Genomic DNA, 56,499 nt, shown 5'->3' with positions numbered 1-56,499 from the left:
GCCCTGGCCCTCGAGTTCCATCGGCAGGATGCGGATCGCGTTCAGTTGCGCGAAGCGCCGCGCGGCGCGGTGCGACGCGACGCCGAGCAGGTCGGTGTTGTTCAGCAGCGTGAGGTTGAGAATCGACGAATTCGATTCGACGCAGTGCGGCGGCTGCACGCGGCCGGCGGCGTGCAGCGCGGCTTCCAGCGCATTGTGGACGGGCGTACCCGCCGGCCACACGATCCACGGATAGGCGAGCACGTCGTCCCAGCCGAGCGACGTCGCGCCGGCGAGTGCGTGGTCGGGCCGCGCGACGAACACGACCGGATCGACGTACAACGCTTCGGCATGCAGCAGCGGATCGACGGACGTCGAACCCGAACGGCCGACGACGATATCGAGTTCGCTGCGCGCGAGCTGCGGCATCAACTGGTTCATCGTGCTTTCGGTGAGCCGCACCTGCGCGCGCGGCATGCGTTTCAGCAGCTGCGACACCGCGAACGGCACCGTGTCGGCCGCCGCGACGCCCGACGTACCGATCGTCACGAGGCCGCTGCCGCCTTCGCGCAACGCGGCCATGTCGTCGCGCGCGATGTCGAGCTGCGCTTCGACGCGGCGCGCGTGCTCGATCAGCGCTTCGCCGTAAGGCGTCGGCCGCAGCCCGCGCGCATGCCGCTCGAACAGCGGCAGCCCGACATCCTCTTCCAGCTCCTTCAGCCATTTCGACAGCGCCGGCTGCGTGGTCGCGAGCGCGACCGCCGACTGGCTCAGATTGCCGGTGCCGGCCAGGCTCAACAGTACCTGCAGATGCCGCAGACGCAGCCGGTGGGTCCAGTCCATTGCATGCCTCGTCGCGAGAAGGTATATCCAGAAATATATGAATCAGATGATTTGACCATTTTACCGGGTATGTCTGCGTCGAATATAAATCTGCTGACGGACTGCAGTACGGTCCCCGCCCCGACATAGCGCCGACGCCGATCGGCCGACTCGCAGGAGACATCATGACGACTCATCCGGACGCGACGCGCGCCGCTTACTACGCACGAATCGCCGAGCAGCGCCTGGCGCCGCTGTGGGAATCGCTGCACAACCTCGTGCCGACCTCGCCGCAGCCGGCCGCGCAGGCCGCGATCTGGAAGTACGCACAGATACGCGACCTCGTGATGCAGGCCGGCAGCGTGATCAGCGCCGAAGAAGCGGTGCGTCGCGTGCTGGTGCTGGAGAACCCTGGGCTGCCGGGCAAGTCGAGCATGACGCCGAGCCTGTACGCGGGGCTGCAGCTGATCCTGCCGGGCGAGATCGCGCCGAGCCACCGTCATACGCAGTCGGCGCTGCGTTTCATCGTCGAAGGGCGCGGCGCGTGGACGGCCGTGAACGGCGAGCGCACGACGATGCATCCCGGCGACTTCATCATCACGCCGTCGTGGGCGTGGCACGACCACGGCAATCCGTCGGTGGAAGACGGCGGCGAGCCGGTCGTGTGGCTCGACGGGCTCGACATCCCGCTGCTCGCGCACCTCGACGCCGGTTTCGCGGAGAACTTCCCGGAAGCCGTGCAGCCGGTGAATCGTCCGGAAGGCGACAGCTTCGCGCGCTTCGGTCACAACATGGTGCCGGTGCGGCATCGCGTGAGCGATCCGACGTCGCCGGTGTTCAGCTATCCGTATGCGCGCAGCCGCGAGGCGCTCGACGCGCTGTACCGGAACGGCGAACTCGATGCGTGGGACGGCGTGAAGCTGCGCTACGTGAACCCCGCGACGGGCGGCTGGCCGATGCCGACCATCGCCACCTTCATGCAGTTCCTGCCCGCGGGCTTCGACGGCCGCACGTATCGCAGCACCGACGCGACGATCTATTGCGTCGTCGAAGGCAGCGGCGCCGCGCTGATCGGCGACCGGGCGTTCGCGTTCGCGCCGCACGACATCTTCGTCGCGCCGTCGTGGGCGCCGGTGCGGTTGTCGGCGTCGTCCGACAGCGTGCTGTTCAGCTATTCCGACCGGCCCGTGCTGTCCGCGCTGAACCTACTGCGCGAAGCGCGCGACTGACGCCGGCGGCCGTCCACGATCCGTTTTCCGCGCGCCGCCGAAGTCGCGGCGCGCGCCCCTTCATTCACGTCTACGCTGGAGCCGTTCATGACTTTCGTATTCCCGCCCGAAGCGCCGGTAGCGCTGCCCGTTGCCGGCAGCGATGCCCGATTTGCGGTTCGCCGCGTCTATTGCGTCGGCCGCAACTACGCGGCCCATGCGCGCGAGATGGGCTTCGATCCCGATCGCGAGCCGCCGTTCTTCTTCTGCAAGCCCGCCGATTCGATCGTGCCGGTGGCGTACGGCGAGACGCTCGATCTCGCGTATCCGTCGCAGACGCAGAACTATCACTATGAAGCCGAACTCGTCGCGGTGATCGGCAAGGGCGGTTCGGACATTCCGCTCGAACGCGCGCTCGACCACGTGTGGGGCTATGCGGTGGGCCTCGACATGACGCGCCGCGACCTGCAGATGAAGATGCGCGAGATGGGGCGGCCGTGGGAAATCGGCAAGGCGTTCGACCGTTCGGCGCCGCTCGGGCCCGTGCATCGGGCGAGCGACGTCGGACACGTCGAGCAGGGCGGCCTGTGGCTGACCGTCAACGGCGCGACCAGGCAGAAGAGCGACGTGTCGCACCTGATCTGGTCGGTCGCGGAAACGGTGGCCGACCTGTCGAAGTTCTTCCGCCTCGAACCGGGCGACGTGATCTTTACCGGCACGCCCGAAGGGGTCGGGCCGGTGGTCGCGGGCGACGTGATGAAGGTCGGCGTCGAGCGTCTCGGCGAGCTGACCGTGCGTGTGGTCTGACGCCCGTTCGTCGCTTTCCTCGAAAGGTCACATCGTGCAACTGCATAGCTTCTTCAACAGTTCGACTTCCTACCGGGTGCGCATCGCGCTCGCGCTGAAAGGGCTGCCGTACGACACGCTGCCGGTGAACATCCGCACCGGCGAGCATCGCGACGCCGATTACATCGCGCAGGTGAACCCGTCGGCCGCGGTGCCGGCGCTGACCGACGACGATTTCCGTCTCGGCCAGTCGCTCGCGATCCTCGATTACCTCGACCAGATCCAGCCGACGCCTCGGCTGATTCCGCTCGAACCGCGGCGCCGGGCGCGCGTGCTGGAACTCGCCGCGCTGATCGCGTGCGACATCCATCCGGTCAACAACCTGCGCGTGCTGCGCTATCTCGACAGCGAGCTGAAGGTCACGCCGCAACAGAAGAGTGCGTGGTACCGGCACTGGGTCGCGGAAGGGATGGCCGGCGTCGAGCGGCTGCTGGCCCGCGCGAACGCGGGCCCGTGGTGTTTCGGCGATGCGCCGACGCTGGCCGACGTGTGCCTGGTGCCGCAGGTCGCGAACGCGTTGCGGATGGATTGCGACCTGAGCGCGTATCCGCGCTGCCTCGCGGTGGTCGAGCACGCGCGGCACGAACCGGCGTTCGAGGCCGCGCAACCGCAGCGGCAACCGGACTACGTCGCGTAACACGAATCGCGTCATAGACGCAGGAGACGAACATGGGCGAGACAATCAACGACGGCCGGCGCGTACTCGTGATCGGCGGCGGTATCGGCGGGCTCGCGACGGCGCTGGCGCTCGCGCGTCAGGGCATTCGCGTGAAGCTGCTCGAACAGGCCGAACGGATCGGCGAGATCGGTGCGGGCATCCAGCTCGCCGCGAACGCGTTCAACGCGCTCGATGCGCTGGGTATCGGCGAGGCAGCGCGCGGTCGCGCGGTGTTGACCGACTGGCTGCAACTGATGGATGCGATCGATGCACGCGAGGTCGCGCGCATCGATACGGGCGCCGCGTATCGCGACCGTTTCGGCAATCCGTATGCGGTGATTCATCGCGCGGACATTCACCTGTCGATCTACGAGGCGGTCAAGGATCACCCGCTGATCGAATTCCGGACGAGCACGCAGGTGTGCGGGTTCGAGCAGGACGGCAACGGCGTGACCGTGATCGACCAGCACGGCGAACGCTATCGTGCCGACGCGGTGATCGGCTGCGACGGCGTGAAATCCGCGATCCGTCAGGCGCTGATCGGCGATGCGCATCGCGTGACGGGCCATGTCGTGTATCGCGCGGTGGTCGAGGTCGACAACATGCCGAAGGATTTGCAGATCAATGCGCCGGTCGTATGGGCCGGCCCGCATTGCCATCTGGTTCACTATCCGCTGCGCGGCGGGCGCCAGTACAACCTGGTCGTCACGTTCCACAGCCGCGAGCAGGAGACCTGGGGCGTGCGCGACGGCAGCAAGGAAGAAGTGCTGTCGTACTTCGACGGCATCCATCCGCTGCCGAAACAGATGCTCGACCGGCCGACGTCATGGAAGCGCTGGGCGACCGCCGACCGCGATCCGGTCGAGCGCTGGAGCGCGGGCCGCGCGACGGTGCTCGGCGACGCCGCGCATCCGATGACGCAATACATCGCGCAGGGCGCGTGCCAGGCGCTCGAGGACGCGGTGACGCTCGGCGCGGCCGTTGCGCAGACCGACGGCGATTTCGAGGCCGCGTTCGCGCTGTACGAACGCGTGCGGATTCCACGCACCGCACGCGTGCTGTATTCGGCGCGCGAGATGGGGCGGATCTACCACGCGAAGGGCGTCGAGCGGCAAGTGCGCAACGGGCTGTGGGTCGGGCGCACCGACGCGCAGTTCTACGACGCGCTCGACTGGCTGCACGGCTGGCGTGCGGAGGATTGCCTGAAGACGGCCGCATAGCGCACCCGTTCAGCCCGATTCCGGCGGCGCGCATTTCAACGACAGACGACGCGCGCCGCCTTCCTGGAGGAGACACCATCATGGCCGATACGCTGTCCATCGACGTCAGCGAATGGATCGACCGGCATCGCATTGCGCCGTTTCAGGCCGCGATCGTCGTCCTGTGCTTTCTGATCGTCGCGATCGACGGATTCGATACCGCGTCGATCGGGTTCATCGCACCCGTCATCCGCGCGGAATGGGGCTTGTCGCCCGCGCGGCTCGCGCCGGTATTCGGCGCGGGGTTGGCCGGGCTGATGGCCGGCGCGCTCGTGTTCGGGCCGTTCGGCGACCGGTTCGGCCGCAAGCGCCTGCTGCTCGCATGCGTCGCGTGCTTCGGCATCGCGAGTGCCGCGTCGGCGAGCGCGGGTAGCCTGACCGAGCTGATCGTGTGGCGCTTCGTGACCGGGCTCGGGCTCGGCGGCGCGATGCCGAATGCGATCACGCTGACGTCCGAATACTGCCCGGCGCGCCGTCGCTCGCTGCTCGTGACGACGATGTTCTGCGGCTTCACGATCGGTTCCGCGCTCGGCGGGCTCGCGGCCGCGTCGCTGATCGAGCACCACGGCTGGCGCGCGGTGCTGGTCGTCGGCGGCGCAGCACCGCTGCTGCTCCTGCCGCTGCTCGCGTGGCGACTGCCGGAGTCGGTGCGCTATCTCGTCAACCAGGGCGCGCCGTCTGCGCGGATCGCGACGATGCTCGGCCGTATCGCACCGGATCCGCATCTCGCGCATGCGTCGTTCATCGCGCCCGCCGGAAAGCCGGCCGGGTCGCCGCTCGGCCGGCTGTTCGCCGCCGACCTGCTGCGCGGCACGCTGCTGCTGTGGCTCACGTTCTTCATGAGCCTGCTGGTCATTTACCTGCTGTCGAGCTGGCTGCCGACGCTGCTGCGCACGACTGGCGCGACGCTGCAGACGGCCGCGCGCGTGACCGCGATGTTCCAGGTCGGCGGCACGCTCGGCGCGATCATTCTCGGCTGGCTGATGGACCGCTTCGATCCGCATCGCGTGCTGGCCTGCAGCTATGCGGCGGCCGGTGCGTGCGTCGCGGCGATCGGCGTGTTCGCCGCGTCGCCGTGGGGTGCCGCGCTCGCGGTGTTCGCCGCCGGCTTCTGCGTATCCGGCTCGCAGGTGGGGGCGAACGCGCTATCGGCCGCGTTCTATCCGACCGAGTGCCGGACGACCGGCGTGAGCTGGGCGAACGGGATCGGTCGCGGCGGCTCGGTGGTCGGCTCGATGGCGGGCGGCGCGATGCTGGCGATGGGCGTGCCGCTGTCGACCGCGTTCGCCGTCGTTGCCGCGCCATGCGTGATCGCGGCGGTCGCGGTACTGGCGCTCGGCGTGGTGCGCGCGGGCGTGGTACGCGCGGCGGCCGCCGACGGGATGGCGGGCAGGCAGGCCTGATCGAAGGAGGGGCGGCCGGATTGCCGGTCCGGCAAGCAGCGGGATACAACATTATATAAATGAATATAATGTTCATTCTTTAATCGTATTCCCGCTCCGATGAACGACGATCTCCCCGCCGGGCTGCCCGCGCCCGATCAGATGCGCGCCGCCGCCGAATCAGCCTGTGCGCTCCTCAAGGTCATGTCGAATCCCGACCGGCTGCTGCTGCTGTGCGAACTGTCGCAGGGCGAGTGCTGCGTGAGCGATCTCGAGGCGCGACTGGACATCCATCAACCGACGCTGTCGCAGCAGCTCGGCGTGTTGCGCGACAACGCGCTGGTTCGTACCCGCCGGGAAGGCAAGACCATCCGCTATTCGCTCGACAGTCCGGCCGTGGTCGCGGTGATGGGCGTGCTGTACGAGCAGTTCTGCGGGGCGACCGCGAAGGAGGCGCGCGATGCAGATTGATGCGCTTCATTTCACGCCGTGGCTGTCGCTGGCCGGTGGCGTGCTGATCGGGCTCGCGGCCGCGTGGCTCGTCGCGTTCAACGGCCGGATCGCCGGCATCAGCGGGATCGTCGGCGGCTTGCTCACCGCGGGCGGCGCGGAGCGCGGCTGGCGCGTCGCGTTCATCGCCGGGATGATCGTTGCGCCCGTTGCGATGCACGTCGCTGGGAGCAGCCTGACGCCCCGGATCGACGCCGGTTGGCCTGAACTGCTCGCGGCCGGGCTGCTGGTCGGGATCGGCACGCGGTACGCGGGCGGCTGCACGAGCGGTCACGGCGTATGCGGGATGTCGCGCGGGGCGCTGCGTTCGGTGGTCGCGACGGCGACCTTCATGGTCGCGGGCTTCGCGACCGTCTTCGTGCGGCTGCACGTGGCGGGAGGCTGACATGCAGGCAGGATTCGCGTTTCTGGCGGGGTTGCTGTTCGGCGTCGGCCTGATCGTGTCGGGCATGGCCGATCCGCAGAAGGTGCTCGGTTTTCTCGACCTGGCGGGCCGCTGGGATCCGTCGCTCGCGTTCGTGATGGCGGGCGCGACCGGTGTTGCGGTGTTCGCGTTCGCGTGGGCGAAGCGCCGGACCCGCTCTTGGCTCGGCCTGCCGATGCAACTGCCGGCGGTGCGGACGATTACCGTGCGCCTGGTCGCGGGAAGTGCGGCGTTCGGCATCGGCTGGGGAATTGCCGGGTTCTGCCCGGGGCCCGCGATCGTGTCGATCGGCTTCGGGTCGGCCAAGGGGATCGGGTTCGTCGTCGCGATGCTGGCCGGGATGGCGTTGTTCGAGTGGATCGAGCGCTGGCGGAACGGGCGGTGACGCGCGGGACGTTCGCTTGGCACGATTGCTCGGAACATCACGGGTGCATCGGTCACCGCGATGATGCGGTGACTTTCCGGCGTGGCTCACGGCGGGCAAGCCGCGATGTCAGACATGCTCGTTCACGTGCCGGCCGCCGTGCAGTCGCCCGGCCAGTCGGCGCAGGATGTCGCGCCACACCGCGAGCATGCTGCTTCGGCCCGAGGGGGCCACGATCGCCGTGCTGACCACGCCGCGGCCGCCAGCCGACAGCGCGACGTGACCGGCGGTTTCGAGCGTCAGGCATTCGCCCTCGTCGAGTTCGCGGCGAATGTATTGCGGTGCATCGGGCAGCCAGTCGAGCCCGCCGTGGCGTAGCGTGACCGCCAGCGCGCCATCCAGCACGATCAGCTGACTGCCCTTGTCGAACCACGCAAAGTGGCTTTGCCCGGCGTCGAGCCGGAGGTGTTGCGTCCGCATGGCGATTCCTTTTCCCGGTTGCTCCGGTTGCGCGGCCTCGCGACGACGAGGCGACAGCGTGCAATCAGGTTAGGGAAACGGACGCGCGCACGACAGATTCAGGGGACGGGAATCTGTTGCGGTGCAGGCGGCGGTTTCGCGTTGCTGTATCGGTGGGTTTCTCCCGAATCTGTATCTGGCGTGCGCGATGGGGCACGGGCACGATGGCCCGCATGACGCCTTTCGCCGACGCTTCCCGTACGCCTTTGCCGATGGACGGCGAGCCGCTTTACGAACGGCTCGCCGAACATTACCGCCGCATCATCGCGGCCGGCACGCTGTCGCCCGGCGACCGGATGCCGTCGGTCCGTGCGTGCATGGCGCAGCACGGCGTGAGCCTGTCGACCGCGATCCAGGCGTTCCGGCGGCTCGAGGATACGGGCTGGTGCGATGCGAAACCGCGTTCGGGTTACTTCGTGCGCCGCCGCGCGGCGGCCATGCTCGACACGCTGCCGGAAAGCGACGGGCCGCCGCTGAGTGTCGAGCCGCCGTTCGCGGGGCTGCACGAACGCGTCTCGCGCGTGATCGACCGTGCGAACGCGGCGACCGATGCGCTGAATCTCGGCGGCGCCTCCGCGCATGCCGCGCTGTATCCGACCGAGCGCCTGCAGGCGCTGGCGATCCGGCTGCTGCGGCGCAAACCCACGTTGCTGACCGATGCGGGGCCCGTCGGCGGTTCGCCCGAATTCCGGCAGACGATGGCCAAACGCGCGTTGTCCTACGGTGTGACGCTGACGCCGGACGACGTGATGTCGACGAGCGGCGGCGTCGACGCGGTGAATCTCGCGCTGCGTGCGGTCGCGCGGCCCGGCGACACGATCGCGATCGAATCGCCGGCTTTCTTCGGGCTGATCCAGCTGCTCGAAAGCCTCGGCCTGCGGGCACTCGAAATCCCGGCAAGCCCGACGACGGGCCTGTCGATCGAGGCGCTCGACGTGGCGCTGGCAGCCTATCCGGACATCCGGGCCGTGGTCGTCGTGCCGAACCTGCAAAACCCGCTCGGCTGCGTGATGCCCGACGAGCGCAAGGCCGCGCTCGTCGCGCTGTGCTCGCGCCACGGTGTGGCCGTGATCGAGGACGAGCCTTATCGCGAGCTCGTCGAGGCGCCGCACGCGGTCAGGCCGGTCAAGGCATGGGATTGCGACGGCACGGTGATCTATTGCCCGTCGTTCAACAAGGTGCTGGCGCCCGGGATGCGGCTCGGCTGGATGAGTGCGGGCCGCTGGCATGCGCGCGTGAGGATGCTGAAATTCGCGCACAGCCGGCACAACGCCGCGCTGCTGCAGGCCGTGGCGGCCGAATTCGTGGGCTCGGGCGCGTTCGATCGGCACCTGCACCGGTTCCGCGAACAGCTGCGCGTGCAGCGCGACGTGACGATCGACGCGATTGCGCGGCATTTCCCGGCCGGCACGCGGATGAACCAGCCGCCGGGCGGGATGCTGCTGTGGATCGCGCTGCCGGAAGGCGTGCGCTCCGATGCGCTGTTCGACGCCGCGCTGACACATGGCGTCAAGATCGCGCCCGGTTCGATCTTCTCGAATTCGGACCGTTTCGACGGCTATATCCGGCTCGCCTGCACGCGCGTATTCGATGCGGTGCACGAGGCAGCGTTCGACACGCTCGGCCGACTCGTACGGGAAGCCATGGCGGCCGCGTAAGCGCGACGGCGGCGGCCGGCCGGACTTGCGAATACGCGAGTGCGCCGGCCGGACGCGGGACCGAAGCGGCGAGCCGCCGCCATTTCATCGGCCGACCGCGTGCGTGGCGAGGTGCTGGCGAATCAGCGACAGGTAGCGATCGCCCACCGAGAAATCGCGTGCCGCGCGCGGCCGGGCGGCGGCAGGCCGCAGCGTGGCCGGCGCGCTCATGCCCAGATATCGGCACACGGCCGACGGAAAGGGCTTGCGCGTATGCCCGAGCTGACGTGCCGCGCGCTCGACGCGGGCATCGCCGACCTGGGCCCGCAGCCACGCCAGCACTTGGCGATCGGTGTCGTTGACGATACGGACCAGATGTTCCATCGCGCACCTCACTGTTCATAAATACAGTACTGTAAATATAACCAGTGTTTGCGGTAACCGCAAGCGGGCGCGCGTCGGCTGGCCGTTCGGCCAGGGTCAGCGCACCGGCGCGGCGGCGCGCGTGATCCGGGCGGCGGGGGCGGTCGGGGCGGCGCGGCCCGTATAGCGCGCGTCGGTCAGCGTGCCGAGGAACGCGACGATGTCGTCGATTTCCGCGTCGGTCAGCGCGGGTGGCGTGCCGGGCCGGCGGTTCATCGGCGTCGAGTTGACGTTGATGTTGCCGCGATAGGCGGCCGGCACGTCGTCGAACGTCTTGGCGCCGTGATACCAGAAGCCGGGATCGGTCGAGCGCGTGTTGTAGAACGCGACCGCGTCGCGCAGCGTCGTGAACACGCCGTTGTGCATGAACGTCTGCTTGACCGCGACGTTGCGCAGCCCGGGCGTGCGCAGGTAGCCGCACCATTGCGTCGGTTCGGGCCAGCGCAGCCGCCGCGCGGTGTCGCATAGCCCGTTGTCGAAATGGCGCGGGTCGCGGTTCGCCGGCAGCGCGCGGTTGCGCGGCACCGCGATCGCGTCGTAGCCGAAATCGGTGAACAGCGAGCGTTCCGGGCGGTTCGACGTGTCCGACAGCGTGTGGCAGGTCATGCAATTGCCCTTGTCCGGATTCCTGAACAGCGCGAGGCCGCGCATCTCGGCCGGCGCGAGCGGCTTGCGCGTGCGCAGGAACGCATCGAAGCGCGACGTGAACGGCGCCATCTCGTCGCTCTGCAGGTAGGCTTCGACGGCCGAGCCCAGCGCACGCACCAATTGTTCGGGATCGCGCCGCACCGGCGCGCCGAAGCGTGCGGCGAGATCGGGCGCGAGTTCGGTCGCGTTGACCTTGCGCAGCAGCGCGGCCGGCGACCGGTTGTTCATCTCGTTCGGATCGAACAGCGGCCCGCGGATCTGCTCGGCGAGCGTATCCGCGCGACCGTCGCTGAACAGGCCGCCGAACGGCGACGGCGCGGGCGCATCGTCGTCCTGGTAGAAGTGGCGGCGCGGCACGTAGCGCACATACAGCAGCGACGGCGCGTTGCGCTGGCTGAAGCGCCCGGGCCGGCTGCCTTCCGGCACGCCAGGCCCCGCGAGCGCCGCGGCCGACAGCGTCGGCGCGAACGCGCGGCCCGGGTCGTGGCAGCCCGCGCAGGACATACCGCGCGGCTCGGACAGCCGCGGGTCGAAGAAGATCCGGCGGCCGAGCGCGACGAGCATCGGGTCCGGCGCGAAGCGCGCGGTGGCCGCGTCGATCTTGCCGGTCACCTGCGGCGTGCCGTTGCCGATCGTGTCGACGACGCGCGACGGCGGTGCGCCCGGAAGCAGGACCGTTTCCGCAGGCGCGGCGTGGGCCGTGAGCGTCAGGCCGGCGAACAGGGTGGCGGCAAGCGCGTGCAGCGTCCGCCGGCCGCGTACGCCGTGGCCTTCACATCGAACTGCTTTACTCACGGCGCGATGAATCCCGTCTTGTCGCAGGCGAGCGTCGTGCCCGACTGGTTGCACGACGCGAGTAGCTTGCCGGCCGCCGAATACGCATGGAACACCCAGCCCGTCGCCGGTGCCGCGTTGCGCTCCATGATCAGGAAACCGAAGCTGTTGTTGTGCGACAGCCGCTCGATCACGGTGCCCGGCGCGGGCGTCAGGCCGGCCGGGAACGGGTCGGGCAGCGCGACGTCGAGGTTGTCGCCGCCGTTGCCGGACACGATCGTCGCCGGGTGCCCGGACGAGAAGTTGATCGCCTGGAAATCATGCACGTGGCCATGCAGCGCGACGTGCACGCCCGGCGGGTAGTACGCCTGCGCGTTGAGGCTCGACATCACCGATTGCAGCGCGAGGTTGCCCGGCGCGGGCGTGCTGCCGGCGATCGGCGCGAACGCGAGGATCGGATGATGGTTCGTGAAGATCGTCGTCGTCATGCCGGCCTTCGATGCGAGCGAGGCGACCGTCTGGAATTGTTTCTGGTAGATGCCGAACTGCGCGTCGGTCGTCTTGAGCGGCGTGCGGCCGACCTTCGCGGTATCGAACACGATCACCTGCGAACCGCCGCCGAGCGACACCGCATAGGGTTCCGAATAGTTCGCGTTGTTGTCGTTGGCCGGATCGTCGCACGAGCGTGCGGCCGAATACGGGCGCGGGTCGAGGAAGCGGAACCAGCCCTGGCCGGCCCGCGCGCATTCCTCGTGATTGCCGCGCACGACGACCCACGGCGCCTTCGCGAGCAACGGCGCGGCCGGGCGGAACAGGTCGGCCTGCCACGTATCCCAGCCGTAGCCCCACGGGCTGTCCTTGCAGCCGGCGATGTCCGGCGGGCATGCGTTTTCGCGATAGTGGTAGTCGCCGACGTGCAGCACGAGATCCGGCGATAGCTTCGCGACGCTGGCCGCGATGGTGTCGAGCGGCCAGACCGCGGCATCGTTGCACGCCTGCCAGGCGTTGTCGGCCTTCTTCATCCGGCAACCCGTGTCGGCGATGATCGCGATGCGCTGCGGCTGCGCTTTCGGCAGCGGCAGCGTGCGGCCCGCGACGCTCGCCGCCTGCGCGCCGGCCGGCAGCGTCGCCTCGCAGACGGACACCGGGAAGCTCGATGGTTTCGAATCGGCCGGGTCGCTGGCGGTCGGCCGCTGGGCGACGGTCGCGGCGGCTGCGCGCAGCGTCATGCGCGACAGCTTGCCGTCGACGGTCAACTGCGGGCACAGCGGATCGCTGGCCGACGCGGGCGTGTAGTTCGTGATGACGCGCGCGATCGCCTGGTTCGCATCGCCGATCTCGACCCATGCGGCCTGGACGTTGGCCGACGCGCTGGCCGGATCGTCCGGCGTATCGATGTGATTCGAGCACGCGGACAGCGCGGCGAGGGCAACCAGAGGGGCGCAACGTACGAGCAGCGCGCGCGTGAGGAATCGTCGCATGGGAGGGGAGGCACCGTAGGAAAGTCGTCAACGATACGCAGCGCGAATGTAAGAAATGTGAAAAACGGGGCGCGACGCAGGCGCGCACGGGCCGGGCTTGACTTCAAGCCGGCTTGAAGCAGCACAGTCCGGTTCGTCATCAATGAATCGGAAGGGGATCGACGATGGAAACCAACCGGCCCAACGAAGCGCAAGCCGCGCTCTGGAATGGTCCGTCGGGGCGCGCGTGGGTCGATGCGCAGGCGCTGCTGGACCGGATGTTCGAGCCGTTCGAAACGCTGCTGGCGGCGGCTGCGGCCGCGTCGTCAGCCACGCGCGTGCTCGATGTCGGCTGCGGCACCGGCGCCGTTACGCTCGCGATCGCGAGGCGGCTCGGTGCGAGCGCGCAGTGCACGGGCATCGACATTTCGGCGCGGATGATCGACGCCGCGCGGGCGCGTGCCGACCGCAGCGGCCTGCCTGCCCGGTTCGTGTGCGCGGACGTGCAGACGCATGCATTCGAGCCGGCGAGCGTCGACCTGATCGTGTCGCGCCTCGGCGTGATGTTCTTCGACGATCCGGTGCGGGCGTTCGCGAACCTGCGGCAGGCGGCGCGGCCCGCCGCGCAGATGCGGTTCGTCGCGTGGCGCGGCGCGGCCGACAACCCGTTCATGACGACGGCCGAGCGGGCGGCCGCGCCGCTGCTGCCGAACCTGCCCGCGCGGCAGCCCGGCGCGCCGGGGCAGTTCGCGTTCGGCGACCGCCAGCGGATCGCGTCGGTGCTGGCGGACGGCGGCTGGGCCGACGTGGCGATCGAGCCGGTCGAGCGGTCATGTGTGCTGCCGGAATCTGCGCTGGACGACTACGTTGCGCGGCTGGGCCCGGTCGGCCTGGCGTTGCTGGAGACGGACGAAGCGACGCGGCGGCGCGTGATCGATACGATGCGCGCGGCGTTCGAGCCGTACGTGCACGGCGCCGAGGTGCGCTTCGATGCGGCGTGTTGGCTCGTGACGGCGCGTGCGCCGTCCGCATGACACGTCGCGTGAAAGCAGCGGATCAGGGAAGGGGCGACGGCCCGTTCGCCCCACATGCTGCGGTGTGCGCGTGACGAAGCGGGGCCTGCGGGTATCAGCGTTTGCGCGCGCGCAGCATCAGCCACGCGCAACCACCGGCCACCAGCGCGAGGCCGAGCAGCACGGCCTCGGCGCCGAGCGCGAAACCGGGCGGCATCTCGCCGCTGTTCGGCACCGGCGACAGGTTGCCGCCCATCACGACGGCGCCGCCGGCGAGCAGCGCCGCGCAGACGATCCAGTAGACCTTGCCGAGCGGCGCCGCGGCGCGGATCCGCCACAGCGCGAGGCCCGCGCCGCCGAGGTACAGCACGGCGAGGGTGCCGAGCGCGATGACGTCGGCCGCGCGGCTGTGCAGCAGCCCGCTCATTCGGCCTCCGTCGCGTGTCCCGGAGCCCGGCTCAGCAAGTGCGTGCGCTTGTCCGCGGCCAGCGACACGTAGCGTTCATATTGGCGCAGCACGTCGGCGATCACTTCGTCGCCGCGCAGGTATTCGACGTCGTAGCCGAGCCGGCCGTCCTCGAAGAACGTGACGATGCCATACACGTGCGCACGCGCTTCGTCGGGTTCGGCCGCCTCGCGCACCAGGAACGCGGCCGCGGATTTCGCGGTGACGCGCACGCCGTACACGAAATCGCGGTGTTCGGCGGTCGGCACGGTGAGCCGCACCGCATCGTCGCTGTCGCGCTGCACGTGCGCATCGACGCCACTCGCGCGCAACTCGTCGGCGACCTTGCGCAGCGCGGGTTCGACCGTTTCCGCGACGAACTGGCGCGCCTCGGCCTCGGTCGTCTGCCGCAGGATGTGCGTCAGGCGATGGCGCCAGTGCTGGCCGGTCCAGAAGCTCGTTGCAGGCGCGACGTCCTGCGAATAGTGCGCGCGATCGGCCGCGAGCCCGCGCCACAGCCCGTAGCAGAGCGCGAGCATGATGATGGCCACCGGCAGCGCGGCGATCAGCGTCATCGCCTGCAGCGCGCCGAGCCCGCCCGCGACGAGCAGGACCGCGGCCGTCACGCCGAGCAGCGCGGCCCAGAACAGCCGCTGCCAGACCGGCGACTGCGCGCTGCCGCGCGTCGCGATCTGGTCGATCACGAACGCGCCCGAATCGGCGGACGTGACGAAGAACACCGCGATCAGCACGATCGCGACGATCGACAGCAGTTGCGGCAACGGCAGGAAATCGAAGAAGCGGAACAGCAGCGCATCGACGTTGGTCGCCGTCTGCGCGAGCGCGCCGGCCGCGCCGTGCGTATCGAGCCAGATCGCGCTGTTGCCGAACACGGTCATCCACACGAGGTTGAACGCGGTCGGCACCAGCAGCACGCCGATCACGAACTGGCGGATCGTGCGGCCGCGCGAGATGCGCGCGATGAACATGCCGACGAACGGCGACCACGACACCCACCATGCCCAGTAGAGGATCGTCCAGCCGCCGAACCAGCCTTCCTCGCGCGGCGGCGCATACGCGTAGGTGCGGAACGACAGGTCGACGAGGCTCGACAGGTACTGGCCGATGTTGTCGCCGAGCGCGCGCAGCAGGAAGGCCGTCGGGCCCGCGACGACCACGAAGGCGAGCAGCAGGAACGCGAGCAGCAGGTTCAGCTCGGACAGCCGGCGCACGCCCTTGTCGAGGCCGGTCGCGGCCGACACGCCCGCGAGGATCACGACCACCGCGACGAGCCCGATGCGGAACAGGTTGCTGCCCGTGTCCCACCCGGCGACCGTATGCAGGCCCGCGCTCAGCTGCATCACGCCGTAGCCGAGCGTCGTCGCGATCCCGGCGACCGTGCCGACCAGCGCGAACGCATCGACGGTATGGCCGATCCAGCCGTTGATGCGCTCGCGCAGCACCGGATACAGCCCCGAGCGCAGCGTCAGCGGCAGGTTGTAGCGGAAGCCGAAGTACGCGAGCACGAGCCCCATCAGCCCGTAGATCGCCCACGCATGGAAGCCCCAGTGGAAGAAGGTCATCAGCATCGCCTCGCGCGCGGCGGCAGGCGTGCCGGGGTCGACCGTCGGCGGCTTCAGGAAGTGCTGCATCGGCTCGCCGACGCCGAAGTACATCAGGCCGATGCCCATGCCGGCCGCGAACAGCATGGCCGTCCACGACACGAAGCTGAATTCGGGTTCGGCATCGTCGGGGCCGAGCCGGATATTGCCGAAGTCGCTGGCGGCGATCAGCACGAGAAACACGAGGAAGCCGGTGACGGCGAGCACGTAGAACCAGTCGAAACGTGCGATGACCCATTGCTGGCCGGCGGAGAACAGCGCACCGGCTTCGCTCGGGTGCAGTGCGCATACGACGAGTAGTGCGCCGATGACGGCGAGCGCCGGCAGGACGACCTGCGGCTTGAATGTCGTGCGGGGCATGGGACGGGAATCCGGCATGGCGGGCATCCAGTTGTGGGCGCAACGAGGCGCGACGCCGCCCGGCGCGCCTGTGGCGCGTCGGACCCTGATACGGCGTGCGTCGAGTGTACCGCGGTGTCAGGACTGCAAGAAGGGGGCATGCAGAAGGGGTAGCCTGACGAATTGTAAGGTATCGCGGCGATCGAGAAAACCCGCGCGGTGTGCGTGGCGGGCCGGCGGGGCGGGGAAAACGGCGGCGCGAACGCAGCGGCGAACGCGGATCGGGCGCCCGGACGGGCACGCACGGCATGCGTATCGTCCGGGCACAGGCGGGGCGCCGAAGACGCCGCCGGGCGGGTTTCAGAACGTGACGGCGATCCCGGCCATGCCGACGAACTGGCCGTGCGTGGTCGACGGCGTGAGCTGCTGCGAATCGCCGACGATCGGCGCCGCGTCGACGATGTGGCCGGCGCCCTGCGCACCGAGCGTTTGCCCGCTCGAATGCGTGTACGCCTGCAGCGCGTAGAGCGTCGTGCGTTTCGACAGGCTGTACGACTCCTTCAGCGAATATTGTTGATAGCGGGCCGCGCTCGCGACACCGTTTGCCTTCGATGCGAGCGTGTAAGCGAAGGCGCCGGCCACCGAGAACGTCGGCGTGAAGCGGTATGCGGCAAGTGCGCCGTAGGTGTTGAACACTGCCGTGTCGGTGAACGCCGAGCCGTTGCCGGGCAGGTACTTCACGTTCGAATAGTTGAGCCCCAGCGTCAGGTCGCCGAGCGTGTAGTTGCCGGCCGCCGCCACCTGTTCGACCGCTTTCGCGCTCAGGTAGCCCTGGTTCAGCACGGACACCGCGAAGCTGCCCGACGACGCGGTGGCCGGATTCAGGAAGCCGGCGGACGAGCCCGAGCTGTTGATCCGCAGGTAGCCGGCCGCGATGCCGACCGGCCCGTTCGCGTAGCGCAGCGCGGCGCTGAACGTGTTGCCCTTGCCCGTCGCGCCGGCAATGCCGCCGAACGCGTACATCGCGCTCGCGGTCAGCCCGGCGAAGGTCGGGGACGTATAGGTAACCGAATTGTTGACGCGGATCGTCGTGTCGAGGCCGTCGATGTCGCCCGGATGGGCCCCGGTGGCGCCGGTCAGCCAGCTGCTCGACGCGTACGGGCCGACCAACAGGAAGTAGGGGGTGTACTGGCGGCCGGCCGTGACCGTGCCATAGCTGGCGTTGCGCAGGCCGACGAAGGCCTGGCGATTGAAGATCGTGCCGGCGGCGGCCTGCGCGCCCGTATTCAGGTTGAAGCCGGCCTGCAGGTCGAAGATCGCGTGCGTGCCGCCGCCGAGATCCTCGTCGCCGCGCAGCCCGAACTTCGACGCGTACAGGTTGCCGTCGCGCATGTAGACGTTCGAATGGCCCTGCTGGTTGTTCACGTACGCGAGCGAATCGTCGACGACGCCGTACAGCGTCACGCTGCTCTGCGCATGAGCGGCGGTCGTACCGAGCGACGCGGCCGATAAAATGAGGATTGCATAACGGTTGACGGGTGCTTTCATTGTCGATCTCCGGGGTGCTTCATCTTTTCAAGGGGAGGTTGAATGCCTCCTCTGTGGCAGGCGGCGGACCGCGCGAACGGCCCGCCTGATCGGGGCTGCTTGCGATTCAGTGGTTCAGCGGTCGAACGCGACGACGAGGCGGCGCCATGCGCCGTCCCGCGCATCCTGCTCGACACGTGCGCCGCGCACGGCCACCGGGCCTTGCAGCGACGCGGGCAGCAGGATCTCGACGCGCTCGGCCGGGCGCGCCGGCCGGCCGTCCCAGCGGACCGACACGCCGAGCACGCCGGACGCCTCGCGGCCGGTCTCGATGCGCCACAGTCCGTATTCGCCGTCGCGCCATGCTTCCGTTTCGCCGTCGTCCTCGACGCATTCGCCATACGCGACGCCATCCTCGATCCGTGGTGCGACGAGGAAGCCGCGCGTGTCGGCGCGCGCCCCGAAATGCTGTTCCGCGACGTTCAGCGGCAGCACGCGGCCTTCGCGCAGCAGCATCACCGGCGTGTCGAGCGGTGCGGGCAGCGTCACGCTCGCGCCGCCGTCGAACGACTGCGCACTCGCGCAGCAGGTCCAGCGTGCGCCCGACGGCAGATACACCGTGCGCTCGGTCTGGCCGGGATCGACGACCGGCGCGACCAGCAGCGCGTCGCCGAGCATCATGTCGTCGCACGCGTCGTAGCAGCGCGCATCGCCGGGGAAGTCGGCGAGCGTCGGCCGCAGCACGGGCTCGTAGCGCGTCGTCGACAGCCACAGCAGGTGATAGAGGTACGGCAGCAGCCGGTAGCGCTGCTTGATCAGCGACGCGATCTGCGCGGTGATCTCCGGGTACATCCACGGTTCGTTGACGGTGCCGTCGTCGTTCCACGAATGGATGCTGAAACGCGGCATGAAGATGCCGAACTGCACCCAGCGCAGCAGCAATTCGGGCGACGGCGCGGGGCCGGAGAAGCCGCCGATGTCGTGGCCGATGTTCGACACGCCCGACAGCGCGAGCCCGAGGCCCATCTTCAGGTTGTAGCGCAGCGTTTCCCACGACGTGTAGTTGTCGCCGGACCACGTCTGTACGTAGCGCTGCATGCCGGCGCCGCCGGAGCGCGACACGAGGAACGGCCGCCGCGCCGGCGCATGCGCGCGCTGCGCGTCGCGCGACGCACGCATCATCAGCATCGTCTGCAGCACCTTCGCCTCGCGCGCCGGGAACGGCTGGCCGAAGCCGTGCGCGATCGCGTCGGGCGACCAGATCTCGTATTCGTTGTTGTCGTTCCAGGTCGATTCGATCCCGTATTCCAGCAGCGCCGACGTGACCTGCTCGCGCCACCAGCGGTATGCGTCCGGCTGCGTGAAGTCGAGGTACGCGCCGACTTCGTCCCAGAACTGCACCCACGCGGGCTCGCCGGACGCCGAGCGGATCAGCAGCCCGCGCTGCGCGGCGTCGTCGAAGGCCGGATGGTCGCGCAGCAGGCACGGCTTGATGTTCGCGCACAGGCGGATGCCATGGTCGCGATAGTGCTGCACGAAACCTTTCGCATCGGGAAACTTGTCGCGGTTCCAGTTGAACACGTAGCGCTTCGCGCCGATCGACGTATAGCCCGACGACAGGTGGAACGAATCGCACAGGATGTCGTGCGCGTCGCACTGCTCGACGAACTGGTTCATCTGCTGCTGCGCGTCCGGCGCGTCGGTGTAGCTCATCGTCGAGCCCGAATAGCCGAGCCCCCATTTCGGCGTGCGCGCGGGGCGCCCGGTCAGCCACGTGAAGCGCCGCGCGGCCGCGAGCGGCGTATCGGGCGACGCGATGAAGTAGTAGTCGAGATCGCCGTGCTCGGCGACGAAATAGCGGTACGGGCCGTGATAGTTGTCGAGTTCGCGGCCCATGTCGAACGAGCAGTCCGACAGCGTGTCGTAGAACAGCCCGAAGCCCTGGCATGCATCGGGCGACCACGTGATGTAGAACGGGATGTGCTTGTACAGCGGGTCCGTGTGTTTCGCGCTGTAGCCCATCGCGTCGATGTTGCGCATCTCGAAGCGTGCGCCCGTGCGGTCGAGTTCGCCCGCGCGTTCGCCGAGGCCGAAGACCTGGTCGCCGCGCTCGCGGGCGACGTAGTGATACACGCGGTCGTCCCACCAGCCGAAGTTGTACGCCTGCGTCGCGCGGTCGGCGAGTGCGACGCGCCATGCGCCATCCGCGCCGCGCATCGACCACGTGCAATGGCCGCCTTGCCGGCGCACCGCGAGCCGGATCCGCGCGGTTTCGATGCGCACGCCGTCGTCGTCCTCGGTCAGTTCGTACCCGGGCAGCGTGAAGTCGCTCAGGTCGAGGCGGTCGCGGCCGTCGAGCGGCACGTCGTCGAGACCGGGCGCGATGGTCCACGTGCGCGGGTTGCGCGCGGTCGCGTCGGGCAGCACGCGCACCCGCACGATGTCGTCCTCGAGCACGAAGATTTCGACGGTGGCGCCCGTATCGGACGCGAGCAGCACACGGTTCGCGTGGTGGCTGTCGACGCGGAACACGGGCGGATGAAGAAGCGAAGTCATGAATGCGATTCCTGGTAAAGGCGGAGATCAGGCGTGCTGCGCGAGCAGGCGTTCCTGCTTCGACTGGCCGCGGATCAGCACCGCGAGCAGCGTGACGCCGATGATGTCGAACAGGCCGAGGCACGCGAACAGCGGCGCATAGCCGATCTTGTCGGCGAGCGCGCCGACCAGCAGCGAGAAGCCGAGGCCGCCGATCCACGCGGCCATCCCGGCGAAGCCGCTCGCGGTGCCGACTTCCTCGGGGTCGAACACGTCGGCCGACAGCGTGTTGACGAGCGCGGAGATCATCTGGTGCGCGAAGCCGCCGACGCAGAAGAGTGCGATCGCGGTGTACGGCGACGACGCGAGCCCGATCATCGCCGGCCCGAGCATCAGCAGCGCGCCGAGCGCGACGCCCGCGACGCGCGACCACACGAGCGGCAGCCTGAAGCGATTCGCGAGGTAGGGCGACAGGTAGCCGCCCGCGATGCCGCCCAGGTCGGCCGCGAGAAACGGCATCCACGCGAACACCGCGATCTGCGTGAGCGGCATGTGGCGCTCGGTCGCGAGGTACAGCGGAATCCAGAAGCTGAAAGTTTGCCATGCGGGTTCCGCGAAGAAGCGCGGCAGCGCGATGGCCCAGAAGCGCCGGGCGGTGACGACGTCGCGGATGCGGCGCGTCGACACGGGCGGCATCGTGGCCTGGCCGTCGCGGATCAGCGTGCGCTCCTGCGGCGTGATGCGCGGATGAGCGGCCGGCGAACGGTACTGCGTGTACCACAGCGCGGCCCACACGAACCCGAGCGCGCCGGTGGCCATGAATGCGGCCTGCCAGCCGAACCGCATCGACAGGAACACGACGAGCGGCGGCGCGATCGCGGCGCCGAGCGACGTGCCCGCGTTGAAGTAGCCGACCGCGACGGATTTCTCGCGATCGGGAAACCACTCGGCGACGGCCTTCATCCCCGACGGAATCGCGGCGGCCTCGAACAGGCCCAGCAAGCCGCGCAGGATGCCGAGCGACAGCCAGCCCGACGCGAAGCCGTGCGCGACGCCGACCACCGACCACAGCATCGCGAACAGCGCGAACCCGAGCCGCAGCCCGATCAGATCGACGATGAACCCGCATACCGGCTGCATGATCGTGTAGCCGATCTGGAACGCGCCGACGATGTACGAGTACTGCTGCGTCGAGATCGCGAACACCTGCTTGAGCTCGGGCGCGAGCACCGCGAGGGAATTCCGTGCGAGGTAGTTGAGGATCGTGCCGAGACACACGAGCACGATGATCCACCAGCGCAACGCCTTGACTGTCTTCACTGCTGTCTCCTGTCAGGCAGGGCGGGCGCGCGGCGCCTGCCCGGTCCGTGAGGGCCATCCATTCGAGATGGCTCGTTTCATTTATTCGTACGATGTCCGATCTTGATGTGCGCCGGTTTTACCCGGTTTATATCGAAATCGCGGTGTTCGAGCGAACATTCCACCGTCATCAAACTGCAATGTTATCTGACGACTGATCATTTTCGAACATCCTATGTTCGAATGCGAATCCGGTCAACGTGAATCTGCATTCGAACGAACCTGCTTGGGGTTTTCCCGATGGCGGACGGCAAGCCGATGAGCGGCGACACCCGGCGCTCGGCCGCCAGAGGCCCGTGCGGCGGGGCCGGGCGATCTTCCGGACGGTCGATGGACACCCGGCGGGGCGTGACAACCCTGATGAAAATTTATTTCTTTTTTCGAGATAGATTGTGTAAATTGATTTTCATCCACCTTGCAACGACCCTTCGCATGACGCCTCTCGTTCCGCACGATGTCAGTCACGACGAACCCGCGATCGCCGAGCGGATCGCGTCGGCGATGCCGTTGATGACGCCGATTCACCGGCGCATGGGCGAGTTCGTGCTCGCGAACCCGTTTCGCGCGGCGACGATGCGGATCGACGAGCTCGCGCAGGCCGTGAATGCATCGATCGCGACCGCGAACCGCTTCGCGAAGGCGCTCGGTTTCGACGGCTATCCGGCGATGCGCGCGGCGCTCGTGCGGGGCTTCGAGGCCACGCTCGGACCGGTCGAACGGCTGCGTTCCGCGCAGGAGCAGGAGTCCGGCGTGCGCGGCGCCGCGTGGATCGACGCGGTATTCGACCAGGCTGCCGCCAACATCGAGAACACGCGTGCGCAACTGGACGCGGCCGATGTCGAGGCGGCGGTCGAGGCGATCGTCGGCGCGCGGCGCGTGCTGATTCTCGGCGCCGGGTCGAGCGCGTTTCTCACCGGCCTGATGGAGCACGGACTGTCCGTCTGCCATGACAGCGTGCAGTCGCTCGCGCTGCTCGGCGGCCCGTCGCACGCGGCGCGGCGCCTGTACACGGCCGATTCGCGCGATCTCGTGATCGCGCTCGCGTTTCCGCGCTACGTGAAGGACACGATCGAGCTGGCCCGTCGCGCGGCGGCGCGCGGGGCGCGCGTGCTCGGCATCTCCGACGGCCCGCAATCGCCGCTCGCGCCGATCGCGTCGCTGAACCTGTACGTCAAGGCCGAACGGCGTTTCGCGGCCACGTCGGAAGCCGCCGTGCTGACGATGATCGAGGCGCTGATCGATGCGGTCGCGCTGCGCACGCACCGGTCCGCGAAATCCGCCGCCGAGATGACCGAATTCCTGCTGCCGTGGCTCGTGCAGCCGCAAGCGGCGCTGCCGGCCACCAACCCTTCTTCCCCACGTCCGAAAAAATCATGACTTCACCCGCGATCGTCGCGATTCACGGCGGCGCAGGCACGATCCTGCGCGAAGCGATGGATACCGACACCGAACGTCGGTACCGCGCCGAACTCACCGCGATCCTGCAGGCCGCGCAGCGCGTGCTGGCCGATGGCGGCAGCGCGCTCGACGCCGTCACCGTCGCGGTGCGGATGCTCGAGGACTGCCCGCTGTTCAACGCCGGGCGCGGCGCCGTGTATACGGCCGAAGGCAAGCACGAACTCGACGCGGCGGTCATGGACGGCGCGACGCTCGGCGCCGGCGCGATCTGCTGCGCGACCCGCGTGCGCAACCCGGTGCTCGCCGCGCGGCGCGTGATGGAGGCGAGCGAGCACGTGCTGTTCGCCGGCGCGGGCGCCGATGCGTTCGCCGCCGCGCAGGGGCTCGAACTCGCGGAACCCGGCTACTTCGACACCGAATCGCGGCATGCGCAGTGGGTGAAGGCGCGCGCGGCGGCCGGCGCGATGCTCGATCACGATGCGGCGACGTTCGTGTTCGGCCAGTCGCAGCAACAGCCGCAGCCGGCCGAGCCGCTCGATCCGGACCGCAAGCACGGCACGGTCGGCGCGGTCGCGTGCGACCTGAACGGCCACATCGCGGCGGCGACGTCGACGGGCGGCATCACGAACAAGCAGCCGGGGCGCGTCGGCGATTCGCCGATCATCGGCGCCGGCTGCTACGCGGACGACGCGACCTGCGCGGTCTCGTCGACGGGCACCGGCGAGATGTTCATGCGGCTCGCGACGGCCTACGACGTCGCCGCGCAGATCGCGTATCGCGGCGCGTCGCTCGCCGACGCCGCGCACGACGTCGTGATGAACAAGCTGCCGCGTCTCGCGGGCCGCGGCGGGATCATCGCGGTCGACGCACAGGGCAACGTCGCGATGCCGTTCAACACCGAAGGGATGTACCGCGGCTACGCGCGCGTCGGTGAAGCGCCGGTCGTCGGCATCTACCGCGACGACGCGGCCTGATTCCGGATCGCACGAGGAGACACGCATGACTTCGAGCCGTAACCCGTCGCCGCTGGCGCTGCCCGAGCAGCGCGTGGTGGCCGTCGACGACCTGTCGGTCACGTTCCGCCGCGAAGGCGCGACGTTCGACGCGGTGCGCAACGTGTCGTTTCACGTCGATCGCGGCGAGACGCTCGCGATCGTCGGCGAATCGGGCTCGGGCAAGTCGGTCACGTCGCTCGCGCTGATGCGCCTCGTCGAGCACGGCGGCGGCGAGATCACGAGCGGACGGATCGCGTTCCGGCGCCGTGGCGGCGCGCTGGTCGATCTCGCGCAGGCGAGTGCCGCGACGATGCGCGGCATCCGCGGCGCGGACATCGCGATGATCTTCCAGGAGCCGATGACGTCGCTGAACCCGGTGTTCACCGTCGGCGACCAGATCAGCGAGGCGATCGCGCTGCACCAGTCGAAGGGCACGGCCGAAGCGCGCGCGGAAGCGCTGCGGCTGCTCGATCTGGTGCGCATCCCGGAAGCGCGCCGCGTGTTCGCGCGCTATCCGCACCAGTTGTCGGGCGGGATGCGGCAGCGCGTGATGATCGCGATGGCGCTGTCGTGCCGGCCCGCGCTGCTGATCGCCGACGAGCCGACGACCGCGCTCGACGTGACGATCCAGGCGCAGATCCTGCAACTGGTGCGCGGGCTGCAGGACGAAATGAACATGGGCGTGATCTTCATCACGCACGACATGGGCGTGGTGGCCGAAGTCGCCGACCGCGTGCTCGTGATGTACCGCGGCGAGAAGGTCGAGGAGGGCGGGTCGGACCGCATCTTCGCGACGCCCGCGCATCGCTACACGCGCGCGCTGCTCGCGGCCGTGCCGCGGCTCGGCTCGATGCAGGGCACCGACGCCCCCGAGAAATTCCCGCTGCTGAAGGTGGACGGCACCAGCGCGACGGCGCCGGCCCCGACCACGGCGTCCGCCGCGAACGACGCGCAGCCGCCCGTCGATCACGCCGCGCCGCCGATCCTGCGCGTGCGCGATCTCGTCACGCGCTTTCCGGTGAAGAGCGGCGTGTTCGGCCGCGTGTCGCAATACGTGCATGCGGTCGAGCGCGTGAGCTTCGAGTTGCGCGCGGGCGAGACGCTCGCGCTCGTCGGCGAATCGGGCTGCGGCAAGTCGACCACCGGTCGTTCGCTGTTGCGCCTCGTCGAATCGCAAAGCGGCTCGATCGAATTCGACGGCCGCGACATCAGCGCGTTGAAGGGCCCGGACCTGCAGGCGCTGCGCCGCAACATCCAGTTCATCTTCCAGGACCCGTTCGCCTCGCTGAACCCGCGCCTGACCGTCGGCTTCTCGATCATGGAGCCGCTGCTCGTGCACGGCGTCGCGAGCGGCGCCGAGGCGCAGGCGCGCGTCGACTGGCTGCTCGACAAGGTCGGCCTGCCGCCGGAAGCCGCGCGCCGCTATCCGCACGAATTCTCGGGCGGCCAGCGCCAGCGGATCGCGATCGCGCGTGCGCTCGCGCTGAACCCGAAGGTCGTGATCGCCGACGAGTCGGTGTCGGCGCTCGACGTGTCGGTGCAGGCGCAGATCGTCAACCTGATGCTCGACCTGCAGCGCGAGCTCGGCGTCGCGTACCTGTTCATCTCGCACGACATGGCGGTGGTCGAGCGCGTCAGCCATCGCGTCGCGGTGATGTATCTGGGCCAGATCGTCGAGATCGGCCCGCGTCGCGCGGTGTTCGAGGCGCCGCAGCATCCGTACACGAAGAAGCTGATGAGCGCGGTGCCGGTCGCCGATCCCGCGCGCCGGCATGCGCCGCGCCAGCTCGCGGCGGACGAGATTCCGAGCCCGATCCGCGCGGTCGGCGACGAGCCGGTCGTCGCGCCGCTCGTCGCGGTCGGTCCCGATCATTACGTCGCGACGCATCGCGTCGGCGGCGCGTATTGAGTGGTGGAGTCGTGCGCCGCGATGACGGCGCGCGAGTCAGCAGGCAGTCGAAACCGAAACGCCCGTGAGGCGTCACCGATTCACCGATAGGAGCCCAGCAAAATGACCCAGCAGCATCCGTTTCCGATGTTTCGTCCGCGCGCCTGCTTCGTCGCGCTCGCCGGCGCGTTCGCGCTGTCGGCCGCGCTGCCCGCGTTCGCGCAGCAGACCGCGGTGATGGCAGTGGATTCGACCTTCACGACGATGGACCCGTACGACGCGAACGACACCGTGTCGCAGGCCGTCGTCAAGTCGTTCTACCAGGGGCTGTTCGGCTTCGACAAGGACATGAAGCTCGTCAACGTGCTCGCGACCGGCTACGAGGCCAGCCCCGACGCGAAGACGTACACGATCAAGCTGCGCCCGGGCGTGAAGTTCCACGACGGCACCGATTTCAACGCGGCGGCCGTGAAGGCCAACTTCGACCGCGTGACCGATCCCGCGAACCACCTGAAGCGCTACAACATGTTCCGCGTGATCGAGAAGACCGAGGTCGTCGATCCGACCACGGTGAAGGTCACGTTGCGCGAGCCGTTCTCGGCGTTCATCAACACGCTCGCGCACCCGTCGGCCGTGATGATCTCGCCGGCCGCGCTGAAGAAGTGGGGCCGCGACATCGCGCTGCATCCGGTCGGCACCGGGCCGTTCGAGTTCGTCGAATGGAAGCAGACCGACGACCTGAAGGTGAAGAAGTTCGCCGGCTACTGGAAGAAGGGCTATCCGAAGATCGACGCGATCGACTGGAAGCCGGTGGTCGACAACAACACGCGCGCGGCGCTGATGAAGACGGGCGAAGCCGATTTCGCGTTTCGCATTCCGTTCGAGCAGGCGGCCGACCTGAAGGGCAACGCGAAGGTCGACGTCGTCGAGCGGCCGTCGATCGTGCAGCGCTACGTCTCGCTGAACATGCTGCAGAAGCCGTTCGACAACCCGAAGGTGCGCCAGGCGCTGAACTACGCGGTGAACAAGGAAGCGCTCGCGAAGGTCGCGTTCTCCGGCTTCGCGACGCCATCGACCGGCGTGGTGCCGCAGGGCGTCGATTACGCGACGAAGCTCGGCCCCTGGCCGTACGATCCGGCGAAGGCGCGTGCGCTGCTGAAGGAAGCCGGCTATCCGAACGGTTTCGAGACGACGCTGTGGTCCGCCTATAACAACTCGACGTCGCAGAAGGCGATCCAGTTCGTGCAGCAGCAGCTCGCGCAGGTCGGCGTGAAGGTGCAGGTGCAGGCACTGGAAGCCGGCGAGCGCGTCGCGAAGGTCGAGAGCGCGCCGGATCCGGCGAAGGCGCCGGTGCGGATGTACTACATCGGCTGGTCGTCGTCGACGGGCGAGGCGAACTGGGCGATCACGCCGCTGCTGGCCGGCGCGTCGGCGCCGCCGAAGCTCGTCAACACCGCGTACTACAAGAACGACACGGTCGACGGCGACCTGACGAAGGCGCTCGAGACGGTCGACCGCACGAAGAAGGCCGAGCTCTACGCCGACGCGCAGAAGCAGATCTGGGCCGATGCGCCGTGGATCTTCCTCGTGCAGGAGAAGATCGTGTATGCGCGCAGCAAGCGGTTGCAGGGCGCGTACGTGATGCCGGACGGCTCGTTCAACTTCGACGAGATCTCGCTGAAATGACGGCGGTTTGCCCGCCACGCAGTGCCGGCGGCGCGAGCCGCCGGTGCGCTGATTCGATCGGTGTCCCATGCTGAATTTCCTCGTCAAACGCCTGTTCGGCCTGCTGCCCACGCTCGCGATCGTCGCGGTGCTGGTGTTCCTGTTCGTGCACCTGCTGCCGGGCGACCCGGCGCGGCTCGCGGCTGGCCCCGAAGCCGACGACGCGACGGTCGCGCTGGTGCGCGCCGATCTCGGGCTCGACCGGCCGCTGCCCGCGCAGTTCGCGAACTTCTTCACGAAGATCGCGCACGGCGATTTCGGCATGTCGACACGCAGCAAGCGGCCGGTCTCGACCGAGATCGGCGAACGCTTCATGCCGACGCTGATGCTGACGCTCGTCAGCATGGTGTGGTCGACGCTGCTCGGCATGGCGATCGGGATCGCGTCGGCGGTCTGGCGCAATCGCTGGCCCGATCGCCTCGGGATGACGATCGCGGTGTCGGGCATCTCGTTTCCCGCGTTCGCGCTCGGCATGCTGCTGATGGAAGTGTTCTCGGTGAAGCTCGGCTGGCTGCCGGTCGTGCCGGACGGCTCGTGGAAGAGCTACGTGCTGCCGTCGCTGACGCTCGGCGCGGCGGTCGCGGCCGTGATGGCGCGTTTCACGCGCGCATCGTTCGTCGAGGTGCTGAACGAGGACTTCGTGCGCACCGCACGCGCGAAGGGCGTGCACGAGCCGATGGTCGTGCTCAAGCACTGCCTGCGCAACGCGATGATCCCGGTCGTCACGATGATGGGGCTGCAGTTCGGCTTCCTGCTCGGCGGCTCGATCGTCGTCGAGGTCGTGTTCAACTGGCCGGGGCTCGGCCGTCTGCTCGTCGACGCGGTGACGATGCGCGACTACCCGGTGATCCAGGCGATCGTGCTGCTGTTCTCGCTGGAATTCATCCTGATCAACCTGACCGTCGACGTGCTGTACGCGGTCATCAACCCGACCATCCGGTTCAAGTGAGGCGCGCATGAACGCGACTGTCCAGACCGCGGCGCCGGCCGCACCGACCGCGATCCGCACGCCGTGGCGCGAATTCTGGCGCAAGTTCCGCAAGCAGACCGTCGCGCTCGTCGCGGGCGGCTTCGTGCTGGCGCTCGTCGTGCTGGCGTTCGTCGGCCCGCACATCGTGCCGTTCGATCCGGAGAACTATTTCGACTACGACGCGCTGAACGCGGGGCCGTCGGCCGTGCACTGGTTCGGCGTCGATTCGCTCGGCCGCGACATCTTCAGCCGGATCGTCGCGGGCACGCGCATCTCGCTCGCGGCCGGCTTCTTCTCGGTGGCGCTCGGCGCGGTGATCGGCACGTTCTTCGGGCTGCTCGCCGGCTACTACGAAGGCTGGTGGGACCGCATCACGATGCGCATCGCCGACGTGCTGTTCGCGTTCCCGGGCATCCTGCTCGCAATCGGCGTGGTCGCGATCCTCGGCAACGGGATGGTCAACGTGATCTGCGCGGTCGCGATCTTCAGCATCCCGGCGTTCGCGCGGCTCGTGCGCGGCAACACGCTGATGCTCAAGCACATGACCTACGTCGAGGCCGCGCGCAGCATCGGCGCGTCCGACTGGACGATCATCATGCGGCACATCCTGCCGGGCACCGTGTCGTCGGTCGTCGTCTACTTCACGATGCGGATCGGCACGTCGATCATCACCGCCGCGAGCCTGTCGTTCCTCGGGCTCGGCGCGCAGCCGCCGACGCCGGAGTGGGGCGCGATGCTCAACGAGGCGCGCGCGGACATGGTGACGGCGCCGCACATCGCGGTGTTCCCGAGCCTGGCGATCTTCCTGACCGTGCTCGCGTTCAACCTGCTCGGCGACGGGCTGCGCGACGCGCTCGACCCGAAGCTGGAGCGCCGTTGATGCGGGCTGCACCGATGTGGACGGCGACGCTGCCGGCCGGGCCGCGCGGCACGATCGCCGACGTGCCGGGGGTGACGGTCGGCCATTGCACGCTGGATGCCGGCAACGTGCAGACGGGCGTGACCGTCGTGAAGCCGCATCCGGGCGACGTGTACCGCAGCAAGGTGCCGGCGGGGGCCGCCGTGATCAACGGTTTCGGCAAGAGCGTCGGGCTCGTGCAGGTCGATGAACTCGGCACGCTCGACACGCCGATCGCGCTGACCAACACGTTCGGCGTCGGCGCGGTCGCCCAGGCGCAGATCCGCGCGGCGATCGCGGCGAATCCGCGAATCGGCCGCGACTGGTCGACCGTCAATCCGCTCGTGTTCGAGTGCAACGACGGTTACCTGAACGACATCCAGGCGTTCGCGGTCACCGCCGCGCATTACGACGACGCGTGCCGCGCGGCGTCGCGCGACGTCGCCCGCGGCGCGGTGGGCGCCGGGCGCGGGATGTCGTGCTTCGACCTGAAAGGCGGGATCGGTTCGGCGTCGCGCGTGGCCGTCGCGGCCGGCCGCCCCTATACGGTCGGCGCGCTCGTGCTCGCGAATTTCGGCCGGCTGCCGATGCTGACGCTCGGCGGCGTGCCGCTCGGGCGCATCGTCGCGCAACGGCGCGCGGCCGAAGCGGCGCACGCTGCGCCGCCCGAGCAGGGCTCGATCATCCTGCTGCTGGCCACCGATGCGCCGCTCGACGCGCGGCAGCTGTCGCGGCTCGCGCGTCGCGCGGGGGCGGGGCTGGCCCGTACGGGTTCCGTCTACGGGCATGGCAGCGGCGACATCGCGCTCGCGTTCTCGACCGCCTACACGATCGGGCACGATGCGTCGACGATCGCGCTGCCGGCCCTCGTCGCCGATGCGGCGCTCGATCCGCTGTTCATGGCCGCGGCCGAAAGCGTCGAACACGCGATCGCCGACGCCTTGCTGCAGGCGGTGACGGTCGCCGGGCGCGACGGCCACGTGCGGCAAGCGCTGCGCGACGCGGTGCCCGATCTCGACCGGCTGTTCAACGAAGATAACGAAGGACGTTCGACCCAGTCATGAAGATCCTGATCTCGACCGACATCGAGGGTGTCGCCGGCGTATTCGCCGTCGAGCAGACGCGCGCCGGCAATCCGGAATACGAACGCGCGCGCCGCTGGATGACCGCCGAGGCGAACGCGGCGATCGAAGGCGCGTTCGCGGGCGGTGCGCAGGCCGTCTGGGTCAACGATTCGCATGGCGGCTTTCGCAACCTGCTGCCCGACGGACTCGATGCGCGCGCACGCGTCGTGCTCGGCAAGCCGCGCCTGCTCGGGATGATGGCGGGCCTCGAACAGCAGCCCGATCTCGTGTTCATGATCGGCTATCACGCGAAATCGCAGACGCGTGGCGTGCTCGCGCACACGATCAACAGCTTTGCGTTCACACACGTGTGGCTGAATGGCGTCGAGCTCGGCGAGGCCGGCCTGTACGGCGCGCTGGCGCGCGAATACGGCGCGCATGTCGCGCTCGCGACCGGCGACGACGTATTCGCCGACGAAACGCAGTCGCTGTTTCCGGACGCGCGTTTCGAGACGGTCAAGACGGCCGGCGGCGCGTCGAGCGGCGAGACGCTGACGCCCGCCGCCTCGTGTGCGCGGATCGCGACCGCCGCGCGCGAAACGGTCGCGCGGGCGCTGTCGGCCGGCGTGCGCGCCGGCGCGCATCGACCGGCGCCGGCGGCGTGCACGCTGCGCGTGCAGACGGCCGCGCTCGCCGACCTGTTCTGCGTGCTGCCGTCGCTCGAGCGCGTCGATGCGGTGACGCTGCGTTTCGACGGGCCGTCGGTCGAGCATGTGGTGCGCACGCTGAACAGCCTGTCGGCGATGTCGTTCATGCTGCGTTGACGCGTGCCGTGACGATATGCGCCGGCGCGCGGCCGAGCGCGACGCGATCGGGCGGGCCGTCGCGGCGAGCGGGAATGCTTCCATCGTCGCGGCCAGCGCGAGCGGGGTTGCGTTGACCGGACGTGGAGCGGATCGTGGATCATTCGAAGGTAACCGGCCTTTGATATCGGATCATTGATGATGGAATTCGAGCCGTGAGAAATACGCTGCTAGATCCCTACGAACACATTCCCCGGAGCGTGGTCGTGCTCGCCAACGACTTCGCGGCGGGCACGACGTTTCCGGATCACGCGCACGTGCGCGGGCAATTCGCGTTCGCGTCGCGCGGCACGATCAGCGTGTCGACGCCGCACGGGCGCTGGCTGGTGCCGCCGCAGCGCGCGTGCTGGGTGCCGGCCGGCGTGCGGCACGAAATGACGATGGCCGGGCCGGTCACGATGCTCAACGCGTTCGTATCCATCGATGCCGCGCAGGCGGCCGGCCTGCCGGCCCAGTGCGGCGTATATGGCGTGTCGCCGCTGCTGCGGCAACTGCTCGACGATGCGGTCGACCTGCCGGCGATGTACGACGTCGACGGCCGCGCGGGCAAGCTGATGGATCTGCTGGTCGCGGAAATCGCGACGATGCCGCGCCTTTCGCTGCATGCGCCGCTGCCGGCCGACGCACGGCTGGCGAAGGTGTGCCGCCACCTGTTCGCGGCGCCGTCGATCGACGCCGATCTCGACCGGGTCGCGGCCGACGCGGGCGTGAGCCGCCGCACGTTCACGCGGCAGTTCCGCGCGCAGACGGGCGTGAGTTTCGCCGCATGGCGCCAGCAGGTGTGCATGCTCGCGGCGATTGCCCGCCTGACCGACGGGCAGCCGGTGACGCGCGTCGCGCTCGATCTCGGCTACGCGAGCGCGAGTGCGTTCACGTCGGCGTTTCGCCGCATCCTGGGCGATACGCCGAGCCGCTATCTGGAGATGCGTCGCTAGGCGCCGCGACCCGGCGCAGGCTCTGCTGGTACGCGGGCCGCCGCGCCAAAAAAAATACGCGTCCGCCACCTTCGGCCAGACGCGTTTAAAGGCACTCTGTCTGAAAAAATGCGCGGGCCGCCGGCTGGGCAGCGTCGCGCATGATGCCTGTCATTGTTGCTTCTTCCGATTCAATCCTGCCGGTGCGTTGCGGATAACGAAGCATACGCCGCATAACGCGCAAACGATATCGTGTCGGCCCCACGATTGATGTGCTGTCGCAGCATGTGTTTCGATCGCGCGTTCGATATCGGGGCGGAAAGCCGATGGGGCAATCATCCGCAGCCCCGTCGGTCACGATGCGGCGCACCATCGAATGATCGCGACGGCGCATCAAAAACGCCGTGTGGCGCGATGCCTGTCGGGATCGCGCCACACGGCGATGCGGTTGTACCCGGCGCACGGGGCCGGCAAGCGCCGGCGCGTGCGTCAAACGTCGAAGAACACGGTTTCTTCCGGCCCCTGCATGCGGATGTCGAAGCGGTAGACGACCGGGCGGCCCGGCTGCGCATCGCGTTTCGCGACGAGCGTCGCGCGGCGCTCGGCCGGCACCGCGTTGAGCACGGGGTCGACCGCGTTCGCGGCGGCTTCGTCGTCGAAGTACACGCGGGTGAACGCATGGGTGAGGATGCCGCGCATCATCACGGTCACGTTGATGTGCGGCGCCTCGTCGGCGGCGACGCGGCCCGGCTTCACCGTCTCGACGACGAAGCGCTGCTGCGGGTCGGTGCCCGTGCCGACCCGCGCGAAGCCCGTGAAGCCGGATGTCGCGATGTCGTCGCGCGACGCGGGGTAGCGGCCCGCGCCGTCCACCTGCGTGAATTCGAGCACCGCGTCACCGACCACGTTGTTGTCGCCGTCGAACACCTGCCCGACCAGCAGCACATGCTCGCCTTCGGCGTGCGCCGCGGCGATCGTCGGCGTGAACAGGCTTTTCAGGTCGTAGTCGTATTGCTGCGGGCACAGGCCGTACGCGAAGTACGGGCCGACCGTCTGCGAAGGGGTTTGCTTCAGCGTCGTCATGGTTCAGCGCTCCATCGGGGTGGCGTCGCGGCCGCGCAGCACGATGTCGAATTCGTAGCCGAGCGCATAGCCTTCTTCGGTGATGTCCATCGAGAAGCGCGAGATCAGCCGATCGCGCGCGGCTTCCGGCGTGCCCTGGAAGATCGGGTCGTACGCGAGCAGCGGATCGCCGGGGAAATACATCTGCGTGACGAGACGCGAGCCGAAGTAATCGCCGAACAGCGAGAAGTGGATGTGATTCGGGCGCCACGCGTTCGGATGGTTGCCCCACGGATACGCGCCGGGCTTGATCGTCAGGAAGCGGTAGCGGCCTTCGTCGTCGGTCAGGCAACGGCCGGCGCCGAGGAAGTTCGGGTCGAGCGGCGCGTCGTGCTGGTCGACCTTGTGCACGTAGCGGCCGGCCGCATTGGCCTGCCACACCTCGACGAGCGTGTTGCGCACAGGCTTGCCGCCTTCGTCGAGCACGCGGCCGGTGACGACCATCCGCTCGCCGAGCGGCTCGCCGTTCTTCACGGCGTTCTTCGTCAGATCGTGGTCGAGCGCGCCGAGATCTTCCGCGCCGTAGACGGGCGCGTACTGGTCGCGCAACTTCTCCTTCAGCGGGATCAGCGGGCGGGTCGGGCCGCGTTTCACGGACGAACGGTACTCGGGGTGGACATAGGCCGGATGCGACGGCCAGTCGCGCGGCGTGAGGATCGTGGGGGAATCCATCGGGCGTCTCCTGATAGGTATTTCGCGAAGTGGATGGCCACGACTTTAGCCAATCCGGAAAGTTATGCAAAATGACCTTTTTTCGCGAATCGCATAACCGTTCGTTATGTTCGTCCCGGCAATGAAAATTCCGCCGGACAGGAAGCCTGTCCGGCGGAAAAAACGATCGGGCTTCGCGTCGTCGGTGACGACCCCGTGCACGGCCCTCCAGCCAGCCCGTCGCTGTTTTTTCTTTTGTTCTCGTTGTTATCCGGTCTCCCCGAGCGTGCCCGTCGTCATGGCTGGCGGGGATCGAACACGATCCCGTCGAATTCGAGCGCCAGCGTGCCGCTGCGCAGCAGGGCCGACGGTGTCGCCGCGTGGCCGGCGCCGAGCACCTCGGCCACGTACTGCGCGCAGAAACCGCGCCGCGCGCGCAGGTTGAAGCGACTGCCGAGCAGCGCATCGATTCGCCGTTCGGCCAGCGCGTGGACGTGGCGTTGCGCGTCGGCCGATGCCGCCGCGACGCGGCGCGCCAGGGCGATGCGTCCGCCGCCGGTCCGGGCGACGAAACGCGACAGCGGCGTGAGCGTCGTCCATCCGAACGCCGTCGACTCCGCGATCGCCGGTTCGTCGCCCGACGTATCGACGACGATGCCGAAGCGGTTGGCCCATGCGCCGGCAGCGCCCGTCGCGGCATCCGGTGCACCGGCTCGCTCGCGGATGAACACGAGATCGCCGACGTGGGCGCCGGCCGCCAGCGTGCGTACGGTGGCGAGCGGCATCGTGCGATCGGTGGCGCGTGCATCGCGCGGGGCGGCGTGGTGCGGTTCGCAGGCGGCTGTGTCGATTCGGGCGGTCATTTCGGCTCCGTCGTTGCATGACAGGACGGAGCGGATTATGCAGACAAGTATCCAAAAGTGCTGATGCGGATACGCGAGTAGCCTAATATCCGACCACGAGCATCATTTTTCGATACCAACATGACCGAGACTGCCCAACTCATCGAAACGCTGAAGCGCCAACTGAAGGCGCAGGGAATGACTTACCGGGACGTCGCGCGTGCGCTCGACGTCTCCGAGACGAGCGTGAAGCGGCTGTTCGCGAGCGGCCGCTTCACGCTGGAGCGCGTCGCGGAGATCGCGCAACTGCTCGGCTATACGCTCGCCGAGCTCGTGCAGGAAGCGTCGGCGTCCGCGCCGCGCCTGCGCGTGCTGACCGAGGCGCAGGAGGCGTTGCTCGTGTCGGACGAGAAACTGCTGCTCGTCGCCGTCTGCGCGATCAACTACTGGACCGTGCAGGACATCGTGTCGGCCTATCGGCTTACGCAGGCCGAGTGCGTGAAATATCTGCTGATGCTCGACCGGATGAACGTGATCGCGCTGTTGCCCGGCGACCGGATTCGCGTGCGCGTCGCGCGCGATTTCGACTGGCTGCCGGGTGGCCCGATTCGCCGCTACTTCCATGCGCACGTGCTCGACGACTTTCTCGGCAGCCGCTTCGACGGCCCGGGCGAGACGATGACGTTCCTGCAGGGGATGCTGACCGACGCGGCCGCCGCCGAGCTCGAACAGGAACTGCGGCGGCTCGCCAGCAAGGCCGCGGCGCTGCATGCCGAGTCGTCGTCCGCGCCGCTCGGGCAGAAGCACGGTACGGCCCTGCTGATCGCGAAACGGATCTGGGAGCCGACCGGATTTCACGCGCTGCGGCGCCACGGGTGACGTCGTTCCGAACGCTTGGGCCTTTCCGGAAAGTTATGCAAAATGGCGATTCATCGTAATTCGTATAACCACCCGTTATGAATAACCGTATCGCCGACGGCCGTGTCAAATTCCGGCACCTGCAGTGTTTTCTCGCGGTCGCGCAGCTGGGCGGCGTGCAGAAGGCGGCCGAAAGCCTGTCGATCACGCAACCGGCCGTGTCGAAGACGATCGCCGAGCTGGAGGCGATCCTCGGCGTGAAGCTGTTCGAGCGCGGCCGGCACGGCGCGCAGCCGACCCGCGAAGCGCAACTGTTCATGCCGCACGCGAATGCGTGCGTGCTGGCGCTGCGTCAGGGCGTCGGGCTGCTGGCGCGCGAGGGCGGGGCCGCCGCCGCGACGCTGGAAATCGGCATGCTGCCGACCGTCGCGGCCTCGCTTGCGCCGGCCTTGATGAAGGCGTTGACCGCGCGCTGGCCGCGTATCGTCGTGCGGATCGCGACGGCCGCGAACGCCGAGTTGCTCGAGCGTCTGAAATCCGGCGCGATCGAATGCGCGATCGGCCGGCTGTCGGAGCCGGAGCGAATGATCGGGCTCGCGTTCGAGCAGTTGTACAACGAGCCGCTCGTCGCGGTCGTGCGCGCCGGGCATCCGCTGCTCGCGAGCGTGGCGCCGGCCGCCGAGCTGGCGCGCTATCCGGTCGTGCTGCCGCCGTTCGGCACGTTGATCCGCCAGTCGGCCGAGCAACTGCTCGGCGCATGCGGCGCGCCGCCGCTGGATTCGTTCATCGAGGTGCTGTCGGTCTCGGTTGCGCGCGCGCTGGCGCTCGAGAACGATGCGGTCTGGTTCGTGCCGCTCTATGCCGCCGAATACGATCTGTCGGCCGGTGCGCTGGCGCGCCTGCCGCTGCCGTCGGCGGGCACCGACGAGCCGGTCGGGCTCGTGCTGCGTACCGATGCGCAGCCGTCGCCGGTCGCGCGGACGCTGATCGACGCGGTGCGCGACATCGCTCGGTCGCGGTTCGGCGATGCGCGACCGCATCGGGCACCACGCACGGCGCGCAAGCCTGCTCGCGGCAAGCGTTGATCCATCGGGCCTGGCGATGCGCCGGACCCGATCTCGTTTCTCTTTCTTGCTGCGGGACTGGCCATCCGGTCAGTAGCCGTCATCGGGTGCTTGGCATATCGTACCTTTTTTGATACGATTGGCGACAAGACGATGGCGAGACAGCAGATTCAGGTCACGCTCGGCGTGCGGTTCTTCCGGACGGCCCGCGGCCACGAGCCGGTGCGCGAATGGCTCAACGCGCTCGGGCGAGTGGAGCGAAGGGCGATCGGCGAAGAGATCAAGACCGTTCAACTCGGCTGGCCGCTCGGCATGCCGCTGGTCCGGAAGAGGGCGAAGGATCTGTGGGAGATCCGCGTGACGGTGCCGGGGCGAAGCGCACGCGTGCTGTTCACGGTCGTCGGCGACACGATGGTGCTGCTGCACGGCTTCTTCAAGCAGTCGCGGGCCACGCCGTCGGACGATCTCGACGTCACCGTCGCGCGCCTGAAAACGCTGACGCGCGCCATCTGAATTCCCCGGTTACGCTGGAGCACACCGTCTTCGACGGTCGGGCAGCCGGCAACGCCATGCACCTGGAGTACGACATGACGACCACGAACAATCCGTATATCGGCAGCGATTTCGACGCCTTCCTCGAAGCGGACGGCAATCTCGAAGCAGCCACCGCCACCGCGATCAAGCGCGTGATCGCGTGGCAGATCGGGCAGGAAATGAAGGCGCAGCAGATCACGAAAACGGCGATGGCCGCGCGGATGAAAACCAGCCGCGCCGCGCTCAACCGTCTGCTCGACGAAACCGACACGAGCCTCACGCTGGCGACGCTCGCGAGCGCGGCCGCCGCGCTCGGCAAGCGGCTCAGTTTCGAGCTGGTGCCGGCCTGACCGGCGCGAACGAATGGCGCGCGGACGGAGCGACGTGATTGTTCACGCGGCGGGGCGGCGAGCGGGCCGGTGCCGGCCCGCGTGCGCATGCCGGGTCATCGACGCGCGCCGGTGACCTGCAGGTAAAGCAACGCACAGCCCGCGAGCAGCAGCGGGCACAGGAAATACCAGCCGGTCGTCACGAACAGCCCGGCCACCGCAATGAGCGAAATCCATGCGCAGCGGTACGCGATGCCGCCGCGCGGCAGCAGCTTCAGCGCGGCCGCCGCGCCCAGCCCGTACACCATCACGAAACAGCCGGACGTGACGAGCACGAGCGGCTTCGGCCCGACGTCCGACAGCGCCGTGGCGGCCAGCGCGACGGCCGCGAGCACGGCGATCACGCCGAGGCTGCGGCGCGGCACGCCGCCGACCTGGCTGCCTTGCGCGAGCCACGCAGGCAACGCGCCATCGCGGCCAAGCGCCGCGCCGAGTTTGGCCGCGCCCGCGAAATACGCGTTCATCGTGCCGAGCGTGAGCAGCAGCGCGGCAGCCGCCGCCAACACCTGCGCATGGCCGCCGATGCCGCCCGCGATCAGTTCGGCGAGCGGCGCGCCCGATGCGCCCGCGGAAGGCCCGAGCACCGTCACGCTCGCGGCGGCAACCGACAGATACAGGAACCCGACGACCACGACCGCGATGCCGGCCGAACGCGGCATGTCGTGTGCGGGCCGGCGGAATTCGGCGGCGAGATGCGTGATCGCTTCCCAGCCGGCGAAGCTCCACACGAGCAGCGCGGCGGCCTGGCCGACCGCGAGCCAGCCGTGCGGGGCGAACGGACGCAGGTTCGCGGTGCGCGCATGCGGGGCCGACGCAAGCACCGCGGCGAGCAGCAGCGCGACGAGCAGCACCGACAACACGAGCTGCATGCGGCCCGACACGGTGACGCCGAATGCATTCGCGGCCGACACGGTCGCGATCAGCGCGGCGGCCGTGACGATGATCGTCGTGTGTCCGCCGCCCGTGACGGCCGCGACGTATGCGCCGCCGAACATCGCGGCAGCCGGCGCGCCGGCCGGCACCGCGAAATAGAAGCACCAGCCGACGATGGCCGCAGCCTTCGGGCCGAATGCGCGCCGCGCGTAGGTGGACACACCGCCCGCATCGGGATAGCGGGCGCCGAGTGCGGCGAAGGTGGCCGCGAGCGGCCCGGACAGCACGACGAGCGCCGCCCACGCGAGCAGCGAGGCCGGCCCCGCGACTTCGGCGGCGAGCGCGGGCAACGCGATCACGCCGGTGCCGAGCACCGCGCCGATATAAAGCGCGGCGCCCTGGAAAATGGTCAGCGAACCCGCGTGGTGAGCAGCGGGCGAATCGGCATGCGAAGGCATGAGCGGCAGTCTCCGGAAAACTTGTTCTGTATGGACGACGCGCGCAAGCCCGCGCGGTCGATCGTTCGATGCTACCCGAACGATGACGACCGCGCGGCCCCGCGTTCAGTAGTCTGGTGCCGCGTGGCTGTCAGCCGATGTCAGCAGGAACGCGCGAGCCGCAGCCGTGCGTCCTCGCGCGCGGCGGGCGACAGGTCGGCTGCGTAGTGGAACGTACCCGATACCAGCGACGCGACGGGCACGCCGTCGCGAAACAGCACGCGATTGCCGGCCAGCGCCGGCACCTTGTCGCCGGGCAGCAGCGTGCCGGCGAGATTCAGCGGGTCGGCGCCCGTCACGCACACGTATTGTCCATCGCCCGGTTGCCGTCGCAGTTCACGCAGGATCGGAATGGCCTCGGGCAGCGCGAACTGCTCGCCCGCGAGCCCGGCGACGAAGCGGCCGCCGCGAATCTCGCCGCGTGCTTCGAGGCGCTGCAGTACGCGCACGAGTTCGCGCCAGCTCGGCAGCCAGTCGGCTTCGCGTTCGAGCAACCGCCAGAACACGACGCCGTAGCGGCGCAGCAGCGTCCACACGATATGTTCGAGCGCGTCGGAATCGGTCGTGGCGAGGCCGCGTTTCGGCGCGGGCGCGTCGTCGTCCGACGGTGCCTGACGCTGCACGAGCGCCCAGCGGCCGGCATCGTCCATCCCGCCGATCAGCGCGCCGCCGCGTCGCGTGCGGGGCGCATAGGTCGCGCTGCGCTTGACGGCCGGCTTCAGCAGCGCGCGCAGGCCCGCGTAGCTGTCCGCATTCACGAGGCCGGCCGACACGAGTTCGCCGAGCGCCTGTTCGAGCTCGACGGGCAGCATGTGTAGCTCGTCGAGCAGGGCATCGAAGAACATCGCGCCGTGCGCGGCGAGCGCGTCGCGCACTTGCGTGGCGCGTGCGGACAGCGCCGGTTGCGCATCGGGGTCGCGCAGCGCGTGCCACGCGGAAAGATGGCGGCGCGGCAGCAGCACGATCGGCGTCGTCTTCACGGGCGTGCCGGCCGCGCGGGCCGGTGCGCCGATGCGGGTCCACACCAGCTTGCCCGAGCGGCACAGCTCGTCGAGGCCCCCCGCCGTGTAGTCGGTGAGCCGCGCGGGCAGCAGTGCGTCTTCCCATGCGCTTGCCGCCGCCTCGTAGCCTTCGAGCTGTTCGACCACGGCGGCCAGCGCGTCGCGGCCGGTGCCGCGCGTGTCGGGTGTCAGGTGCTGCCAGTGGAACAGGAAGCGCATGAAATCGGCGCGTTCGACCGGCTCGATCTCGCGACGCAGCCGCTTCACCGTATAGCGATGAATGCGTGCGAGCAGGTGGCGTTCGCACCATTCGTCCGTGGCCGCGCCCGGCGTGAAGCGTCCGCGCATCACGTAGCCTTCGCGCTCCAGCGCCGCGAGCGCCGTCGCGATCGACGCGGGCGGCAGGCCGAGCGGCGCGGCGATCGCATCGAGCGAGAGCGGCCCGAAGCCGGTGAGCCGCGCGCGGATCACGTCGACGAGTGCGGCATCGGCTTCCCACGGCTGCGCGCATGCCGCCGGCACCTTGAGCGCGGGTGTCATGCGGGCGTCGGGATGCAGCGCGCGCAGGCAGACGAGCCGTTCGACCGGTACCCACAGCGCGGCGCCGCCCGGCGTCGCGAGTTTCGTCGCGCGACGGCGTTCCGCGAGTTCCGCGAGTCGCTCGGGCCAGCCTGCGTGCGCGTGCGCCTCGCTGTCGGCGACGCAGGCGAGGGTGAGCAGCGCATCGTGCATTTCGTCGGCGTCGCGCACGAGCGGCCACGCTTCGTCGCGCACCGCGTCGATCGCGTCGACGTCGAGCGCGCCGAGATCGTCGGCCGATTCGGGATCGCTCCAGCGGCGCGACTGCACGGCCTGCGTGCGGCGCTCCTCGAGCGGCGCGTCGTCGAGGAACGCGTAGGGTTTCGCGTTGAGGATCTCGGCTGCGAGCGGCGACGGCGCGGGCAAGTCGCGCGCGATGAGCTCGATCGCGCCGCTTTCGATCCGGCGCAGCAGCGCGAGCCAGCCGTCGGTGTCCATCGCGTCGTGCAGGCAATCGTCGAGCGTCTGGTCGACGAGCGGATGATGCGGAATCTCGCGTTCGCCGACGATGTTCTCGAGGCACGCGACCTGATCGGGGAACACCGTCGCGAGCAGATCGTCGCTTTTCATCCGCTGCAGTTGCGGCGCGGTGCGCCGGCCGCCGGTGAAACGCGGCAGCGCGAGCGCGGTGGTCGCGTTCCAGCGCCAGCGCACGCCGAACATCGGCGCGTCGAGCAGCGCCTGGATCAGCACGTGCTCGGCGCTGGCCGAACGCAGGTAGCGCCACACTTCGTCGAGCGCGAAGCTGTGCGCGAGCGACAGCGACAGGATGATCGCGTCGTCGGTCGCGGCGGCCTGCAGTTCGAAGTTGAAGTTGCGACAGAAGCGCTTGCGCAGCGCGAGCCCCCATGCGCGGTTGATCCGGCTGCCGAACGGCGAATGGATCACGAGTTGCGTGCCGCCCGATTCGTCGAAGAAACGCTCCATCACGAGCGTGTCCTGCGTCGGCAACGCGCCGAGCGCGGCGCGGGTGCGCGCGAGGTAGTCGGCGATCTGGCGCGCGGCGTCGGGCGACAGGTGGAGATCGTCGACGAGCCAGCGCAACGCGGGCGCGAGGCGGCTGTCGGCGGGGGCGAGCGCGGTACCCGTTGCGGCTGGTGCGTCGGCTTCCGTTGCCGCATTGCTTACCGCGTTGCCGCCGGCACGCTTGCGCCCGCCGCTGTCGACCTGTCGGTCGCCTTCCGCGAACAGCGCGTCGAGCCGCGCGCGCAGCCGGCCCACCGCCGCCGACAGCTCGTCGCTGCGCCCGAGCCCCTCGCCGAGCCAGAACGGAATGCTCGGCGATTGCCCCTGCGCATCCTCGACCCGCACGCGGCCCGTTTCGACGCGAATGATCCGGTACGACTGGTTGCCGAGCTGGAACACGTCGCCGGCCAGGCTCTCGATCGCGAAATCCTCGTTGACGGTGCCGACCTGGATACCCTGCGGTTCGAGCAGCACCGCGTAGTCGGCCATGTCGGGGATCGTGCCGCCGGACGTGGTGGCGGTCATCATCGCGTTGCGGCGGCCGCGCACCGTGCCGCCGACCACGTCGCGGTGCAGGTACGCGCCGCGCACGCCGCGACGGCTCGTGAACCCCTCGGCGAGCATCTTCATCACTTCGTCGAAGCGCTCGCGCGTCAGCTGGGCGTACGGCGCGGCGCGCGTGAAGCTTGCATACAGCGCGTCCTCCTGCCATTCCGTGCACGCGACTTCGGCGACGATCTGCTGCGCGAGCACGTCGAGCGGCGCTTCGGGAATCCGCAGCGCATCGAGTTCGCCACGCTGCACGCAATCGAGCAGCGCCGCGCATTCGACCAGCTCGTCGCGCGACAGCGGAAACAGTCGCCCCTTCGGCACGCCGCCGACGTGGTGCCCCGAGCGGCCGACGCGCTGCAGGAACGGCGCGATGCCGCGCGGCGAGCCGACCTGGCAGACGAGATCGACGTCGCCGATGTCGATGCCGAGTTCGAGCGACGCGGTCGCGACGAGCAGCTTCAGTTCGCCGCGCTTCAGGCGCTGCTCGGCGTCGAAGCGGTGCTCCTTCGCCAGGCTGCCGTGATGCGCGGCGATCGCGTCCTTGCCGAGCCGGTCGGCGAGATGGCGCGCCATGCGCTCGGCGGTGCGGCGCGTGTTGACGAACACCAGCGTCGTGCGATGCGCGGCCGCGAGCCCGGCGATGCGGTCGTACACCTGTTCCCACACATCGGTCGCCATCACCGGTTCGAGCGGCACGTTCGGCAGCTCCAGCGCGAGGTCGCGCTCGCGTGTGTGGCCGGTGTCGACGATCGCGCAGTCGCGCGGCGCGTCGGCCGGCCCGCCGACCAGGAAGCGCGCGACCGCGTCGATCGGCTTTTGCGTGGCGGACAGCCCGATGCGCGGCAGCGCGCGCCCGGTCAATGCGTCGAGGCGTTCGAGCGACAGCGCGAGATGGCTGCCGCGCTTGGACGACGCCAGCGCATGGATTTCGTCGACGATGACCGAGCGCACGTTCGACAGCATCTGGCGACCCGACGTGGACGACAGCAGCACGTACAGCGATTCGGGAGTCGTGACGAGGATGTGCGGCGCGCGCTTGCGCAGCGCGGCGCGTTCGGCCTGCGTCGTGTCGCCGGTGCGCACCGCGGTGCGGATCGCCGGCACCGGCAGGCCGAGTTGCGCGAGCGATTCGGCGATGCCGGCGAGCGGCGCGTCGAGGTTCACGTGGATGTCGTTCGACAGCGCCTTCAGCGGCGACACGTAGACGACCAGCGTCGCGTCGGGCAGCGTGCCGTCGTGCGCGAGCGCATCGCGCACCAGATCGTCGAGCGCGCACAGGAACGCGGTGAGCGTCTTGCCGGAGCCGGTCGGCGCGGCGACGAGCGTGGAGCGGCCGGCCTTGATGTGCGGCCACGCGAGCGCCTGCGCGCCGGTCGGCGCGGCAAACGTGCGCGTGAACCACGCGGCGACGGCCGGGTGGAACACGTCGAGCGCACGGGCGGCAGGGCGGGTAGCTGTGACGTCCATCGGAGCGTTGAAATAGGGTGCGAGCGGGATGCGAGCGCGCGGACGCATCGCACGCGAATCGAATCGTCAGTGTGCCAGACGTCGCGGGTGCGTGCCGGGCATGCGTGCCGACGATTCACGCTCAGGTGGGGGCTCGCTGCGCGCTTTCAATGGACCGAAAGTTGCGTGCGCGTCGGCACGCCGATCGCGCACGGAATTGCGTCGAATTGCAACTAGACGCGATGCAGCCAGCCGAGCCACTGTTCGATCAGCGGCGCGCGCGACCACAGCGATTGCGCGAGCCACAGCGTGCCGCCCCAGGCGGCGGCCACGATGATCAGGTCGCAATGCCCGCTGTTCCACAGGTTCAGCGAGTGGCGCCGCCAGATCCACGGTACGCCGAGCGGATTCGGCCAGTCGGCGAGCAGGTGCATCACGCCGCCGCAGGCGAAGCCGAACAGCGGCGCGGCCCACAGCGGATGCGGATGATGGGTGAGCCCGTGCCACCCGAGCGCGAGCAGCGCGACCCAGCCGACGCCCCAGTGCGTGATGGTGCGATGCGTGATCCACAGGCGGCGCTTGCGGCTCCACCATGCGACTTCGAGCCAGTCGGGCGCGGTGCCGCCCGCGATGCCCGCCGCGAACGCGGCGAGCATGCCCGAGTGCCACGGGCCGGTGGCGCCGGTTTGCGCGACGAGGACGGCGGCGGCGACGCCGGCGGCGAAGCCGGATGCGTGATGCGCGTTGTGTGATGCCATACGGAGCGAGACGAAGAAACGTGAAGCGGCGCGTGCACGAAACGATGATGCGGCGCGCAAGCGGGGCGCTATCTTCGCAGATCGGGCCATGCCGCGGGCGAGGCGTTCGCAGATTTTTTTGCACGGGCGGCGAGGCGCGTCGCGCGGTTCGCAACTTTCGGTTTTTGTGCGGTGCGCGAAGGCGCGCGCCGCGGGCGATACCGAACGAGCCGCGTGCGTGTCGCGGCGCCGCAACGTGACCGGGCGCACACAATCGCCACGCTTTCGTCGCCCGTCGCGTGTTCGACCCTTTTTGTCCCCCTATACTACGAAGCCGGCAGATGGTCGTCGGCGCGCCAGCGGCCATCCACGGATCAGGTGCTCGTCGTGCCTGAAGGAGATCCACATGGGGGACATGCAATGACTACGCTGAATCGCTTCAAATCATCCGCTGCCGTGCTGGCGACGGTGGCCGGCATCGGCTTCCTGCCGAACGCGCCCGCTTACGCGAAGGGGCCGCAGCCCGCGGTCCTGACGAGTTCCGCGGTGGCGGTGGCCGACAAGTACAGCGCGGATGCCGCGGAGCGGATCTTCAAGGAGGGCGGCAATGCGATCGACGCGGCCGTCGCGATCGCGTTCACGCTCGCCGTCACGTACCCGGAAGCCGGCAACATCGGCGGCGGCGGCTTCATGACGATCTACAAGGACGGCAAGCCGTACTTCATCGATTACCGCGAGCGCGCGCCGCTCGCCGCGACGAAGGACATGTACCTCGACAAGGACGGCAACGTCGTCAAGGGCATGAGCCTGTACGGCCCGCGCGCGGTTGGCGTGCCGGGCACGGTGGCGGGCATGTGGGAAGCGCAGAAGCGCTTCGGCAAGCTGAAGTGGAAGCAGGTGCTCGCGCCGGCGATCCACTATGCGCGCGACGGCTTCGTCGTCGACGAGCAACTGGCGCAGCGCGGCGTCGACGCGTCGAAGGAGTTCGGCGGCAAGACCAACTTCGACAAGTACTTTTCCGGGCTGAAGGCCGGCGCGAACTTCAAGCAGCCCGATCTCGCCGACGTGCTGACGCGCATCGCGGACGGCGGCGCCGAAGGTTTCTACAAGGGCAAGACGGCCGAACTGATCGCCGCATCGATGAAGACGGGCGACGGCAACGGGCTGATCACGACCGAGGATCTCGCGCAGTACCGCGCGGTGTGGCGCCAGCCGGTGCAGGCAAAGTGGAACGGCTATGACGTGATCACCGCGCCGCCGCCGAGCTCGGGCGGCATCGGTCTCGTGCAGTTGCTGAAGATGAAGGCCGACCTGAAGCAGGACTTCGAGGGCGTGAAGCTCAACTCGCCGCAGTACATCCACCTCGTCGCGGAAATCGAGAAGCGCGTGTTCGCCGATCGCGCGCAGTATCTCGGCGACCCCGACTTCTACAAGGTGCCGATCGCGCAGCTGACCGACGACGCGTACATCGCGAAGCGCGCGGCCGAGGTCAACCCGAAGGAGCCGTCGGACACGAAGAGCGTGCAGCCGGGCCTCGGCACGACGATGCCGGAGAAGGCCGAAACGACGCACTTCTCGGTGGTCGACAAGTGGGGCAACGCGGTGTCGAACACGTACACGATCAACGGCTATTTCGGCTCGGGCGTGATCGCCGACGGCACGGGCATCGTGCTGAACGACGAGATGGACGACTTCTCCGCGAAGCCGGGCGTCGCGAACATGTTCGGCGTGGTCGGCAGCGACGCGAACGCGATCGAACCGAAGAAGCGCCCGCTGTCGTCGATGTCGCCGACGATCATGACGAAGGACGGCAAGGTGTCGCTGGTGATCGGCACGCCGGGCGGCTCGCGCATCTTCACGTCGATCTTCCAGGTGATCAACAACATCTACGACTTCAAGATGCCGTTGAAGGAAGCGGTCGGCGCGATGCGGTTCCATCACCAGCTGCTGCCGCCGAACACGATCTTCTGGGAGCCGTACCATCCGATCGAAGGCGAACTCGCGAAGCAGATCGAGGCACGCGGCTATACGCTGAAGGGGCAGGATTTCAGCGGCGACATCCAGGTCATCAAGATCGACGGCAAGACGCCGGAGGCGATGGCCGATCCGCGCGGACGGGGCGTGACGCGGATCATTCGTTGACTCGTGTACGATCCGTTGCAGTGATCGTGCCGACTGGAGCAGAAGCCGCCGGAATATCAGGCGGCTTTTTTTTTGCCTGAATTATTGGCAGGGTGTGTATGTTTGAAATTCAATCGTGTAGGAGCATTTGCCGAATGCATCACCGCTTCAGCAACGCATGCGCCTGCACGATCTGCTCGGCGAGCTGATTGATCGAGATGCGCCGCTCCATCGCCTGCGTGCGGATCTGTTGATACGCCTCTTCCTCGCTGATCGCGTTGTGCTGCATCAGCAGCGCCTTCGCTTCCTGCAGCGTGCGCACGGACATCGCGCGCTGTTCGAGTTGCGCGATACGGCGCCGGTATTCGTCGTGCCGGCGGCTTTGATGACACGCGAGCGCCATCGCGCTCAACAGGCCGAACGAGCGCACCGGCGTCGTGACCGCGCTCTGCGCATCGATGCGCAGCATCAGTTCGAGGATGGTCGGGCTCTCGTAGGTCGTGACGGCGATGAGCGGCGGCCGCGCGTCGTCCTCGAGCCACGGGATCGACAGGTGCAGCAGGTCGGGCCGTACCGCGAGAATCACGAGATCGACGCTTTCCGGCAGCGTCGCGGGCGGCGGCCAGCGCTGCTCGCTCGGGCAGCCGATGCGCGACAGTTGCTCGACGAGCAGCAGGCCGTTGTCGTCGTCCGGGTAGTACACCATCACGCGCAGCGAACGCAGTTCGGCGAGCAGGCGGGGCGTCGAGCGGATCGGGGTGCGGGCGCGCATCGTCGGTTACGCCTTCAGTTCGTCGGGCGCGTGCACGCGGTCGCCGAGCGAGTGCGTGACGAGGTACGGGTCGGGATGCACGCGGCGCGTCGCTTCGCGCACGATCGTGAAATTGCCGTCGGCCGTCGCGCAGCCGATGCGCGGGTACAGGCACGTGTGCTGCGTGAGCCGGTCGATCTTCACGCGGCCCTGCGGCGCATCGAATTCCGCATCCGCGAGATGCTCGACGAGCCGGTCGCGCTGGTCGGTGCCGGCGCGTGCGAGCGCATTGGCGAACAGATGGACCTGAAAATACGCGGCTTCCCACGGCGCGGACGCGCTCGCGTCGTCGCCGAAGCGCGCCTTGAGTTGCGCGATGCAGCGCCGGTTCACGTCGGAATCGATGGTCTGGAAATAGGGTGATGACGTGTAGTGCCCAGCCGCGGCCGCGCCCATCTGGCCGAGCTCGATTTCGGACGTCGTCAGGCTCGCGATCGGCATCTTGCGTGCGTCGAGGCCGGCTTGCGCATACGCGCGATAGAACGCGGCCGTGCTGTCGCCGACCAGCGTGCTGAACACGAAGTCGGGCGCCTTCGCGCGAATGTCCTCGACCACCGCCGCGAAATCCTGCTCGGACGCGACGAGCGGCATGTACACCTCGCCGAGGATCTGACCTTCCGGATGCTGCGTGACGAGGTCGATCATGATGCGGTTCGACTCGTACGGATAGATGTAGTCGGAGCCGACCAGGTACACGCGCGCGCCGAACTGCGCGGTCATGAACGCGGCGAGCTGCACGCTGTTCTGGTTCGGCGCGGCGCCGGTGTAGATCACGTTCGGCGAGAACTCGAAGCCTTCGTAGAGCGTCGGGTAGAACAGCAGCTTGTCCCACTTCTCGACGATCGGAATCAGCGCCTTGCGGCTGCTCGACATGTAGCCGCCGAACAGCACGTTCACGCGTTCGGTGGCGATCAGCTCGTCGGCGAGCCGTGCGTAGACGGCCGGGTCCGAGCACGCATCGCGCACGACGGGCACGATCTCGCAGCCGTTCGCGCCGCCCGCTTCGTTGATCTCGGCGATCGCCTGCAGCGTGCCGCGCAACTGGCTCTGGCCGAGGTGCGACGTGCATCCGCTCTGCGAGAACAATACGCCAACCTTCACACTGTTCATTCGGTCTGTCCTGTCTGTTCCGGGGAGGGCCGTCATGCGCTCAACCGCCCGGCCGCGTGCGCGACGACGGCGGGCAGGGCGTCGCCGGTCGCCGCATGCACGCAGCCGGGGCCGACGCCGAGTATTGTAGACAACCCCGGCGGCGCGCCGAACGACAAACCCGCGATCGCGACGCCGCGCTGCCGGGCCTGGCGCACCGCGTGGCGCGCATCCTCGACGAGATAGCGCGGGTCGAACACGTCGATGTCGGCGGCTTCGCCGTCGCCGATCATCAGCACGGCGGCGCGCATGCCTGCCGCTTCGCGACGCAGCAGCGCAAGCGCGTGACGCAGTGCCGCGCCGGTGCGCGTGCTCATCCCGGCGTCGGCCGCGAGCAGCGCCGCGCGACGGCCGGCGTCGAACGCGTCGCCGAAATCCTTGAAGCGCGCGTAGTACACGCGATGCCGGCCGTCGGACGTGTAGCCGTGCACGGCCCAGCGCCGTCGCTGCCGGTCGAACAGGTCGCCGAGCACGAACGCGGCGCGTTTTTCGAGCGCGGCGACCTGTGCGGCCGTCGATGCGGACAGGTCGAGCAGGATCAGCACGGGCCCGCGCGCGTCGTGGGGCACGCGGCGACGGAACACGCGCGGATCGGGCGCTTGCCTGGCGCGGCGCGCGATGCGGGCGGCAATCGCCGCGTCGACGTCGAGCGCGTCGCCATCGAGCTGGCGGCCGACGCGCCGCATCGGTTCCGACGCACGCGGCGACGGTAGCCGCTTCGCCGTGCGCCGGTCGGCCTCGATCAGCGCGGCCAGCGAGCGCGGCGGAGCCGACGTGACGGGCGCGCGCTCGACGATGGTCGTCCAGTCGCGGCGCTCGCGTCGCGTATGGCAATTCCATTCGGGATAGCGCGGCGCATCGGGTGCCGATTGAGGCTCGTCGTCGGGTTCGTCGCTTTGGCCGCCGGTCGCCGCCGACATCTCGATGCCTGCGTGGCCCGCCTGTTCGGCCGCGGCGGCGGGTTGCGCCCACAGCCACGCGTTGTCGTCGCGATACGGCAGCCACGCGCCGTCGTCGGGCTCGAAGCGCACGCGCATCTGGCCGAGATCGTTCGCGAGCCGCGACGCGATCGTGCGGAATGCGCGGTAGTCGTCGAGCCGGTCGCGCCGTTCCGCGAACCACTGCGCGCCCTTGTCGACCCACGGGTTGCCGTCGCGATACGACGGATCGAACAGCGCCTTCGCGAGCCGGGCGCACAGGCGGCCGAACGTGAGCCCTTCGCGGTCGATCGGTGCGAAAGCCGGCGCCCAGAACGTCGCCAGCCCCGGCCACGTGCGGACGAGCAGCGCCTCCACACGCGCATCCTCGATCAACCCGGCGACCGCGATACCGATCGGCGTCAGTGTGTCGGCCGGTTCGCCCGACGGCGAATGCAGCCAGTGCGCGAGCGCGTGCGCGGCCGCCGCGATGCGCGCGGCGGGCGGCAGCGTACCCGGCACGCGCAGCGCCGCATGGTCGAGCGTCGCACGCAGCGCCGCATCGTCGAGCCGCACGTCGGTCTCGTGCGCGGTCATCCCGTGCAGGAAGCGGGCGAGGTGCAGCGCGCTCATGTCGCGAAGTGCGCGGCGGCCATCGTCTGCAGCGCGGCCCGCGTGTCGGCGTCGTCGGTCGCCGCGTCGCTGATCGCGATCCGGCACGCGTCGAGCGGCGCGAGCCCCGCGACGATCAGCCGGGCCGCGTGCACGAGCAGGCGCGTCGAGGCGCCTTCGTCGAGCCCGTCGCCGGCCAGCGCACGCGTGCGCTGCGCGAGATCGACGAGCCGGCGCGCGGTGTCGCGATCGACGCCGCTTTCGCGCACGACGACCTCGGCCTCGTGCGCGGCGTCCGGATAGCCGAAGTCGATCGCGACGAAGCGTTGCCGCGTCGACGGCTTCAGCCGCCGGTGCTCGCCGTGATAGCCGGGGTTGTACGAGATCACCAGATGGAAATCCGGATGCGCATGCACGACTTCGCCGAGCCGGTCGAGCGGCAGCACGCGCCGCGAGTCCGTCAGCGGGTGGATCACGACCGTCGCGTCGGGGCGCGCCTCGACGATCTCGTCGAGATAGCAGATCGCGCCATGCCGCGCGGCGAGCGTGAGCGGCCCGTCGGCCCAGTAGGTGCCGTCGGCGTCGAGCAGGTGCCGGCCCGTCAGGTCGGCCGCGGACGTATCGTCGTTGCACGCGACCTGGATCAGCGGCAGGCCCATGCGCCACGCCATGTACTCGACGAAACGCGTCTTGCCGCAACCGGTCGGCCCTTTCAGCAGGACCGGCAGGCGCTGGCGGCAGGCCGTCTCGAACCAGTCGGCTTCGGCGCCGGCCGGCTGGTAGAACGGCGCGTCGACGATGCGGTGTCCGGCGAGCGGATCGGCGGCCAACGGTGTATCGCGTGCGCTCATCACCACCTCCCCGTCATCATCAGCATGCCGGGCAGCCAGCAGGTGCCGACACCGATCGCGATCGTGTAGCCGGGCAGGAAGCGTACGCGCCGCTTCAGCCCGAGCGCGACGAAGAACAGGAACCACAGGCTCGACCACAGCAGCCACATCGCACCGAAGCGCACGTCGTGCGACGTGCCCGCATAGACGAGCGCGCTGATCGCGACGAACAGGCAGTACCAGCCGAGCCCCGCGCCTTGCAGCCCGCGCCACTGGACGGCCGCCAGATACAGGTACGTGAACGCGAACAGCAGGCCGCCCGCGCTCGAGAAATACTGCGGGGGCGTCGATGCCTGCACGAGTCCGGCGAGGTTGATCAGCAGCGCGAGCAACCCGACGAGCAGGTTCAGGCCGGCCGCGTCGCGCGGTTCGATGCGGCCGGTCAGCGCGACGCCGTTGACGACCAGCACCGCGCCGATGAAGAAGAGAGCGACACCGAGCATGATGAAGGCTCCAGAGTGGGGCGGAGCCGTTCGCGCGGGCGGCGCGAACGACCGGGCAATGCGCGGGCTCAGCGGTGCGCGGGCGCTTCGGACGGAATGCCTTCGATCGGGCATTCGGGCGTGCCGGGTGTCGCGCGCGTCAGGCGCTCGACGGCCTGGCGCGTGCCGTCCGGATCGTTCACCCAGTTCGCGTAGAACTCGAACGGGCATTGCGCGACGCCGTTCGGCGATTCGCCGGAGCCGATCTTGCCGGTGTAGCCGCGGTGCAGCAGCTTGTACAGGTGGTTCTGCGACTGCATGTTGCGGCGCGCGTCGCGGATCAGGCTCACCGACAGTTCCGCATACTGCACGCCGTTTTCTTCCTCGCCGCATTCGCCGAGCGTGCGGCCGTCGAAGCCGACGATCGCCGAGTGCCCGAAATACGAATACACGCCGTCGAACCCGGATGCGTTCGCGACCGCGACATAGCAGTTGTTCATGAACGCCATCGCCTTCGACACGAGCACCTGCTGATCCTTTGCCGGGTACATGTAGCCCTGGCAGCGCACGACCAGCTCGGCGCCGCGCATCGCGCAATCGCGCCAGATCTCCGGATAGTTGCCGTCGTCGCAGATGATCAGGCTGATTTTGAGCCCCTTCGGCCCGTCGGCGACGTACGTGCAGTTGCCCGGATACCAGCCTTCGACGGGCACCCACGGCATGATCTTGCGGTACTTCTGCACGATCTCGCCGTGGTTGTCGATCAGCACGAGCGTGTTGTACGGCGCCTTGTTCGGGTGCTCCTCGTGGCGTTCGCCGGTCAGCGAGAACACGCCCCACACGTTGGCCTTGCGGCACGCGGCCGCGAAGATGTCGGTTTCCTCGCCGGGGATCGTCGATGCCGTGTCGTACATCTCCTTCGCGTCGTACATGATCCCGTGGGTCGAATACTCGGGAAACACGATGAGATCCATGCCGGGCAGGCCGCGCTTGATGCCGACCACGCGCTCCGCGATTTCGCGGGCGTTCGCGATCACCTCGGCGCGGGTGTGCAGGCGCGGCATCTTGTACTGGACGACGGCGACGCCGACGGCGTCGTTGCTGCTGGAAATATCGCCATGACGCATGGTGTGCTCCTGGTTCGGGTGAAGACGTGCGTTTTCGAAAGGCAAAAAAAAGCCCTTGCCTCGACGAGCGAGGCAAGGGCTTCTTTGCCGGTCCGTTCATCCGACAACGCTGTCGGATAACGGGAATGCGGATGAGTGGCCGGATGCGCGGCCGGCGAAGCGCGGGCTATCGGGCTCGCGCTGCGCACGATCGTGGGACGTCTTTGTCCGCCGGATCGATGGGATGCACTCTATGCAAAGTTTTTTTCGGACGCAACATCGCGTATACCCCTGCACGTCGTGAAGGCGGGGCGAGCGGCTCGACGTGCGGCCGGGACCGCGCATTGCGTGGCGCGCTCGTGCGGGGTCGGACGCAAGTTTGCCGGGAGCGACGCGCGGCAATCGCGATGAAACGGTGTCGCCGAAGCAATCGGCCGGTGCATCGGCGCACCGCTATAAAGTTGTGTACGCAACTTTATTCGATCCCCGCGATATACGCCGAGACGCGTTCAGCTCCGATCGTTCGCCGCGTTGCTTTCGAGGAAAGTGTCCACCGCGATCAGCGATTGTTCGTCGAGCGTGCCGAGCACGCTTTTCAGCTTCAACTGCAACTTCAGCGCATCGAGATAGCTGTCGAACAGCTTCTGCCGGATGCCCGAAATGTCGCGCCGCAGGTTCAGCGTTTCGTACGTCGTGCTGTAGCCGACCTGGTGCGCCTTCATCGACGAATCGTACGCGAGCCGCGCGGCCTGCAGCGACTGCTGCAGCGCGCGAATGCGCTTGCCGACCGATTCGAGCGCGGACAACGCCTCGCGATGATCGGTGCCCAGTTGCTCCTCGACCTCGCGCAGCCGGTTGCGATACTGCTCGGTCACGTGCTCGGCCTCGACCTGCCGGTAGTACACGCTGCCGCCGGAGAAGATCGGGATCGTCACCTGCACGCCGACCGCGCTTTGATGGAAGTCCGAGCGATCGGTGAGCCCGCGCAGGTTCGGGTTGAGTCCGCGCGAATACGACGCGAACAGGTCGACGGTCGGCAAGTGCTCGGCGCTGACACGTTTCGCGGCGAGCCGCGCGACCTGAACGTCGCGATAGGCCTGCCGGTACGCGGGGTTGTCCTGCGGCGCGTAGTCGCCGGACGGAATGCGCGGCGAAGACCCGCGCATCGCGAGCCGCGGCCAGCGCGCGAAATCGATCGTCGAGCCGAGCAAGGTCTCGTAACGCGCGCGCCGCGCGTCGACGTCGGTCTGCGCGAGCGCCTCGTCGGATTGCGCGAGGCTGCGGCGCGCCTCGATCTCGGCGGTGTCGCCGATCGTCTTCATCCCGAGCTGCGCCATGCGCCGCGTGTCGCTTTCGAGCCGCGTGAGCGCGCTGACTTCGTCGTCGGCCGATTGCAGTTTCTCGCGCGCGCTCAGCAGATCGAAGCACGCATTCGCGACCCGCAGGATCAGGTCCTGCTTCGCGACTTCCAGTTTCTGCTTCGCCGCTTCCTCGTACTCGGTCGCGCGCCGCATGTCGTACAGGTAGGGCACGTTGAACAGCGCTTGCGTCACCTGCGCGGAACCGTATGCCGCGTTGCTCGATCCGCTGACGTCGATGCCGAACAGGTTCGCGTGCGTGCCGTAGCGCCCCCATTCGAGCTGCGCGGCAGCCTGCGGCAGCATCTGCGCGCGCGCCTCGGGAAATTTCTGGCGGGCCGCGTCGTATTCGCTGCGGGCCTGCAGGTAGCGCGGATCGTGCACGGACGCGTACTGGTAGGCGGTATCGAGGCAGAACGCACGAGCGTGTGCCGGCACGCCGACTATCGTTACAGCGAACAATGTTATGGTTGCAAGTCGGGGATTCCACCTAGTCGAAAATCTTGATAGGGAAATACCCGCATCCGGTGTCGCCGACCCGCGATTCGTGCGCCTCGTTTCAAACATGGCCGTCTCCGTCTCCTGTCCGTGCCGCAATGCATTGCGGCGGGATTTAAACGTTTTGAAATTGAAATTCAAACAGCGTGAATGCCTGCTACTTGCCGTGCATCGGAAAATACGGCTGTAAGAGTGTGTCCTCCATTGAATTCCGACGCGCCCGCATGATAGCCTGATTTCGGCTGGTAATCGCAGTGATTATTAGATTAACAAGTCGCTCGGGATTAAAAGCCGTTGGTCTTTCAATGAAGGTTCTTTGCATCATCTTTATTTTTTACGAGGAGAGAATGATGAAGGTCATGACGACGGAACAGGTCAGGAATGTGCATGGCGGCGGTGCGATCAGCTCGCTGGGTAGCCTCGCCGTTGACGCCGCGCCGGTGGTGACCGCGCTCGGCCAATTCCTGCCGAGCCTCGGCAATTACCTGCAGAACCCGAAGACGTTCAATAACACCGGCAAGTAACCGCCGTGCGCGGGGAGGCGCCCCCCGCGTGAAATGCTGCGAAACAGAAGGAAAAGAATCGATCGCCGCAGTGGATATAAAGTGACTTCGAAATGCATTATTTCGAAATCGGGCGATTGTCAGGAGGCGGGAGTGCCGGATTATCGCCGTAATAAAGTGAACGGCCATTGAGCTTGCAATTGGCCGACGGCTGTTGGCATTCCGACAATATAAAGGCCACAACAAATGCGAGACATCACGGAAGAACAGGCCCGCCAGATTCGGGGCGGCGCGTCGCTTTACTCCAACTCGGCCGCCTATACGGTCGATCTCGTCAATCAGTCGATCGGGACCACGCTGCAAGGACTGATGACCCAGTACCAGGCCCACGCCGTCGAACAGTTCCGGATGTCGCTCGGCTCGTCGCGCTGAGCGGCCCGCCGAGCGGCCGGTAACGCCGATCTTCCGTCGCGGCCGGTAGCGCCGGCTGCGCCTCATGCGTATCGCGCACGACCCGCCACGGGCCCGCACTGGCTGGCCCGGGCGGCGCGTCGTCGCGCCCCGGGTGCCCGACCATGCTCTTCAATACGCGTAAAGTCCGTCCGGTCCTGCAGGACGAAGTGACGGAGTGCGGCCTGGCCTGCCTCGCGATGATCGCGTCGTGGCACGGGCGCGAAACGACGTTGCGCACGCTGCGCAACCGCTATCCGGTGCGGATCGACTCCGGCCTGTCGTTCTTCGACCTGATGGAGATCGCCAACGATCTCGGCCTGCGCGCCCGCGGGCTGCAGTTCGACGCGGGCGAGCTCGACGCGCTGAAGACGCCGTGCATCCTGCACTGGGGGATGAACCACTATGTCGTGCTGACGAAGGTCGGCTACGGCAGCGTGCATATCGTCGACCCCGCGCTCGGCGAGACGAAGCTGCCGCTCGCGCAGGCGCTCACGCACATCACCGGCTATGCGCTCGAACTGAATCCGGACATCGGGTTCACGCGGGCCGGGCAGGCCGACCGGATCCGGCTGCGCGACTACCTCGAAGGGCTGACCGGCATCCGCAAGAGCCTCGCGATCGGCATCGCGGGCGGCGTCGCCGCGCAGCTCCTGCTGCTGCTCGGCCCGTCGTACGTGCAACTGACGATCGACGAGGCGCTGAAGAAGACCGACGTCGACATCCTGTACCTGCTGACGATCCTGTTCGCGATCGTGTTCCTGTTCGACACGCTCTACGCGAACCTGGTCGGCAACATCAAGAGCTATCTGCGCAACATCGTGTCGCAGCAGTTGTCGGCGAACCTGGTCGGCCATCTCGCGCGGCTGCCGATCGGCTATTTCCTGTTTCACAACACCGGCGATTCGATCTCGCGCGTGTCGTCGGTGTCGGAGGTCGGGCGGTTTCTCGTCGACGGGCTGGTCGGCGGGCTGCTGAACATCGTCACCTGCACGCTGACGCTCGTGCTGATGCTGTACTACAGCCCCGTGCTGGCCGGCATCAGCCTCGCCGGGATGGTGCTGTTCGCATTGAGCCGGCTCG

The 56,499-nt window shown here is 68.5% G+C and carries 50 protein-coding genes (2 of these 50 only partly in view); 27 read left to right on the top strand and 23 right to left on the bottom strand.

The features are described from left to right. Nucleotides 1-822 carry the 5' portion of a LysR substrate-binding domain-containing protein gene (locus DFS13_RS04215; RefSeq protein ID WP_006495053.1) on the bottom strand. Its footprint begins 123 nt before the window's first position, so 822 of the gene's 945 nt are visible here — the first part of the coding sequence; it begins with the start codon at nt 820-822; its stop codon lies beyond the left edge, outside the window. A 164-nt stretch (nt 823-986) separates the two neighbouring features. Here DFS13_RS04215 and gtdA point away from each other — a divergent pair, with 164 nt between their 5' ends. From gtdA to DFS13_RS04175, 8 genes are all read left to right on the top strand, one after another. Then, complete coding sequence (gene gtdA / locus DFS13_RS04210; RefSeq protein WP_006495052.1) at nt 987-2,030, top strand: gentisate 1,2-dioxygenase; 1,044 nt, start codon at nt 987-989, stop codon at nt 2,028-2,030. An 87-nt stretch (nt 2,031-2,117) separates the two neighbouring features. Next, nucleotides 2,118-2,816, top strand: coding sequence for a fumarylacetoacetate hydrolase family protein (locus DFS13_RS04205; RefSeq protein WP_006488722.1), 699 nt, complete (start codon nt 2,118-2,120; stop codon nt 2,814-2,816). Between the two features lie 34 nt (nt 2,817-2,850). Further along, nucleotides 2,851-3,492: a maleylacetoacetate isomerase gene (gene maiA / locus DFS13_RS04200; protein ID WP_006488711.1), complete on the top strand. Its 642-nt coding sequence runs from the start codon at nt 2,851-2,853 to the stop codon at nt 3,490-3,492. A 32-nt stretch (nt 3,493-3,524) separates the two neighbouring features. Then, nucleotides 3,525-4,733 (top strand): 3-hydroxybenzoate 6-monooxygenase, encoded by a 1,209-nt coding sequence (locus tag DFS13_RS04195; protein ID WP_111441392.1) that lies wholly within the window; start codon nt 3,525-3,527, stop codon nt 4,731-4,733. Between the two features lie 80 nt (nt 4,734-4,813). Then, the gene (locus DFS13_RS04190) at nt 4,814-6,175 is read left to right on the top strand and encodes an aromatic acid/H+ symport family MFS transporter (RefSeq protein WP_059723230.1); all 1,362 of its coding nucleotides are present in this window, start codon (nt 4,814-4,816) and stop codon (nt 6,173-6,175) included. 99 nt (nt 6,176-6,274) lie between these two features. Continuing rightward, entirely contained in the window at nt 6,275-6,625 is a 351-nt protein-coding gene (locus tag DFS13_RS04185; protein WP_034202469.1) for a metalloregulator ArsR/SmtB family transcription factor, read from the top strand. Continuing rightward, nucleotides 6,615-7,049 carry a YeeE/YedE family protein gene (locus DFS13_RS04180; protein ID WP_058903011.1) on the top strand — a complete coding sequence of 145 codons (435 nt, stop codon included), beginning with the start codon at nt 6,615-6,617 and terminating at the stop codon, nt 7,047-7,049. The genes DFS13_RS04185 and DFS13_RS04180 overlap by 11 nt, the downstream gene beginning before the upstream one ends. A gap of 1 nt (nt 7,050) precedes the next feature. Continuing rightward, on the top strand, nt 7,051-7,473 hold the full coding sequence (locus DFS13_RS04175; RefSeq protein ID WP_006488715.1) for a DUF6691 family protein: 423 nt from the start codon (nt 7,051-7,053) through the stop codon (nt 7,471-7,473). A 108-nt stretch (nt 7,474-7,581) separates the two neighbouring features. Here the strand turns inward: DFS13_RS04175 and DFS13_RS04170 are convergent, their stop codons facing one another. Then, complete coding sequence (locus tag DFS13_RS04170; protein ID WP_006488712.1) at nt 7,582-7,932, bottom strand: hypothetical protein; 351 nt, start codon at nt 7,930-7,932, stop codon at nt 7,582-7,584. A gap of 212 nt (nt 7,933-8,144) precedes the next feature. Here DFS13_RS04170 and DFS13_RS04165 point away from each other — a divergent pair, with 212 nt between their 5' ends. After that, the gene (locus tag DFS13_RS04165; RefSeq protein ID WP_372496190.1) at nt 8,145-9,629 is read left to right on the top strand and encodes a PLP-dependent aminotransferase family protein; all 1,485 of its coding nucleotides are present in this window, start codon (nt 8,145-8,147) and stop codon (nt 9,627-9,629) included. A gap of 84 nt (nt 9,630-9,713) precedes the next feature. Here DFS13_RS04165 and DFS13_RS04160 read toward each other — a convergent pair whose 3' ends face one another. The 3 genes from DFS13_RS04160 to DFS13_RS04150 form a co-directional block, all read right to left on the bottom strand. After that, the gene (locus DFS13_RS04160) at nt 9,714-9,992 is read right to left on the bottom strand and encodes a hypothetical protein (RefSeq protein WP_006495044.1); all 279 of its coding nucleotides are present in this window, start codon (nt 9,990-9,992) and stop codon (nt 9,714-9,716) included. Nucleotides 9,993-10,088: 96 nt separating this feature from the next. Beyond that, nucleotides 10,089-11,402: a cytochrome-c peroxidase gene (locus DFS13_RS04155; protein WP_372496191.1), complete on the bottom strand. Its 1,314-nt coding sequence runs from the start codon at nt 11,400-11,402 to the stop codon at nt 10,089-10,091. 68 nt (nt 11,403-11,470) lie between these two features. Beyond that, on the bottom strand, nt 11,471-12,934 hold the full coding sequence (locus DFS13_RS04150; protein WP_006495042.1) for a metallophosphoesterase: 1,464 nt from the start codon (nt 12,932-12,934) through the stop codon (nt 11,471-11,473). A 164-nt stretch (nt 12,935-13,098) separates the two neighbouring features. On the opposite strand from DFS13_RS04150, the gene DFS13_RS04145 reads away from it, so the two are divergent. Then, the gene (locus DFS13_RS04145; protein ID WP_111441390.1) at nt 13,099-13,947 is read left to right on the top strand and encodes a class I SAM-dependent methyltransferase; all 849 of its coding nucleotides are present in this window, start codon (nt 13,099-13,101) and stop codon (nt 13,945-13,947) included. Between the two features lie 94 nt (nt 13,948-14,041). Here DFS13_RS04145 and DFS13_RS04140 read toward each other — a convergent pair whose 3' ends face one another. The 5 genes from DFS13_RS04140 to DFS13_RS04120 all read right to left on the bottom strand — a co-directional run bounded on the left by DFS13_RS04140 (nt 14,042) and on the right by DFS13_RS04120 (nt 21,714). Then, nucleotides 14,042-14,353, bottom strand: coding sequence for a hypothetical protein (locus tag DFS13_RS04140; RefSeq protein ID WP_048985804.1), 312 nt, complete (start codon nt 14,351-14,353; stop codon nt 14,042-14,044). Then, nucleotides 14,350-16,371, bottom strand: coding sequence for a BCCT family transporter (locus DFS13_RS04135; protein ID WP_043204755.1), 2,022 nt, complete (start codon nt 16,369-16,371; stop codon nt 14,350-14,352). Before DFS13_RS04135 ends, DFS13_RS04140 begins: the two co-directional genes overlap by 4 nt. A 321-nt stretch (nt 16,372-16,692) precedes the next feature. Further along, nucleotides 16,693-17,880, bottom strand: coding sequence for a porin (locus tag DFS13_RS04130; RefSeq protein WP_006495036.1), 1,188 nt, complete (start codon nt 17,878-17,880; stop codon nt 16,693-16,695). Nucleotides 17,881-17,994: 114 nt separating this feature from the next. Further along, nucleotides 17,995-20,415, bottom strand: coding sequence for a glycoside hydrolase family 31 protein (locus DFS13_RS04125; RefSeq protein ID WP_111441389.1), 2,421 nt, complete (start codon nt 20,413-20,415; stop codon nt 17,995-17,997). A 27-nt stretch (nt 20,416-20,442) separates the two neighbouring features. After that, entirely contained in the window at nt 20,443-21,714 is a 1,272-nt protein-coding gene (locus tag DFS13_RS04120) for an MFS transporter (RefSeq protein WP_034202459.1), read from the bottom strand. 471 nt (nt 21,715-22,185) lie between these two features. Between DFS13_RS04120 and DFS13_RS04115 the strand changes: the two genes are divergently transcribed. The 9 genes from DFS13_RS04115 to DFS13_RS04075 all read left to right on the top strand — a co-directional run bounded on the left by DFS13_RS04115 (nt 22,186) and on the right by DFS13_RS04075 (nt 32,489). Beyond that, the gene (locus DFS13_RS04115) at nt 22,186-23,130 is read left to right on the top strand and encodes a MurR/RpiR family transcriptional regulator (protein ID WP_006482638.1); all 945 of its coding nucleotides are present in this window, start codon (nt 22,186-22,188) and stop codon (nt 23,128-23,130) included. Then, nucleotides 23,127-24,125 (top strand): isoaspartyl peptidase/L-asparaginase family protein, encoded by a 999-nt coding sequence (locus DFS13_RS04110; RefSeq protein WP_006482631.1) that lies wholly within the window; start codon nt 23,127-23,129, stop codon nt 24,123-24,125. Before DFS13_RS04115 ends, DFS13_RS04110 begins: the two co-directional genes overlap by 4 nt. 25 nt (nt 24,126-24,150) lie before the next feature. Then, the gene (locus tag DFS13_RS04105) at nt 24,151-26,055 is read left to right on the top strand and encodes a dipeptide ABC transporter ATP-binding protein (protein WP_048985807.1); all 1,905 of its coding nucleotides are present in this window, start codon (nt 24,151-24,153) and stop codon (nt 26,053-26,055) included. A 102-nt stretch (nt 26,056-26,157) separates the two neighbouring features. After that, complete coding sequence (gsiB, locus tag DFS13_RS04100) at nt 26,158-27,720, top strand: glutathione ABC transporter substrate-binding protein GsiB (protein ID WP_006482639.1); 1,563 nt, start codon at nt 26,158-26,160, stop codon at nt 27,718-27,720. A 67-nt stretch (nt 27,721-27,787) separates the two neighbouring features. Then, nucleotides 27,788-28,708: a glutathione ABC transporter permease GsiC gene (gene gsiC, locus DFS13_RS04095; protein ID WP_006482634.1), complete on the top strand. Its 921-nt coding sequence runs from the start codon at nt 27,788-27,790 to the stop codon at nt 28,706-28,708. A 7-nt stretch (nt 28,709-28,715) separates the two neighbouring features. Beyond that, nucleotides 28,716-29,609 carry a glutathione ABC transporter permease GsiD gene (gene gsiD / locus DFS13_RS04090; RefSeq protein ID WP_006482629.1) on the top strand — a complete coding sequence of 298 codons (894 nt, stop codon included), beginning with the start codon at nt 28,716-28,718 and terminating at the stop codon, nt 29,607-29,609. Beyond that, nucleotides 29,609-30,691, top strand: a complete 1,083-nt coding sequence (locus tag DFS13_RS04085; RefSeq protein WP_034202456.1) for a P1 family peptidase — start codon at nt 29,609-29,611, stop codon at nt 30,689-30,691. Before gsiD ends, DFS13_RS04085 begins: the two co-directional genes overlap by 1 nt. After that, complete coding sequence (locus DFS13_RS04080; protein ID WP_111441388.1) at nt 30,688-31,515, top strand: M55 family metallopeptidase; 828 nt, start codon at nt 30,688-30,690, stop codon at nt 31,513-31,515. Before DFS13_RS04085 ends, DFS13_RS04080 begins: the two co-directional genes overlap by 4 nt. Nucleotides 31,516-31,709: 194 nt before the next feature. Beyond that, on the top strand, nt 31,710-32,489 hold the full coding sequence (locus DFS13_RS04075; protein WP_006489688.1) for a helix-turn-helix domain-containing protein: 780 nt from the start codon (nt 31,710-31,712) through the stop codon (nt 32,487-32,489). A 468-nt stretch (nt 32,490-32,957) separates the two neighbouring features. Here the strand turns inward: DFS13_RS04075 and pcaG are convergent, their stop codons facing one another. From pcaG to DFS13_RS04060, 3 genes are all read right to left on the bottom strand, one after another. Next, the gene (gene pcaG, locus DFS13_RS04070; RefSeq protein WP_059723260.1) at nt 32,958-33,551 is read right to left on the bottom strand and encodes a protocatechuate 3,4-dioxygenase subunit alpha; all 594 of its coding nucleotides are present in this window, start codon (nt 33,549-33,551) and stop codon (nt 32,958-32,960) included. A gap of 3 nt (nt 33,552-33,554) precedes the next feature. Further along, complete coding sequence (gene pcaH, locus DFS13_RS04065; RefSeq protein ID WP_006489685.1) at nt 33,555-34,262, bottom strand: protocatechuate 3,4-dioxygenase subunit beta; 708 nt, start codon at nt 34,260-34,262, stop codon at nt 33,555-33,557. 275 nt (nt 34,263-34,537) lie between these two features. Beyond that, nucleotides 34,538-35,104, bottom strand: coding sequence for a YiiX/YebB-like N1pC/P60 family cysteine hydrolase (locus tag DFS13_RS04060; RefSeq protein WP_109342418.1), 567 nt, complete (start codon nt 35,102-35,104; stop codon nt 34,538-34,540). A 120-nt stretch (nt 35,105-35,224) separates the two neighbouring features. Between DFS13_RS04060 and DFS13_RS04055 the strand changes: the two genes are divergently transcribed. The 4 genes from DFS13_RS04055 to DFS13_RS04040 all read left to right on the top strand — a co-directional run bounded on the left by DFS13_RS04055 (nt 35,225) and on the right by DFS13_RS04040 (nt 37,889). Then, a complete protein-coding gene (locus DFS13_RS04055; RefSeq protein WP_006481688.1) occupies nt 35,225-35,962 on the top strand; it encodes a helix-turn-helix transcriptional regulator in 738 nt (245 codons plus the stop codon). Nucleotides 35,963-36,039: 77 nt separating this feature from the next. Further along, nucleotides 36,040-37,026 carry a pca operon transcription factor PcaQ gene (gene pcaQ / locus DFS13_RS04050; RefSeq protein WP_006495024.1) on the top strand — a complete coding sequence of 329 codons (987 nt, stop codon included), beginning with the start codon at nt 36,040-36,042 and terminating at the stop codon, nt 37,024-37,026. 132 nt (nt 37,027-37,158) lie between these two features. After that, nucleotides 37,159-37,518: a type II toxin-antitoxin system RelE/ParE family toxin gene (locus DFS13_RS04045; protein ID WP_060212316.1), complete on the top strand. Its 360-nt coding sequence runs from the start codon at nt 37,159-37,161 to the stop codon at nt 37,516-37,518. A 74-nt stretch (nt 37,519-37,592) separates the two neighbouring features. After that, nucleotides 37,593-37,889: an XRE family transcriptional regulator gene (locus tag DFS13_RS04040; protein ID WP_012493280.1), complete on the top strand. Its 297-nt coding sequence runs from the start codon at nt 37,593-37,595 to the stop codon at nt 37,887-37,889. A gap of 95 nt (nt 37,890-37,984) precedes the next feature. Here the strand turns inward: DFS13_RS04040 and DFS13_RS04035 are convergent, their stop codons facing one another. The 3 genes from DFS13_RS04035 to DFS13_RS04025 all read right to left on the bottom strand — a co-directional run bounded on the left by DFS13_RS04035 (nt 37,985) and on the right by DFS13_RS04025 (nt 44,600). After that, a complete protein-coding gene (locus DFS13_RS04035; protein ID WP_060265807.1) occupies nt 37,985-39,259 on the bottom strand; it encodes an APC family permease in 1,275 nt (424 codons plus the stop codon). Nucleotides 39,260-39,399: 140 nt separating this feature from the next. Continuing rightward, on the bottom strand, nt 39,400-43,863 hold the full coding sequence (locus DFS13_RS04030; RefSeq protein ID WP_111441387.1) for a DEAD/DEAH box helicase: 4,464 nt from the start codon (nt 43,861-43,863) through the stop codon (nt 39,400-39,402). A 212-nt stretch (nt 43,864-44,075) separates the two neighbouring features. Further along, a complete protein-coding gene (locus tag DFS13_RS04025; protein ID WP_111441386.1) occupies nt 44,076-44,600 on the bottom strand; it encodes a metal-dependent hydrolase in 525 nt (174 codons plus the stop codon). Between the two features lie 399 nt (nt 44,601-44,999). Here DFS13_RS04025 and ggt point away from each other — a divergent pair, with 399 nt between their 5' ends. Further along, nucleotides 45,000-46,721, top strand: coding sequence for a gamma-glutamyltransferase (gene ggt / locus DFS13_RS04020; RefSeq protein WP_011547886.1), 1,722 nt, complete (start codon nt 45,000-45,002; stop codon nt 46,719-46,721). A gap of 139 nt (nt 46,722-46,860) precedes the next feature. Here the strand turns inward: ggt and DFS13_RS04015 are convergent, their stop codons facing one another. From DFS13_RS04015 to DFS13_RS03980, 7 genes are all read right to left on the bottom strand, one after another. Next, complete coding sequence (locus tag DFS13_RS04015; RefSeq protein ID WP_006481676.1) at nt 46,861-47,472, bottom strand: ANTAR domain-containing response regulator; 612 nt, start codon at nt 47,470-47,472, stop codon at nt 46,861-46,863. A gap of 6 nt (nt 47,473-47,478) precedes the next feature. After that, nucleotides 47,479-48,621, bottom strand: a complete 1,143-nt coding sequence (locus DFS13_RS04010; RefSeq protein ID WP_006495016.1) for a transporter substrate-binding domain-containing protein — start codon at nt 48,619-48,621, stop codon at nt 47,479-47,481. A 32-nt stretch (nt 48,622-48,653) separates the two neighbouring features. Further along, nucleotides 48,654-50,210 carry a VWA domain-containing protein gene (locus tag DFS13_RS04005; RefSeq protein ID WP_111441385.1) on the bottom strand — a complete coding sequence of 519 codons (1,557 nt, stop codon included), beginning with the start codon at nt 50,208-50,210 and terminating at the stop codon, nt 48,654-48,656. Then, nucleotides 50,207-51,040, bottom strand: coding sequence for a CbbQ/NirQ/NorQ/GpvN family protein (locus DFS13_RS04000; protein WP_006495014.1), 834 nt, complete (start codon nt 51,038-51,040; stop codon nt 50,207-50,209). Before DFS13_RS04000 ends, DFS13_RS04005 begins: the two co-directional genes overlap by 4 nt. Then, nucleotides 51,040-51,522, bottom strand: a complete 483-nt coding sequence (locus DFS13_RS03995) for an AmiS/UreI family transporter (protein ID WP_006481687.1) — start codon at nt 51,520-51,522, stop codon at nt 51,040-51,042. Before DFS13_RS03995 ends, DFS13_RS04000 begins: the two co-directional genes overlap by 1 nt. A gap of 68 nt (nt 51,523-51,590) precedes the next feature. After that, nucleotides 51,591-52,628 carry an aliphatic amidase gene (locus DFS13_RS03990; protein ID WP_059723274.1) on the bottom strand — a complete coding sequence of 346 codons (1,038 nt, stop codon included), beginning with the start codon at nt 52,626-52,628 and terminating at the stop codon, nt 51,591-51,593. 488 nt (nt 52,629-53,116) lie between these two features. Next, a complete protein-coding gene (locus tag DFS13_RS03980; RefSeq protein ID WP_111441384.1) occupies nt 53,117-54,532 on the bottom strand; it encodes a TolC family protein in 1,416 nt (471 codons plus the stop codon). 281 nt (nt 54,533-54,813) lie between these two features. Here DFS13_RS03980 and DFS13_RS40195 point away from each other — a divergent pair, with 281 nt between their 5' ends. The 3 genes from DFS13_RS40195 to DFS13_RS03970 form a co-directional block, all read left to right on the top strand. Further along, a complete protein-coding gene (locus DFS13_RS40195) occupies nt 54,814-54,987 on the top strand; it encodes a hypothetical protein (protein ID WP_006495012.1) in 174 nt (57 codons plus the stop codon). 225 nt (nt 54,988-55,212) lie between these two features. Then, nucleotides 55,213-55,398 (top strand): hypothetical protein, encoded by a 186-nt coding sequence (locus tag DFS13_RS03975; protein WP_006479215.1) that lies wholly within the window; start codon nt 55,213-55,215, stop codon nt 55,396-55,398. A 143-nt stretch (nt 55,399-55,541) separates the two neighbouring features. Then, nucleotides 55,542-56,499: the 5' end (the start) of a peptidase domain-containing ABC transporter gene (locus DFS13_RS03970; RefSeq protein WP_111441383.1), read on the top strand. Its footprint extends 1,163 nt past the window's final position; the window shows 958 of its 2,121 coding nt (coding positions 1-958); its start codon is at nt 55,542-55,544; the stop codon falls past the right edge of the window.

Origin of the sequence: Burkholderia sp. 28_3 (assembly GCF_003253915.1) — a bacterium.
Classification (GTDB): Bacteria; Pseudomonadota; Gammaproteobacteria; order Burkholderiales; family Burkholderiaceae; genus Burkholderia; species Burkholderia cenocepacia.
The sequence above is the reverse complement of the archived record's forward strand: the minus strand, read 5'-3'. Positions and strand labels throughout refer to the sequence as shown.

Excerpts from the sequence above, each read along its gene's own strand:
- gtdA (WP_006495052.1), top strand. The coding sequence starts at position 987 with ATGACGACTCATCCGGACGCGACGCGCGCCGCTTACTACGCACGAATC.
- DFS13_RS04205 (WP_006488722.1), top strand. The coding sequence starts at position 2,118 with ATGACTTTCGTATTCCCGCCCGAAGCGCCGGTAGCGCTGCCCGTTGCC.
- DFS13_RS04195 (WP_111441392.1), top strand. The coding sequence starts at position 3,525 with ATGGGCGAGACAATCAACGACGGCCGGCGCGTACTCGTGATCGGCGGC.
- DFS13_RS04190 (WP_059723230.1), top strand. The coding sequence starts at position 4,814 with ATGGCCGATACGCTGTCCATCGACGTCAGCGAATGGATCGACCGGCAT.
- DFS13_RS04185 (WP_034202469.1), top strand. The coding sequence starts at position 6,275 with ATGAACGACGATCTCCCCGCCGGGCTGCCCGCGCCCGATCAGATGCGC.
- DFS13_RS04180 (WP_058903011.1), top strand. The coding sequence starts at position 6,615 with ATGCAGATTGATGCGCTTCATTTCACGCCGTGGCTGTCGCTGGCCGGT.
- DFS13_RS04175 (WP_006488715.1), top strand. The coding sequence starts at position 7,051 with ATGCAGGCAGGATTCGCGTTTCTGGCGGGGTTGCTGTTCGGCGTCGGC.
- DFS13_RS04170 (WP_006488712.1), bottom strand. The coding sequence starts at position 7,932 with ATGCGGACGCAACACCTCCGGCTCGACGCCGGGCAAAGCCACTTTGCG.
- DFS13_RS04165 (WP_372496190.1), top strand. The coding sequence starts at position 8,145 with ATGACGCCTTTCGCCGACGCTTCCCGTACGCCTTTGCCGATGGACGGC.
- DFS13_RS04160 (WP_006495044.1), bottom strand. The coding sequence starts at position 9,992 with ATGGAACATCTGGTCCGTATCGTCAACGACACCGATCGCCAAGTGCTG.
- DFS13_RS04150 (WP_006495042.1), bottom strand. The coding sequence starts at position 12,934 with ATGCGACGATTCCTCACGCGCGCGCTGCTCGTACGTTGCGCCCCTCTG.
- DFS13_RS04145 (WP_111441390.1), top strand. The coding sequence starts at position 13,099 with ATGGAAACCAACCGGCCCAACGAAGCGCAAGCCGCGCTCTGGAATGGT.
- DFS13_RS04140 (WP_048985804.1), bottom strand. The coding sequence starts at position 14,353 with ATGAGCGGGCTGCTGCACAGCCGCGCGGCCGACGTCATCGCGCTCGGC.
- DFS13_RS04135 (WP_043204755.1), bottom strand. The coding sequence starts at position 16,371 with ATGCCGGATTCCCGTCCCATGCCCCGCACGACATTCAAGCCGCAGGTC.
- DFS13_RS04130 (WP_006495036.1), bottom strand. The coding sequence starts at position 17,880 with ATGAAAGCACCCGTCAACCGTTATGCAATCCTCATTTTATCGGCCGCG.
- DFS13_RS04125 (WP_111441389.1), bottom strand. The coding sequence starts at position 20,415 with ATGACTTCGCTTCTTCATCCGCCCGTGTTCCGCGTCGACAGCCACCAC.
- DFS13_RS04115 (WP_006482638.1), top strand. The coding sequence starts at position 22,186 with ATGACGCCTCTCGTTCCGCACGATGTCAGTCACGACGAACCCGCGATC.
- DFS13_RS04110 (WP_006482631.1), top strand. The coding sequence starts at position 23,127 with ATGACTTCACCCGCGATCGTCGCGATTCACGGCGGCGCAGGCACGATC.
- DFS13_RS04105 (WP_048985807.1), top strand. The coding sequence starts at position 24,151 with ATGACTTCGAGCCGTAACCCGTCGCCGCTGGCGCTGCCCGAGCAGCGC.
- gsiB (WP_006482639.1), top strand. The coding sequence starts at position 26,158 with ATGACCCAGCAGCATCCGTTTCCGATGTTTCGTCCGCGCGCCTGCTTC.
- gsiC (WP_006482634.1), top strand. The coding sequence starts at position 27,788 with ATGCTGAATTTCCTCGTCAAACGCCTGTTCGGCCTGCTGCCCACGCTC.
- gsiD (WP_006482629.1), top strand. The coding sequence starts at position 28,716 with ATGAACGCGACTGTCCAGACCGCGGCGCCGGCCGCACCGACCGCGATC.
- DFS13_RS04085 (WP_034202456.1), top strand. The coding sequence starts at position 29,609 with ATGCGGGCTGCACCGATGTGGACGGCGACGCTGCCGGCCGGGCCGCGC.
- DFS13_RS04080 (WP_111441388.1), top strand. The coding sequence starts at position 30,688 with ATGAAGATCCTGATCTCGACCGACATCGAGGGTGTCGCCGGCGTATTC.
- pcaG (WP_059723260.1), bottom strand. The coding sequence starts at position 33,551 with ATGACGACGCTGAAGCAAACCCCTTCGCAGACGGTCGGCCCGTACTTC.
- pcaH (WP_006489685.1), bottom strand. The coding sequence starts at position 34,262 with ATGGATTCCCCCACGATCCTCACGCCGCGCGACTGGCCGTCGCATCCG.
- DFS13_RS04060 (WP_109342418.1), bottom strand. The coding sequence starts at position 35,104 with ATGACCGCCCGAATCGACACAGCCGCCTGCGAACCGCACCACGCCGCC.
- DFS13_RS04055 (WP_006481688.1), top strand. The coding sequence starts at position 35,225 with ATGACCGAGACTGCCCAACTCATCGAAACGCTGAAGCGCCAACTGAAG.
- pcaQ (WP_006495024.1), top strand. The coding sequence starts at position 36,040 with ATGAATAACCGTATCGCCGACGGCCGTGTCAAATTCCGGCACCTGCAG.
- DFS13_RS04045 (WP_060212316.1), top strand. The coding sequence starts at position 37,159 with ATGGCGAGACAGCAGATTCAGGTCACGCTCGGCGTGCGGTTCTTCCGG.
- DFS13_RS04040 (WP_012493280.1), top strand. The coding sequence starts at position 37,593 with ATGACGACCACGAACAATCCGTATATCGGCAGCGATTTCGACGCCTTC.
- DFS13_RS04035 (WP_060265807.1), bottom strand. The coding sequence starts at position 39,259 with ATGCCTTCGCATGCCGATTCGCCCGCTGCTCACCACGCGGGTTCGCTG.
- DFS13_RS04030 (WP_111441387.1), bottom strand. The coding sequence starts at position 43,863 with ATGGACGTCACAGCTACCCGCCCTGCCGCCCGTGCGCTCGACGTGTTC.
- DFS13_RS04025 (WP_111441386.1), bottom strand. The coding sequence starts at position 44,600 with ATGGCATCACACAACGCGCATCACGCATCCGGCTTCGCCGCCGGCGTC.
- ggt (WP_011547886.1), top strand. The coding sequence starts at position 45,000 with ATGACTACGCTGAATCGCTTCAAATCATCCGCTGCCGTGCTGGCGACG.
- DFS13_RS04015 (WP_006481676.1), bottom strand. The coding sequence starts at position 47,472 with ATGCGCGCCCGCACCCCGATCCGCTCGACGCCCCGCCTGCTCGCCGAA.
- DFS13_RS04010 (WP_006495016.1), bottom strand. The coding sequence starts at position 48,621 with ATGAACAGTGTGAAGGTTGGCGTATTGTTCTCGCAGAGCGGATGCACG.
- DFS13_RS04005 (WP_111441385.1), bottom strand. The coding sequence starts at position 50,210 with ATGAGCGCGCTGCACCTCGCCCGCTTCCTGCACGGGATGACCGCGCAC.
- DFS13_RS04000 (WP_006495014.1), bottom strand. The coding sequence starts at position 51,040 with ATGAGCGCACGCGATACACCGTTGGCCGCCGATCCGCTCGCCGGACAC.
- DFS13_RS03995 (WP_006481687.1), bottom strand. The coding sequence starts at position 51,522 with ATGCTCGGTGTCGCTCTCTTCTTCATCGGCGCGGTGCTGGTCGTCAAC.
- DFS13_RS03990 (WP_059723274.1), bottom strand. The coding sequence starts at position 52,628 with ATGCGTCATGGCGATATTTCCAGCAGCAACGACGCCGTCGGCGTCGCC.
- DFS13_RS03980 (WP_111441384.1), bottom strand. The coding sequence starts at position 54,532 with ATGTTTGAAACGAGGCGCACGAATCGCGGGTCGGCGACACCGGATGCG.
- DFS13_RS40195 (WP_006495012.1), top strand. The coding sequence starts at position 54,814 with ATGAAGGTCATGACGACGGAACAGGTCAGGAATGTGCATGGCGGCGGT.
- DFS13_RS03975 (WP_006479215.1), top strand. The coding sequence starts at position 55,213 with ATGCGAGACATCACGGAAGAACAGGCCCGCCAGATTCGGGGCGGCGCG.